At 67.9% G+C, this 40,712-nt stretch carries 40 protein-coding genes and 1 rRNA gene (1 of these 41 cut by a window edge); 15 read left to right on the top strand and 26 right to left on the bottom strand.

What is annotated here, in order from left to right; translation table 11 throughout:
- The 3 genes from GZH52_RS11365 to recQ all read right to left on the bottom strand — a co-directional run.
- Positions 1–68: ribosomal RNA gene (locus tag GZH52_RS11365) — 16S ribosomal RNA — on the bottom strand; the annotation flags it as partial.
- A gap of 291 nt (positions 69–359) precedes the next feature.
- The gene (gene argJ / locus GZH52_RS11360) at positions 360–1,577 is read right to left on the bottom strand and encodes a bifunctional glutamate N-acetyltransferase/amino-acid acetyltransferase ArgJ (protein WP_163316575.1); all 1,218 of its coding nucleotides are present in this window, start codon (positions 1,575–1,577) and stop codon (positions 360–362) included.
- 73 nt (positions 1,578–1,650) lie between these two features.
- Positions 1,651–3,450: a DNA helicase RecQ gene (gene recQ / locus GZH52_RS11355; protein ID WP_163316574.1), complete on the bottom strand. Its 1,800-nt coding sequence runs from the start codon at positions 3,448–3,450 to the stop codon at positions 1,651–1,653.
- Between the two features lie 130 nt (positions 3,451–3,580).
- Between recQ and GZH52_RS11350 the strand changes: the two genes are divergently transcribed.
- Both GZH52_RS11350 and GZH52_RS11345 read left to right on the top strand, forming a co-directional pair.
- Positions 3,581–4,048 (top strand): surface-adhesin E family protein, encoded by a 468-nt coding sequence (locus tag GZH52_RS11350; protein ID WP_163316573.1) that lies wholly within the window; start codon positions 3,581–3,583, stop codon positions 4,046–4,048.
- A 28-nt stretch (positions 4,049–4,076) separates the two neighbouring features.
- A complete protein-coding gene (locus tag GZH52_RS11345; RefSeq protein WP_163316572.1) occupies positions 4,077–4,853 on the top strand; it encodes a ParA family protein in 777 nt (258 codons plus the stop codon).
- On the opposite strand, the gene GZH52_RS11340 is transcribed toward GZH52_RS11345, so the two are convergent.
- A complete protein-coding gene (locus GZH52_RS11340) occupies positions 4,823–7,075 on the bottom strand; it encodes a DNA internalization-related competence protein ComEC/Rec2 (RefSeq protein ID WP_163316571.1) in 2,253 nt (750 codons plus the stop codon). The two genes, GZH52_RS11345 and GZH52_RS11340, sit on opposite strands and share 31 nt — an antisense overlap.
- A gap of 67 nt (positions 7,076–7,142) precedes the next feature.
- Between GZH52_RS11340 and GZH52_RS11335 the strand changes: the two genes are divergently transcribed.
- The 3 genes from GZH52_RS11335 to GZH52_RS16865 all read left to right on the top strand — a co-directional run bounded on the left by GZH52_RS11335 (position 7,143) and on the right by GZH52_RS16865 (position 9,967).
- Complete coding sequence (locus tag GZH52_RS11335; RefSeq protein ID WP_163316570.1) at positions 7,143–7,913, top strand: class I SAM-dependent methyltransferase; 771 nt, start codon at positions 7,143–7,145, stop codon at positions 7,911–7,913.
- A gap of 80 nt (positions 7,914–7,993) precedes the next feature.
- Positions 7,994–9,307, top strand: coding sequence for a Na+/H+ antiporter family protein (locus tag GZH52_RS11330; RefSeq protein ID WP_163316569.1), 1,314 nt, complete (start codon positions 7,994–7,996; stop codon positions 9,305–9,307).
- Between the two features lie 18 nt (positions 9,308–9,325).
- Positions 9,326–9,967: a SlyX family protein gene (locus GZH52_RS16865; protein WP_239058100.1), complete on the top strand. Its 642-nt coding sequence runs from the start codon at positions 9,326–9,328 to the stop codon at positions 9,965–9,967.
- Here GZH52_RS16865 and GZH52_RS11320 read toward each other — a convergent pair.
- Positions 9,961–10,875, bottom strand: a complete 915-nt coding sequence (locus GZH52_RS11320; RefSeq protein ID WP_163316568.1) for a DMT family transporter — start codon at positions 10,873–10,875, stop codon at positions 9,961–9,963. The two genes, GZH52_RS16865 and GZH52_RS11320, sit on opposite strands and share 7 nt — an antisense overlap.
- A 53-nt stretch (positions 10,876–10,928) precedes the next feature.
- On the opposite strand from GZH52_RS11320, the gene dapC reads away from it, so the two are divergent.
- From dapC to GZH52_RS11280, 8 genes are all read left to right on the top strand, one after another.
- Positions 10,929–12,116 carry a succinyldiaminopimelate transaminase gene (dapC, locus tag GZH52_RS11315; protein ID WP_349290656.1) on the top strand — a complete coding sequence of 396 codons (1,188 nt, stop codon included), beginning with the start codon at positions 10,929–10,931 and terminating at the stop codon, positions 12,114–12,116.
- A 59-nt stretch (positions 12,117–12,175) separates the two neighbouring features.
- A complete protein-coding gene (gene dapD / locus GZH52_RS11310; protein WP_163316566.1) occupies positions 12,176–12,997 on the top strand; it encodes a 2,3,4,5-tetrahydropyridine-2,6-dicarboxylate N-succinyltransferase in 822 nt (273 codons plus the stop codon).
- 85 nt (positions 12,998–13,082) lie between these two features.
- Positions 13,083–13,949 carry an ABC transporter ATP-binding protein gene (locus GZH52_RS11305; protein WP_163316565.1) on the top strand — a complete coding sequence of 289 codons (867 nt, stop codon included), beginning with the start codon at positions 13,083–13,085 and terminating at the stop codon, positions 13,947–13,949.
- Positions 13,942–14,727 carry a lipid asymmetry maintenance ABC transporter permease subunit MlaE gene (gene mlaE, locus GZH52_RS11300; RefSeq protein ID WP_163316564.1) on the top strand — a complete coding sequence of 262 codons (786 nt, stop codon included), beginning with the start codon at positions 13,942–13,944 and terminating at the stop codon, positions 14,725–14,727. Before GZH52_RS11305 ends, mlaE begins: the two co-directional genes overlap by 8 nt.
- A 20-nt stretch (positions 14,728–14,747) precedes the next feature.
- The gene (gene mlaD, locus GZH52_RS11295) at positions 14,748–15,227 is read left to right on the top strand and encodes an outer membrane lipid asymmetry maintenance protein MlaD (RefSeq protein ID WP_163316563.1); all 480 of its coding nucleotides are present in this window, start codon (positions 14,748–14,750) and stop codon (positions 15,225–15,227) included.
- A 66-nt stretch (positions 15,228–15,293) separates the two neighbouring features.
- The gene (locus GZH52_RS11290; protein ID WP_163316562.1) at positions 15,294–15,908 is read left to right on the top strand and encodes an MlaC/ttg2D family ABC transporter substrate-binding protein; all 615 of its coding nucleotides are present in this window, start codon (positions 15,294–15,296) and stop codon (positions 15,906–15,908) included.
- Positions 15,908–16,186: an STAS domain-containing protein gene (locus GZH52_RS11285; RefSeq protein ID WP_163316561.1), complete on the top strand. Its 279-nt coding sequence runs from the start codon at positions 15,908–15,910 to the stop codon at positions 16,184–16,186. Before GZH52_RS11290 ends, GZH52_RS11285 begins: the two co-directional genes overlap by 1 nt.
- The gene (locus GZH52_RS11280; RefSeq protein WP_163316560.1) at positions 16,183–16,965 is read left to right on the top strand and encodes an MlaA family lipoprotein; all 783 of its coding nucleotides are present in this window, start codon (positions 16,183–16,185) and stop codon (positions 16,963–16,965) included. The genes GZH52_RS11285 and GZH52_RS11280 overlap by 4 nt, the downstream gene beginning before the upstream one ends.
- A 65-nt stretch (positions 16,966–17,030) precedes the next feature.
- Here the strand turns inward: GZH52_RS11280 and glmM are convergent, their stop codons facing one another.
- From glmM to rlmE, 4 genes are all read right to left on the bottom strand, one after another.
- The gene (gene glmM, locus GZH52_RS11275; protein ID WP_163316559.1) at positions 17,031–18,365 is read right to left on the bottom strand and encodes a phosphoglucosamine mutase; all 1,335 of its coding nucleotides are present in this window, start codon (positions 18,363–18,365) and stop codon (positions 17,031–17,033) included.
- 35 nt (positions 18,366–18,400) lie between these two features.
- A complete protein-coding gene (gene folP, locus GZH52_RS11270; protein WP_163316558.1) occupies positions 18,401–19,252 on the bottom strand; it encodes a dihydropteroate synthase in 852 nt (283 codons plus the stop codon).
- A 69-nt stretch (positions 19,253–19,321) separates the two neighbouring features.
- Entirely contained in the window at positions 19,322–21,229 is a 1,908-nt protein-coding gene (ftsH, locus tag GZH52_RS11265) for an ATP-dependent zinc metalloprotease FtsH (RefSeq protein ID WP_163316557.1), read from the bottom strand.
- A 76-nt stretch (positions 21,230–21,305) separates the two neighbouring features.
- Positions 21,306–21,923, bottom strand: a complete 618-nt coding sequence (gene rlmE / locus GZH52_RS11260) for a 23S rRNA (uridine(2552)-2'-O)-methyltransferase RlmE (protein ID WP_163316556.1) — start codon at positions 21,921–21,923, stop codon at positions 21,306–21,308.
- A 121-nt stretch (positions 21,924–22,044) separates the two neighbouring features.
- Here rlmE and yhbY point away from each other — a divergent pair, with 121 nt between their 5' ends.
- A complete protein-coding gene (gene yhbY / locus GZH52_RS11255) occupies positions 22,045–22,371 on the top strand; it encodes a ribosome assembly RNA-binding protein YhbY (RefSeq protein ID WP_163316555.1) in 327 nt (108 codons plus the stop codon).
- Between the two features lie 54 nt (positions 22,372–22,425).
- Here the strand turns inward: yhbY and GZH52_RS11250 are convergent, their stop codons facing one another.
- From GZH52_RS11250 to GZH52_RS11170, 17 genes are all read right to left on the bottom strand, one after another.
- Entirely contained in the window at positions 22,426–22,857 is a 432-nt protein-coding gene (locus GZH52_RS11250) for a DUF4149 domain-containing protein (RefSeq protein WP_163316554.1), read from the bottom strand.
- Between the two features lie 71 nt (positions 22,858–22,928).
- Positions 22,929–23,405 carry a transcription elongation factor GreA gene (gene greA, locus GZH52_RS11245; RefSeq protein WP_163316553.1) on the bottom strand — a complete coding sequence of 159 codons (477 nt, stop codon included), beginning with the start codon at positions 23,403–23,405 and terminating at the stop codon, positions 22,929–22,931.
- 146 nt (positions 23,406–23,551) lie between these two features.
- Positions 23,552–26,758, bottom strand: a complete 3,207-nt coding sequence (gene carB, locus GZH52_RS11240; RefSeq protein ID WP_163316552.1) for a carbamoyl-phosphate synthase large subunit — start codon at positions 26,756–26,758, stop codon at positions 23,552–23,554.
- 21 nt (positions 26,759–26,779) lie between these two features.
- Complete coding sequence (gene leuE, locus GZH52_RS11235; RefSeq protein ID WP_163316551.1) at positions 26,780–27,436, bottom strand: leucine efflux protein LeuE; 657 nt, start codon at positions 27,434–27,436, stop codon at positions 26,780–26,782.
- Between the two features lie 33 nt (positions 27,437–27,469).
- Positions 27,470–28,597 carry a glutamine-hydrolyzing carbamoyl-phosphate synthase small subunit gene (gene carA / locus GZH52_RS11230; protein WP_163316550.1) on the bottom strand — a complete coding sequence of 376 codons (1,128 nt, stop codon included), beginning with the start codon at positions 28,595–28,597 and terminating at the stop codon, positions 27,470–27,472.
- A 138-nt stretch (positions 28,598–28,735) separates the two neighbouring features.
- On the bottom strand, positions 28,736–29,482 hold the full coding sequence (gene gspN / locus GZH52_RS11225) for a type II secretion system protein N (protein ID WP_163316549.1): 747 nt from the start codon (positions 29,480–29,482) through the stop codon (positions 28,736–28,738).
- On the bottom strand, positions 29,479–29,988 hold the full coding sequence (locus GZH52_RS11220) for a type II secretion system protein M (protein WP_163316548.1): 510 nt from the start codon (positions 29,986–29,988) through the stop codon (positions 29,479–29,481). The genes gspN and GZH52_RS11220 overlap by 4 nt, the downstream gene beginning before the upstream one ends.
- Positions 29,988–31,103 carry a type II secretion system protein GspL gene (gene gspL, locus GZH52_RS11215; RefSeq protein ID WP_163316547.1) on the bottom strand — a complete coding sequence of 372 codons (1,116 nt, stop codon included), beginning with the start codon at positions 31,101–31,103 and terminating at the stop codon, positions 29,988–29,990. Before gspL ends, GZH52_RS11220 begins: the two co-directional genes overlap by 1 nt.
- Entirely contained in the window at positions 31,100–32,053 is a 954-nt protein-coding gene (gene gspK / locus GZH52_RS11210; RefSeq protein WP_163316546.1) for a type II secretion system minor pseudopilin GspK, read from the bottom strand. The genes gspL and gspK overlap by 4 nt, the downstream gene beginning before the upstream one ends.
- Positions 32,050–32,637, bottom strand: coding sequence for a prepilin-type N-terminal cleavage/methylation domain-containing protein (locus GZH52_RS11205; RefSeq protein ID WP_163316545.1), 588 nt, complete (start codon positions 32,635–32,637; stop codon positions 32,050–32,052). The genes gspK and GZH52_RS11205 overlap by 4 nt, the downstream gene beginning before the upstream one ends.
- On the bottom strand, positions 32,634–33,008 hold the full coding sequence (gene gspI / locus GZH52_RS11200) for a type II secretion system minor pseudopilin GspI (protein WP_163316544.1): 375 nt from the start codon (positions 33,006–33,008) through the stop codon (positions 32,634–32,636). The genes GZH52_RS11205 and gspI overlap by 4 nt, the downstream gene beginning before the upstream one ends.
- The gene (locus GZH52_RS11195; protein WP_163316543.1) at positions 33,005–33,487 is read right to left on the bottom strand and encodes a prepilin-type N-terminal cleavage/methylation domain-containing protein; all 483 of its coding nucleotides are present in this window, start codon (positions 33,485–33,487) and stop codon (positions 33,005–33,007) included. Before GZH52_RS11195 ends, gspI begins: the two co-directional genes overlap by 4 nt.
- A 6-nt stretch (positions 33,488–33,493) precedes the next feature.
- Entirely contained in the window at positions 33,494–33,922 is a 429-nt protein-coding gene (gene gspG, locus GZH52_RS11190; protein ID WP_163316542.1) for a type II secretion system major pseudopilin GspG, read from the bottom strand.
- A 33-nt stretch (positions 33,923–33,955) separates the two neighbouring features.
- The gene (gene gspF, locus GZH52_RS11185) at positions 33,956–35,152 is read right to left on the bottom strand and encodes a type II secretion system inner membrane protein GspF (protein ID WP_163316541.1); all 1,197 of its coding nucleotides are present in this window, start codon (positions 35,150–35,152) and stop codon (positions 33,956–33,958) included.
- A gap of 8 nt (positions 35,153–35,160) precedes the next feature.
- Positions 35,161–36,609: a type II secretion system ATPase GspE gene (gene gspE / locus GZH52_RS11180; RefSeq protein ID WP_163316540.1), complete on the bottom strand. Its 1,449-nt coding sequence runs from the start codon at positions 36,607–36,609 to the stop codon at positions 35,161–35,163.
- Entirely contained in the window at positions 36,606–38,696 is a 2,091-nt protein-coding gene (gene gspD / locus GZH52_RS11175) for a type II secretion system secretin GspD (protein ID WP_163316539.1), read from the bottom strand. The genes gspE and gspD overlap by 4 nt, the downstream gene beginning before the upstream one ends.
- Positions 38,697–38,703: 7 nt before the next feature.
- Complete coding sequence (locus tag GZH52_RS11170) at positions 38,704–39,327, bottom strand: type II secretion system protein N (protein ID WP_163316538.1); 624 nt, start codon at positions 39,325–39,327, stop codon at positions 38,704–38,706.
- Between the two features lie 285 nt (positions 39,328–39,612).
- Here GZH52_RS11170 and GZH52_RS11165 point away from each other — a divergent pair, with 285 nt between their 5' ends.
- Positions 39,613–40,712, top strand: partial view of a hypothetical protein gene (locus GZH52_RS11165; protein ID WP_163316537.1) — the 5' end (the start) only. The gene runs 1,198 nt beyond the window's last position; the window shows 1,100 of its 2,298 coding nt (coding positions 1–1,100); it begins with the start codon at positions 39,613–39,615; the stop codon falls past the right edge of the window.

Raw genomic sequence — 40,712 nt, 5'->3', positions numbered from 1 at the left:
CGTTCGACTTGCATGTGTAAAGCATGCCGCCAGCGTTCAATCTGAGCCAGGATCAAACTCTTCAGTTCAATCTCTAACTTTTTCGTACTTCTGGCACGCAAGTCCAAAGAAACTTTCGTTTCCTTCTTCTTGCAGTGCAAGTGTTGGCTGCGCCAAGCACTCACACCTATCGGTTGTTCGTTCTGTTAAAGAGCAGTGACGTTTCGCGTTGTGTGCGTTGCGTCGAGGTGGCGAACTATACGTTTGCGGCCCGCCTCCGTCAACACCCGGCCACGCAAAAACCGCAACAAAATCGTCATGCGACTGATTTGAATAAGAAAAAGGGCACCCACTTCTGCGGGCGCCCCGATTTCGCAGGTTCAACTGCGGTAGTCGGCGTTGATCCGCACGTAGTCGTAGGAGAAGTCGCAACTCCACACGGTCGCCTGCACTGCGCCGCGGTTCAAGCGGACGCGCACGGTGATCTCCGGCTTGGCCATCACCCGCTGGCCGTCGGCTTCCTGGTAGCCAGGATGGCGGCCGCCGTCGGCGGCGACCAGCACTTCGTCCAGATAGAGTTCGATCCGCTCGACGTCGAGGTCGTGGATGCCGGCGTAGCCGATCGCCGCGAGCAGACGGCCGAGGTTGGGGTCGGACGCGAAGAAGGCCGTCTTCACCAGCGGCGAGCGGGCAATGGCGTAGCCGACCGCCTTGCACTCGTCCTGGGTGCGGCCACCTTCGACGGTGACAGTCATGAACTTGGTCGCGCCTTCGCCGTCGCGCACGATTGCCTGCGCCAGCTCAATAGAGAGATCGGTCAGCGCGGCCTTCAGGGGCGCGTAGTCCGGGTGCTCGGCCGAGTCGATCAGCGCGTCGGCGTCCTGGCCGGTCGAGATCAGGATGAAGCTGTCGTTGGTCGAAGTGTCGCCGTCGACCGAGATGCAGTTGAACGACACGTCGGCGACTTCGCGCACCAGTTGCTGCAGCACCGGGCGGGTCACCGTCGCGTCGGTCGCGACGAAGCCGAGCATAGTCGCCATGTTCGGGTGGATCATGCCGGCGCCCTTGGCGATACCGGTCATCACCACCTCGCGGCCGCCAAGCTGCAAGGTGCGGCTGGCCGCCTTCGGCTGGGTGTCGGTGGTCATGATCGCGTTCGCCGCGTCCAGCCAGTCGGCCGCCCGGCGGGTAGGCAGGCCGGCGATCAGCCGCTCGACCGGCAGCGGCTCGAGGATCACCCCGGTCGAGAACGGCAGCACCTGCTCGCGCGCGCAGCCGAGCTCTTCGGCCAGCGCCGCGCAGACCGCCAGCGCGTTCGCGCGGCCCTGCTCGCCGGTACCGGCGTTGGCGTTGCCGGTATTGACCACCAGCGCGCGGACCTGCACGCCGGCGTCCAGGTGCGCCTTGCTGACGACGACCGGCGCCGCGCAGAAGCGGTTCTGCGTGAACACGCCGGCGACGGTGTTGCCCTTGTCCAGCGTGATCACCAGCAAGTCCTTGCGGCCGGGCTTCTTGATGCCGGCCTCGGCGACTTCCAGGGTGACGCCGGGGACCGCGCGCAGGGCGTCGCGTGCGGGAACGGACAGGTTGACAGCCATGACAATTTCTCCGATTGGGTGGATTTCTTATTCCAATCGATTGTAACGGATTTGCCGCGCGCGTCGAGCGGCCTCAGTCGTCGCCGGCGGCGCCCTGCAGGCACTCGAGCAGCGCGTCGCCGTAGCGCGCGAGCTTGAGTTCACCCAGGCCGTAGATGCGCCTGAGCGCGTGCGCGCTCAGCGGGCGCTGCTCGACCAGCTCCCTGAGGGTGCGGTCGTTGAACACCGCGTACGCCGGCACGTTGTGCTCGTCGGCGACCGACTTGCGCCAGCGGCGCAGCGCCTGCCACAGCCGCTCCTCGCGCTCGGTGCGCAGCCAGGTCTCGCCGGCGCTGGTGCGGTTGCGCGTGTCGTCGACCAGCACGCGCAGGCGGACCTGTTCCTCACCCTTGAGGATGGGCCGGCTCGCCTCGGTCAGCACCAGCGACTGCCCCCGCGCGACGTCGATGGCGACGATCTTGCGCGCGACCAGCTGGCGCACCAGCGAGCGCCATTGCCGCTGTGTGAGTTCGCGGCCGATGCCCCAGGTCGACAGCCTGTCGTGGCCGGCGTCGACGATAGCCTGGTTGCTGCGCCCGAGCAGCACGTCGACCACATGGCGCGCGCCGAAACGCTGGCCGACCCGCCACACGCAGGAGAGCAGCTTCTGCACAGACTGGGTGGCGTCGAAGGTCGCTGGCGGATGCAGGCAGTTGTCGCAATGCCCGCACGGCTGGATGGTCTCGCCGAAGTGGGCGAGGATCTGCACGCGCCGGCACTCGGCCGTCTCGCAGAAGGCGACCATCGCGTCGAGCTTGGCCAGTTCGACCTGTTTTTGCAGCGCCGGCGCCTCGGAGGCGAGGATCATCTGGGTGAGCTGCACCATGTCGTTAAGGCCGTAGCACAGCCAGCTGGCCGAGGGCTGGCCGTCGCGCCCGGCACGGCCGGACTCCTGGTAGAAGTTCTCTGGGCTCTTCGGCATGTCGACGTGGGCGACGAAGCGCACGTCGGGCTTGTCGATGCCCATGCCGAAGGCAACGGTGGCGACCATCACCACCGCGTCCTCGCGCAGGAACACCCGCTGGTTCGCCTCGCGCGCCTCGTGGCTCATCCCCGCGTGGTAGGGCAGCGCGCGCACGCCGTTGTCGCACAGCCACTGCGCGAACTCCTCGACCCTTTTGCGCGACAGGCAGTAGACGATGCCCGGCTCGTCGCGGTGTTCGCGCTGGATGTAGGACAGCAGCTGCTTCTTCGCCTCGTGCTTTTCGACCACCTGATAGAAGAGGTTCGGCCGATCGAAGCTGGTACGGAACACCGGCATGCCATCGAGGCGCAGGAAGTGGACGATGTCGGCTTCGGTACGCGCGTCGGCGGTCGCGGTCAGCGCGACGCGCGGCACGTCGGGAAAGCGCTCGGCGAGCACGCCCAGTTGCTGGTACTCGGGGCGGAAATCGTGCCCCCACTGGCTCACGCAATGCGCCTCGTCGATCGCGAACAGCGAGACGGGAACGCCTTCGAGAAATTCGAGGAAGCGCCCGCCGAGCAGGCGCTCCGGCGCGACGTACAGGAGCTTGAGCGTGCCCGCGCGCGCGCCGGCGGCGATGCGGCGCGCCTCATCGGGCGGTGTCGCCGAGTTGAGGCTGGCCGCGTCGACACCCAGCTCGGTCAGCGCGGCGACCTGGTCCTGCATCAGCGCGATTAGCGGCGAGACGACGACGGCGACACCGTCGCGCATCAGCGCCGGGATCTGGTAGCACAGGCTCTTGCCGCCGCCGGTCGGCATCAGCACCAGCGCGTGGCCGCCGCCGGCGACGCGCTCGATGATACGGGCCTGGTCGCCGCGGAAGGCGGGGTAGCCGAACAGCTTGTGCAGGATATCCAGAGCTTCGCGCATGGTAGGCCGGGCGCACCTTTAAGGAGGGCTGAAAGCGGCCCATTGTATGCGCGAAACCCCTCGAACCCAAAGGCGGCAGGCTGACCTCGGGGCCGGTTTGTGCGAGACTCGCCGTCCAACGGAGGTCCACATGCGTACATACACCCTACTCGCTTCGCTGGCCGCGCTCGCGCTCGCCGGCTGCGCCACCCGCACCCCGACCGAGCGGCCGAGCGTGCCGTCCAAGCCGGTCGCCAACGCCGACTGGCACAACCTTGGCGTGTCGCCGTCGGGCAACGTGCTGCACGAGATCGACGGCTTGAGCATCCGCAAGGTCGGCGACCGCGAATTCTCCTTCCGCGGCCGCAAGACCGTGTTCAACCCGCGCAAGGAAAACTTCCTCAACACGCCGCCGCACAAGGTTTCGGTCAACCAGTGGGTGGTCGACTGCCAGGCGCGCACCGTGCGCCTGACCGGCGTCGCGCTGTTCGACGAAAACGGTCGCCAGATCGGCACGCCGTACACGTATAATGACAAACAGATCAGAGCGATGCCGATCGTCAAGAATTCGGCAAGCTATCACCAGTACGAATACGTGTGCGGGGCATCCGGCAACTGAGCCTCGCCCCCTCAGAAGGGACAGGCTTATGCGCAGGGTGGTGTTCAACCAGAAAGGCGGCGTCGGCAAGTCGACGATCGCGGTCAACCTGGCGGCGAGCGCCGCATGCCGGGGCAAGCGGGTGCTGGTGGTCGACCTCGACCCGCAGGGCAACGCGAGCCACTACCTGACAGGCGAGGTAGAGAGTGACCCGGCCAGCGGCGCCGCCGGCCTGTTCGAGCAGATGTTGAGCATCAGCCTGTTCGGCAAGAAGCCGCTGGAATTCGTGCAGGCGACACCTTTCGAAGGCGTCAGTCTGCTGGCCGCCCACCCGCAACTTTCCGAGCTGATGGGCAAGCTCGAATCGCGCTACAAGATGTTCAAGCTGAAAGAGGCGCTGGACAGCCTGGACGGGCGCTTCGACGAGGTGTGGATCGACACCCCGCCCGCGCTCAACTTCTACACGCGCTCGGCGCTGATCGCCGCCGACCGCTGCCTGATCCCCTTCGACTGCGACACCTTCTCGCACCAGGCGCTGCTCGCGCTGATCGACAACGTCGCCGAGATCCGCGCCGACCACAACCCGTCGCTCGAAATCGAGGGCATCGTCGTCAACCAGTTCCAGCCGCGCGCGAGCCTGCCCAAACGGCTGGTCGACCAGCTGCGCGCCGACGGCCTGCCGGTACTCGACCCGCCGCTGCCCGCGTCGGTGCGCGTGCGCGAATCACACGAGGCGTGCACGCCGATGCCGTGGTTCGATACGCGCCACAAGCTGACGCAGGCCTTTGCCGAGCTCTACGGCGCACTGGGCCCGGCCCGCCAGTAACGCGGCGCCTGGGCGCGCCACGCCTCGACCACTACCGTCTGCCCCAACCGCACCGTCAACTGGCCGTCCAGGTCGGTGCGTTTCACCCGCACGCCCAGCGCGCCGAAGCGCGCGAGCACCTCGGCGTGCGGATGACGGTAGCGGTTGCGGTAGCCGGCGCTCACCAGCGCCCACGCCGGACGCACCACACCCAGAATCGCGGGCGAACTGGAAGTCCTGCTGCCGTGGTGGCCGGCCACCCATACGTCCGAAGTGAGCGCCCGCCCGTAGCGCCCGATGAGTGCCGCTTCGGCAGCCTGCGGCAGATCGCCGGTCACCAGCAAGGCGCGCGACGGCGTCGCCACCCGCAGCGAGCAGCTCGCCGCGTTGTCGTCTGCCGCGCCTGCCTCGCCCGGCAGCACATCGAACCTCACACCGTCCCACACCCACGAGCGGCGCACGCAAGGCTGCGCCTGCAGCACACCGCGCGCGGCAAGGCGCTCCGGCTGGCCGGCGACCACCCGCCGCACGGGAAAGGACGCCATGAGCGAAGCCGCGGCGCCGACATGGTCGGCGTCGTCGTGCGACAGGATGAGCGTATCGAGCGCCCCCACCCCGAGCGCGACCAGTTGCGGGCGCAGCACGCGCGCAGCATCCCCCGCGCCGGTGTCGTAGAGCAGCGTGTGGCGCTGCGTGCGCACCAGCAGCGACAACCCCTGCCCGACATCGAACATCCTCACCTCGGCTTCACCCGGCGCCGGCTGCGGCGGCCGCCACATAAAAAGCGGCAGCCACAGGCAGGCGGCCAGCGCCCGCCAGCCCGCGCCCAACGGCAACAGCAGCAACAACGCCGCCGGCAGCGCCAGCAGCAGCAAGGGTGGCGGCAAGGCCGGCGGTGACCACTGCGGAAACTGCGCCAAGCCCTGCATCGCCCACACGAACGCTTCGGCGAGTTGCCCGCAAGCAGCTAGCGGCCAGTTCCACGGCAGGACGAGCGCGACAAGCGACAAGGGCGCGAGCAAAAGCGTCACCCACGGGATGGCGACCAGGTTGGCCGGCGCCGATATCAGCGGCAGCTCGCCGAACAGCCACAACAGCGGCAAGGGCGACACCAGCGCGATTGCCCACTGCCCGGCGAGTACCTGCCGCCAGCCAGACTGCGGCCTGCGGCCGAAGCCGGCCCACAGCAAGGCACCGACCAGGCCGAACGACAGCCATACCCCTGGCGCGAGCACCGCGAACGGGTCGACCAGCAGCACCAGTGCGAGCACCGCCCGCCACACGGTGAACACGCCCGTTTGCCGGCGCATGAGCAAAAACAGCGTCGCTGCGGAAAGCGCGAGCAGCGTACGCACCGTCGGCAGCGCGAAACCCGCCAGCGCGCTGTAGAGCAAGGCGGCGGCCAGTGCCGCGAGCGCGACCCACACCCTGGGCGTCGCGCCGCCGCCGAAACGCCGCGTAAGCACGAGGGCGCACCACGCGGCGAGCGCCGAGAGCATCGTCACGTGCACGCCGGAGATGCTGATCAGATGCACGGTGCCGGTCTGCCTGAGCGTCTGCCACAGCTCGGGCGACAGCGCGCCTTGCGCGCCGACGGTCAGCGCAGCAATGAGCGCCGCCGCGTCGCCCTCGCCAAGTACCCGGTAGATGCGCGTAAGCGCCGCCTCGCGCACGCGGTCGACGCCGGCTCGCCACCACGGCGCCTCGCCCATCGCCACGCGCGCCTTGCCGACAGTTGCCGTCGCGCGGATGCCTTCGCTCCAGTACCACGCCTCGGCGTCGAAGCCGGCCGGGTTGGCGACGCCGCGCGGCGCGCGCAGCCGCAACGTGGTCTGCCACACGCTGCCGGCCGGCCATGCGCGGTGCCGGTAGTCGCTGACGAGCACCTCGTCCGGCACGCCCGGCGGCGCCTCAAGCACCCGCAGCCGGAAACGCGTGGCGAATTCGCCCTCTACCGGCAAGGACGCGACCTCGCCGACCACCACGGTTGGCACGGCTTCGCGCTCGGGCAGCAGCGCATCGGCAAGCCTCAGATCCGCACGCCACGCCGCCCACGCAAACCCAAGCAGGCAGGCGGCAAGCCCCCACACGGCCCTGGCGAGCCAGCGCGGCCGGGCCAGACGCGCCAGCGCAAACAGCAGAAACAGCACCGGCAGCGTCGACAGGAGGACGGCGGATGAGGGCAAGCCGGGCAACAGCGCGGTGAGCGCGATCCCCAGGCAGAAGGCGGCCAAACGATCCATGCCTTATGCTAGACGCGGACGGTGCACTCGCTTATCGTGCGCACCCTGAACCACTGCCCATACCGCCATGCCCGCCCTGCCCCTGATCCTGCGCGCGCCCGAGCGCCGCGACTACGCCCAAGACCTGATCACCCGCTTCGGTTTCGAGTGGGGGTCGGCCGTGCCCCAAGCGGGTTACTGGCTCGAGCTCGGTTACGAGCGGCTGGAGTTGTGCACAACGGGCAAGCACGGCGCGGTCTACGCGGAATTTGTCGAGGGCGCCGCGCGGCACCGCCGCGAACAGGGCGGTGGCCGCGGCCAGCCGGTCGCGCGCGCGATCGGCCTCAAGAGCGCAAAGACGCTGCCCACCGTCATCGACGCCACCGCCGGCCTCGGCCGCGACAGCTTCGTGCTGGCGAGCCTGGGCTGCCGGGTGACGCTTGTCGAGCGTTCGCCGGTGGCGTGCGCGCTGCTGTTCGACGCGATCGGACGCGCCGCGCGCGACCCCGCCACCGCCGACATCGCCGCGCGGATGTCGCTGGTGCACGCCGATTCGATCGCCTGGCTCGCGGCGCTTGCCGACGAGGACAAGCCCGACGTCGTGTTCGTCGACCCGATGTTCCCGGACACCGACAAGAAGAGCGCGGCGGCCAAGAAGGACATGCAGGCGTTCCAGCAGGTGATCGGCGACGACCTGGACAGCGCGGCACTGCTCACCGCCGCGATCGGCGCCGCCGACAAGCGGGTGGTCGTCAAGCGGCCGCGCCTCGGTGCGCCGATCGAAGGCCCCAAGCCCAGCGTGGTGATCGAGGGCAAGTCGACGCGCTTCGACCTTTACGTGCGCAAGGCGCTTTCCTGAAAGTACACGCTCGCGATCTCGACAGGGAGCCATCACCGCCGTTACCCTGAATGGATTCCGATTTTGCAAACGAGCACACCATGAACGCCGTCCTGCTTGCCGTCCTCTTGATGCTGGGTCTGTCGCTGGCCCGCACCCACGTCGTGATCAGCCTGCTGATCGGCGCGATCGCCGGCGGCCTCGCCGGCGGCCTGCCGCTCGCCGACACCCTCGCCGCCTTCAACCAGGGCATCACCGGCGGCGCGTCGGTCGCGCTCTCCTACGCGCTGCTGGGTGCGTTCGCGGTCGCCATCGCCAAGTCCGGGCTACCGCACGCGCTGGCCGACGCGGCGCTCGCGCGCCTGCAGCAAGGCCACGCTGCCGGCACGCTCAAGTGGGGCCTCTTGCTGGTGCTCGCGCTGGTCAGCGTCTCCAGCCAGAACCTGATCCCCATCCATATCGCGTTCATCCCGCTGTTGGTGCCGCCGCTGTTGTTCGTGATCGCCAAGCTGAAGCTCGACCGCCGTGCGGTCGCCTGCGTGATGACCTTCGGCCTGGTCACCCCCTATATGCTGCTGCCGGTGGGCTTCGGCGACATCTTCCTCAAGCAGATCCTGCTGGCCAATATCGCCAAGGCAGGCATGGACGTCTCCGGCGTCAACGTGATGCACGCGATGGCCATTCCCGCCGCCGGCATGCTCGCGGGCCTGCTAATCGCGCTGTTTGTCAGCTACAGGAAGCCCCGCCACTATGACCTGGGCCGCATCGAGCAGAGCGAACGCACCCACGCCAAGGTCAGCCGCAAGTCGCTCGTCACTGCGCTGGCCGCCATCGTCGCCGCGTTCTCGGTGCAGCTTTACACCGGCTCGATGATCATGGGCGCGCTGGTCGGCTTCTTGCTGTTCATCGCGACCGGCGTGGTGCGCTGGCGCGACGCCGACGACGTGTTCACCGAAGGCATGAAGATGATGGCGATGATCGGCTTCATCATGATCACCGCGCAGGGCTTCGCCGAGGTACTGAAGGCGACCGGCCAGATCGCGCCGCTGGTTTCCGCGTCGGCCGAGCTGTTCGGCCACAACCGCGCGCTGGCGGTGTTCGCGATGCTCTTGGTCGGCCTGTTCGTCACCATGGGCATCGGCTCGTCGTTCTCGACCGTACCCATCATCGCCGCCATCTACGTGCCGCTGTGCGCCGCACTCGGCTTCTCGCCGCTGGCGACCGTCGCCATCATCGGCACCGCCGGCGCGCTGGGCGACGCCGGCTCGCCGGCGTCCGACTCGACACTGGGGCCGACCGCCGGCCTGAACGTCGACGGCCAGCACGACCATATCCGCGACACCGTGATCCCGACCTTCCTGCACTACAACCTGCCGCTGATGGCGGCCGGCTGGGTCGCGGCGATGGTCCTGTAAACCCTATAAGGACAACACATGAAGACTGCCGCCCCGCTCGCGCTCGCGCACAAGGTCGCCCCGCTGCTCGATGGACTCGCCTGGGGGGTCGGCGGCAGCGTGCTGCTCTACACGCTGGGGCTGGAGGCCGCGCCGCACGACCTTGACCTGGTGGTGAGCGAAGAGGACTTCGCGCAGGCCGAGGCGCGCCTCCTGGCCATCGCCGAGCCCGTCGACGTCGCGCACCACCCGCAACGGCGCAGCCGCCGCTTCGCGCGCCTGCTCGCCGACGACGGCACGACGGTCGAATTGATGGCCGGCCTGGACGGCGGCCGCTGGCGCTTCGATGCGGCAAGCACCGAGACGCGCGACGGCGTGCGCTGGATGGCGGCCGAAGACTGGGTCGAACTCTACCGCCTGTTCGGGCGGCCGTACCGGGTCGCCCAACTGGAGAACTGGCTCGCCGCGCGCGACGCCCAGCGGCGCGCCGACGAGCTGGAGATCCGCGCCGCCTGGCTCGACGACACGGTCGACGCGCTCAGCCAGACGCTGGCGCGCCAGCAGCAGGAAATCGACCTGCTGCAGGAGCAGCTGCGCCTCTTGTACCGGCAGACACAGCGCGGTGGCGACGACGGCGCCGCGCCGCGCTCGCTGCGCGACGAGATCCCGCCGCACTACTGAGTGGCGGAGGCTACCGCGAGCCGGCGTGCTGGGCGGCTCATCCGCCCGGAAAACAGGCTGGCGCCTATGATCAGCGCGCCGCCCAGCCATTCGTTGCCGCGCACCGGCTCGCCGGCCATCAGCCAGGCCGACGCCGCGGCGAACACCAGTTCGGAGAGCATCAGCGCGGTCACCTGGCTTGCCGGCAACAGCGACACACCGTGCTGCGACAGCACGCTGGTGCACAGCAAGGTCACCCCGAGCGCGCCGATCACCGCCCACCCAAGCGGCGGCACTTCCAGCACCGAACCCAGCTCTCCTTGCAGCGTCAGCGCGCCGGCGGCGAAGATCGCCACCCCCAGCCAGATCGTCGCCGACTTCACCGGCAGCGGCAGGTGCGTCGAGCGGCGGCTCAAGACATTGCCCAGCGAGAACGCCATGCCGCCGGAGAGCGCCAGCCACTCGTACAGGTGGCTCAGCGGCATTTCACCGGCGAACACCCCCGGCCGCCACAGGATGGCGAGCGCCCCCGCCAGCGACAGGGCAACCACACCGTAGCCGGTCCGGGTCAGCCGCTCGCCAAGCAATACGCGGGCGAACAGCGCCGTCCACAGCGGCGACAGGTAGAAAAACAGCAGCACGCGCACCACCGGCCCTTCGGTCAACGCCCAGCCGTAGCTGAAGTTGCACCAGCCAAACGCGAACAGGAGCGGCAACAGCGACAGCGAGAAGCGGAACTTTTCGCGGTAGGTGCGCCAGAACAACGCAAGCCCGAGCGAAGTCGCGACGAGATAAATGCACAGCGACGTGGTCCAGTTGCCGATCCCGCCCGCTTGCAGCGCGCGGATCGGCAGCCACATCAGCCCCCATACCAGCGAAGTGGTCAGGACGCAGGCGACGGCGAGCCGCTTTTGCTTTGCAAGATTCATATTCATTTCATAAGATGATCAGCTTTTGTGGCAGTGCACAGCGAAGGCCTACCGTGAACCCGGATCTTGACCGTCTGCAACCCTACCCTTTCCAGCGCCTGCGTGCGCTGCTCGCCGGCGCGCGCCCGAACGGGCAGCTCGCGCACGTCAACCTGTCGATCGGCGAACCCAAGCACCCGACGCCGGCGCTGTTGACCGACGCGCTGGTGGGCAAGCTGGACGGCCTGTCCGGCTACCCGGCCACGCTGGGCACCGACGCGCTCAGGGAAGCGTGCGCGGCGTGGGCGTTTCGCCGCTACGGCGTCACGCTCGATGCTGCGCGCGAGGTGCTGCCGGTCAACGGCAGCCGCGAGGCGCTGTTCTCCTTCGTGCAGGCCGTCGTCGACCGCAGCCGCGACGCGGTGGTGATCTCACCCAACCCCTTCTACCAGATCTACGAAGGCGCGGCGCTGCTCGCCGGCGCCGAGCCATTCTATGTCAACTGCACGGCAGGCAGCAGCTTCTTGCCCGATTGGTCTGCCGTGGACGAGGCGACCTGGCAGCGCACCCAGCTGGTGATCGTGTGCTCGCCGGGCAACCCGACCGGCGCGGTGATGGACCTTGACGACTGGCGCGAGCTCTTCGCGCTGTCCGACCGCTACGGCTTCGTGATCGCCTCCGACGAGTGCTACTCCGAAATCCATTTCGGCACGCCGCCCTTGGGCGGGCTCGAAGCAGCCAACAAGCTTGGCCGCGGCTTCGAACGCCTGGTGATGTTCACCAGCCTCTCCAAGCGCTCGAACGCGCCGGGGCTGCGCTCGGGCTTCGTCGCCGGCGACGCCGCGCTGCTCGAGCGCTTCCTGCTCTACCGCACCTACCACGGCAGTGCGATGAGCCTGCCCGTGCAGGCGGCCAGCATCGCCGCCTGGGGCGACGAGGCGCATGTCGTGGCCAACCGCGACGCCTATCAGGCGAAGTTCGACGCGGTCCTGCCCATCCTCGGGGACGTACTCGAGGTGCAGCGCCCGGACGCGAGTTTCTACCTGTGGGCGAAAGTGCCCGGCAGCGACGACACCGCGTTCGCGCGCGCGCTGTTCGAAGAGGCACACGTCACCGTGCTGCCCGGCAGCTTCCTCGCGCGCGACGCGCACGGCGAGAATCCCGGCCTCGGCTATATCCGCATCGCGCTGGTCGCGCCGCTTGCCGAGTGCACCGACGCCGCCCACCGCATCGCGCGCTTTATCCGGCAACACTACCGATAACCCGTGACAGACGAGACACCATGACGGTCGCCATCCATCTAGCCAAAGGACTCAACCATATGCATCCGCTGCAATCGCTGATCGAAACCGCGTTCGAAGACCGCGCCGCCATCACCCCGGCCACCGTGTCGGCCGAACTGAAGGCCGCGATCGGGCAGGTCATCGACGAACTGGACAACGGCCACCTGCGCGTCGCAGAAAAACAGGGCGACCAGTGGGTCGTCAACCAGTGGGCAAAGAAAGCCGTCCTGCTGTCGTTCCGCATCCGCGACAACGAGCTGATGGACGACGGCGTCAGCCGCTACTTCGACAAGGTCGACACCAAGTTCGCCGACTGGCACGCCCAGGACTTCCAGGCAGCGGGCTTCCGCGCGGTGCCGGGCGCCGTCGTGCGCAAGGGCTCCTTCATCGCCAAGAACACCGTGCTGATGCCGTCCTTCGTCAATATCGGCGCCTTCGTCGACGAGGGCACCATGGTCGACACCTGGGCGACGGTCGGCTCGTGCGCGCAGATCGGCAAGAACGTGCACCTGTCCGGCGGCGTCGGCATCGGCGGCGTGCTCGAGCCCCTGCAGGCGAACCCGACCATCATCGAGGACAACTGCTTCATCGGCGCGCGCTCGGAAGTGGTCGAAGGCGTGATCGTCGGCGAAGGCTCGGTGATCTCGATGGGCGTCTACATCGGCCAGAGCACCAAGATCTACGACCGCGAGACCGGCGAAGTCAGCTACGGCCGCATCCCGCCCGGTTCGGTGGTCGTGTCGGGCAACCTGCCCGCCGCCGACGGCAGCCACAGCCTCTACTGCGCGGTGATCGTCAAGAAGGTCGACGCCAAGACCCGCGCCAAGACCAGCATCAACGAACTGCTGCGCGGCGTCTGATTCGCCAGTGCGGTGCAACAAAGCGGCAACAGCATTGTTGCCGTTTGTTGCCCGCCATTGGCCGGCAACCGCCCCGACAGGTAGAATGGCGGGCTTTGAGCCTGAATGGGCCCGCCTTTCTTGCAACGAAAACACAGTGGACACAGCCCCTTTTATCGAGCTTAGGGACGTGAGCTTCGCCTACGGCGAGCGAACCATCCTCGAGCGCATCAATCTCAAGATCCCGCGCGGACGCCTGGTCGCCATCATGGGCGGCAGCGGCAGCGGCAAGACCACGCTGCTGCGCCTGATCTCGGGGCAGGTTGCGCCGCAGCAGGGCGAGATCATCGTCGACGGCCGCCACGTCGAGCACATGAGCGAGCGCGAACTGTTCGAACACCGCCGCCGCATGGGCATGTTGTTCCAGTTCGGCGCGCTGTTCACCGACCTGTCGGTGTTCGACAACGTCGCCTTCCCGATCCGCGAACACGCCCGCCTGCCCGACAGCATGGTGCGCGACCTCGTGCTGATGAAGCTCGCCGCGGTCGGCCTGCGCGGCACCGAGGCACTGATGCCGGCCGAGCTCTCCGGCGGCATGGCACGGCGCATCGCGCTGGCGCGCGCGATCGCGCTCGACCCGCAGCTGATGCTGTACGACGAGCCGTTCACCGGCCTCGACCCGATCTCGCTGGGCGCGATTGCCCACCTGATCAAGAAACTCAACGACGCGCTGGGCACCACTTCGGTGATGGTGACGCATGACGTGCAGCACTCGCTGAACATCGTCGACTACGTGTACTTCGTCGCGGGCGGCACGCTGATCGCCGAGGGCACGCCGGACGAGGTGCGCGCGTCCGACTCGCCGTGGGTGCGCCAGTTCGTGCGCGGCGAGGCCGACGGCCCGGTGCACCTGGCCTACCCGGCCGCGACCAGCCTGTCGGCCGACTTAGGCCTGGGAGCGCCCCATGCTTGACACCTTGCTCACGCCCTTTATCCGCCTCGGCCACTGGGTGATCGAGGCGATCCGCCGCCTGGGCTTCATCAGCCGCTTCTTCCTCGCGATCCTGATGAACTCGGCGCAGAGCCTCACCCGCTTTCACCTGGTGATCCGCGAAATCTACTTCGCCGGCGTGCTCTCGCTGATCATCATCATCGTCTCCGGCCTGTTCGTCGGCATGGTGCTCGGCCTGCAGGGCTACACCACGCTGGTGCGCTTCGGCTCGGCCGACGCCCTGGGCGCGCTGGTCGCGCTGTCGCTCCTGAGGGAGCTGGGGCCGGTGCTCGCCGCCTTGCTGTTCGCCAGCCGCTCGGGCTCGGCGATGACTGCCGAGATCGGCCTGATGAAGGCGACCGAACAGCTCGACGCGATGAACGTGATGGCGGTCAACCCGATCGCCCGCGTCGTCGCGCCCCGCTTCTGGGCCGGCGTGCTGTCGATGCCGGTGCTCGCCGCGCTCTTCAACGTGATGGGCATCCTGGGCGGCTACTACGTCGGCGTGATCCTGATCGGGCTGGACGGCGGCAGCTACTGGTCGCAGATGCAGGCCAACGTCGACCTGCACGTCGACGTGGTCAACGGCATGATCAAGAGCCTGTTCTTCGGCGCCGCCGTCACCCTGATTGCAGTGTTCGAAGGCTTCGACGCGACGCCGACCGCCGCCGGCGTGTCGGCCGCCACCACCCGTACGGTGGTGACCTCGGCCTTGGTCATCCTGGCGCTGGACTTCGTCCTGACCGCCTTCATGTTCTGACAGTTATCGGATAAACGGGTATGAAACGCACAACCATCGACCTGTGGGTCGGCATCTTCGTCGCCATCGGCCTCGCCGCCGTCACCTTCCTGTCGCTGAGGGTGGCCAACCTGACGCCGCAAGGCGCAGACAAGACCTACACGCTGTACGCCGAGTTCGACAATATCGGCGGGCTCAAGGTCAAGGCACCGGTCAAGGCGTCCGGCGTCGTCGTCGGCCGCGTCACCGGCATCGCGCTCGATACCAAGAACTACCTCGCCCGCGTCAACGTCGCGATCGACAGCCAGTACGCGTTCAGCCGCGACACCAGCGCCGAGATCCTGACCGCCGGCCTGCTCGGCGAGCAGTACATCGGCCTCGTGCAGGGCGGCGACGAGGAAGACCTGAAGCCGGGCGACCGCATCGCGATCACCTCGTCGGCGATGGTGCTCGAACAGCTGATCGGCAAGTTCATGACCAGCTTCGCCGAAGGCAGCGGCCAGGACAGCAAGCAGCCCTGAGCGCCGTCCTGCCGCAGCACTTAAACTGAATCCAAAAACGACAACCCACCGAGTGGATGCATTGACATGAAAAAGTATCTGATCGCCGCACTGGTCTTGTTCGGGCTTTGCACGCCCGCGCTGGCTACCGACACCCCGCAATCGCTGATCCAGGACACCTCCGCGCAGGTGCTGGACATGCTGAAGAAGGAAGACGGCAAGAACACCGCGAAGGTCCGCGGCCAGGTCGAAGCGCTGGTCATCCCCAAGTTCGACTTCACCCGCATGACCGCACTGGCGGTCGGGCGCGGGTGGCGCGACGCGACGCCCGAGCAGAAACAGGCGCTGACGCGCGAGTTCCAGACCATGCTGGTGCGCACCTACTCCGGCACCATGACCCGCTTCAAGAACGCGCAGATCGACGTCAAGCCCAACGTCCTGCTGAACAACGAGGGCCGCGAGGCGACGGTGCGCTCCGAGGTGGTGGTGCCGTCCAGCAAGGACAACAAGCCGGTCGCCATCGACTACGTGCTGTACAAGACCGCCGCCGGCTGGAAGGTGTTCAACGTCAGCGTCGAAGGCGCGAGCCTGGTCACCGTCTACCGCAACCAGTTCGGCGACGAGATCCGCAAGGGCGGCATCGACGGCCTGATCCGCGCGCTGCAGGACAAGAACGCCAAGCTCACGCGGGGAGCGGCCTGATGGCGGATGCGACGATCACGCTGTCCGGCGCGCTGACCATGCTCGAGATCGCGCCGCAGTTGCCGCGCGTGCGCGCAGCAGCCACGTCCGGCACGCTGACCGTCGACCTCGCCGCCGTCACCCAGTGCGACTCGGCCGCGCTGTCGCTCCTGTTCGAGCTGGCGCGCGCGCAAGCCAAACGCGGCGGGCGCTTGCGGGTAGAGCACGCACCGCCGACGGTGGCGAGCCTGGCCCGCCTGTACGGTGCCGACACCCTGGTCGAGGAGTTCACCGCATGAAGACCCCCGCCCGCCGCCTGCTGCCGGCGCTCGTCGCCAGCGCGCTGCTGACGGCCTGCGCCAGCAACCCGAACAACCCGTACGACCCGTACGAGCCGTTCAACCGCAAGGTGTACGGCTTCAACAGCGCGCTCGACCGCAACGTGGTCAAGCCGGTCGCCGAAGGCTACCGCGCGGTGACGCCAAGCCCGGTGCGCACCGGCATCAGCAACTTCTACGCGAACCTCAAGGACTTCTACAGCCTGTTCAACAACACGCTGCGCGCCGAACCCGAGAAGGCGCTGAACGACCTGATGCGCTTCACGCTGAACTCGACCTTCGGTCTGTTCGGCCTGATCGACATTGCGACGCCGGCGGGCCTAGCCGACAACAAGACCACGCTGGGCGACACCTTCGCCAGCTGGGGCTGGAAGCAGAGCAACTACCTGGTACTGCCCTTCTTCGGCCCGTCGACGGTACGTGACGGCTCGGGCCTTGGCCTGTCGTTCTCGATGCCCGGCCCCGAACAGCTGGTCTACCACAACACGCCGGAAGCCGCCGCGTTCTACGGGCTGTACGGCGTCAGCCAGCGCGAACGCCTGCTCGGCCTCGAGAAGCAGCTCGACGAAGCCTCGCTCGACGCGTACACCTTCACCCGTGACGCGTACATGCAGATGCGCGCCAAAGAGGTCGGCACCACCCTGCCCAAGGACAGCGACGAGGAAGACATCGACATCGACGACCTGGTCGGCGACGACGCGTCCGCGCCGGCAGCCCAAGTGGCACCGGCCAAGCCCTGACGCCATCAAGCGCCATGACAAAGGCCCGCATCAAGCGGGCCTTTGTCATGGGGTGCAGCAGACGCTCAGGCCGCGGCCTCGATCGCCTCGGCGATCTTGCCCGCCCACTCGATGGCGAGCGATTCGCTGTCGGCCTCGACCATCACCCGCACCACCGGCTCGGTGCCGGACGGGCGCAGCACCACGCGGCCGCGCCCGGCAAGCGCAGCCTCGGCCTCGGCGAGCATCGCGGCCGACGCCTGGCGCCAGTCCTGCCCCTTCAGGCGCACGTTGATCAGCTTCTGCGGGAAGGGCTGCCAGTCGCGGCAGACTTCGGACAGGTCCTTGCCCAACTCGGCGAGGCTCGCGAACACCTGCAGCGCCGAGATGATGCCGTCGCCGGTGGTGTGCTTGTCCAGCGCCAGCACGTGGCCGGACGCCTCGCCGCCGACCTGCCAGCCATTGGCGTGCAGCATCTCGAGCACGTAGCGGTCGCCGACCTTGGCGCGGCCGAATTCGATGCCGCGCGCCTTGAGCGCGAGCTCCATCGCCAGATTGGTCATCACGGTGCCGACCACGCCGCCCCTGAGTTCGCCGCGCGCCGCGCGCGCCTTGGCGATCACGTAGATCAGCTGGTCGCCGTCGTACACCTGGCCGCGGCGGTCGACCATGATCAGGCGGTCGCCGTCGCCGTCCAGTGCGACGCCGTAGTCGGCCTCGTTCTGCAGCACGGCCGCCTGCAGGGTCTTTGGATACGTCGCGCCGACCTTTTCATTGATGTTGAAGCCGTCCGGCTCGCCGCCGATGACCACCACCTCGGCGCCCAGTTCGTGGAAGACCTTGGGCGCGATATGGTAGGTCGCGCCGTTGGCGCAATCGACGACCAGCTTGACGCCCCTGAGATCGCGCTCGTTCGGGAAGCTGCTCTTGCAGAACTCGATATAACGCTCGGCGGCGCCGTCGATGCGCCGCGCACGGCCCAGTTCGCGCGCGCCGACCGTCTCCATCGGCTGCTCGAGCATCGCCTCGATCTCGAGTTCGAGCGCGTCGTCCAGCTTGGTACCGCCCTCGGCGAAGAACTTGATGCCGTTGTCGAAGAAGGGGTTGTGCGACGCCGAGATCACCACGCCGGCTTCCAGACGCAGCGCGCGCGTCAGGTACGCGATGCCCGGCGTCGGCAAGGGGCCGGTCAGCAACACATTGACGCCGGCGGCGGTGAAGCCCGCCTGCAGCGCAGCCTCGAGCATATAACCCGAGATGCGGGTGTCCTTGCCGATCAGCACATGCGGGCGGTGGCCGGCGTCGTGGCGCACCAGCACCTTGCCCGCCGCGTAGCCGAGCTTCATCACGAATTCCGGCGTGATCGGGAAACGCCCGACCTCGCCCCGCACCCCGTCGGTACCAAAATATTTACGGCTCATCGCTCACGCCTGTCTTGTCCAAAAACGGCATTTTCTCACGCCGCATCGCCGCCGTCAGCCGTGAGCGCGGCCTCGACCGCCAGCGCCTGCCAGGTCGCCTTCACGTCGTGCACGCGCAACACGCGTGCGCCGCCTCTCGCCGCCGCCAGCGCGGCGGAGACGCTGGCGCCCAGCCGCTGCTGCGGGTCGGCTTCGCCGGTGATCGCGCCCAGCATGGACTTGCGGCTGAGGCCGGTAAGCAGCGGCACGCCGGCCATCTGCTCCACCCTGCCAAGCCCGCGCAGCAGCGCGAGGTTGTGTGCCAGCGTCTTGCCGAAACCGAAGCCCGGGTCGGCCAGCAAGCGCTCACGCTCGATGCCTGCGTCCACGCACAGCGCGACGCGGCGCGCGAGGTAGCCACCGACCTCGTCGACCACGTCGCCATAGGCTGGCGCCTGCTGCATGGTGTCCGGGTTGCCCTGCTTGTGCATCAGGCAGATAGCGACGCCGCGGCCAGTGACTACCTCCAGCGCGCCCTCGTCCTCCAGCGCGCTCACGTCGTTGATCAGGTCGACGAGGCCGGTGGCGAGTGCCGCGCGCATCACCGCGGTGCGCCGGGTGTCGAGCGAGACCGGCACGCCAAGTGAACCAACCAGTTCGAGTACCGGCATCACCCGCGCGAGTTCCTCGTCCACGCTCACCTCTGGCGCCCCCGGGCGGGTCGACTCGCCGCCGATGTCGATCAGCGCGGCGCCCTCGTCGATCAGCCGCTGCGCGTGCGCGAGCGCCTGCTCTGGCGCGTGGTGGCGGCCGCCGTCAGAAAAGGAGTCGGGAGTGACGTTGACGATGCCCATCACGACGGGACGGGAGAGGTCGAGCGCGTAGCGCCCGCAGGAAAGCGTCTGCATAGGGTCGGGGCGGAAAGACAAATAAAAAACGGGGCGGCAGTCAGACTGCCGCCCCGCGGGCTGGATCGCTTACAGTTCCTGCGCGGGGGTCGCGCTGGGCGCCGGCGGCGGCGTGGTCGGCTTGTCGTCGGTGCGCGGTGCGAAACCGCTACCCGGCTTGGGCGGACGCGGCGGCTTGCCGTCCATGATGTCGTTGATCTGGTCGGCGTCGATGGTTTCCCACTCCAGGAGCGCGGCAGTCATCGCCTCGACCTTGTCGCGGTTGTCGTCCAGCAACTTGCGCGCCAGCGCGTACTGCTCGTCGATGATGCGGCGGATCTCGGCGTCGACCTGCTGCATGGTCGCCTCCGACACGTTCTTGTGGGTGGTCACCGAGCGGCCGAGGAACACCTCGCCCTCGTTCTCGCCGTATACCATCGGCCCCAGCTTGTCGCTCATGCCGTAGCGGGTCACCATGTCGCGCGCCATCTGTGTCGCGCGCTCGAAATCGTTCGACGCGCCGGTGGTCATCTGGTGCATGAACAGCTCTTCAGCGATGCGGCCGCCGAACAGGATGGCGATGCGGTCGAGCAGGTAGCCGCGGTCGTACGCGAAGCGGTCCTGTTCCGGCAACTGCATGGTCACACCCAGCGCGCGGCCGCGCGGGATGATGGTCACCTTGTGTACCGGGTCGGACTTGGGCAGCAGCTTGGCGACGACGGCGTGGCCGGACTCGTGGTAGGCGGTGTTGCGCTTCTCTTCCTCGCTCATCACCATCGAGCGGCGCTCGGCGCCCATCATGATCTTGTCCTTGGCGGACTCCAGGTCCTCCATGTCGACCAGGCGCTTGTTGCGGCGCGCGGCGAACAGCGCTGCCTCGTTGATCAGGTTGGCGAGGTCGGCGCCGGAGAAACCCGGCGTGCCGCGCGCGATCACTTCGGCGTTGACGTCGGCGGCGATCGGCACCTTGCGCATGTGCACGCCGAGGATCTGTTCGCGGCCGCGGATGTCCGGCAGCGGCACCACCACTTGGCGGTCGAAGCGGCCCGGGCGCTGCAGCGCCGGGTCGAGCACGTCCGGACGGTTGGTCGCGGCGATCACGATCACGGTCGAGTTGGTCTCGAAGCCGTCCATCTCGACCAAGAGCTGGTTCAGCGTCTGCTCGCGTTCGTCGTTGCCGCCGCCGAGGCCCGCGCCGCGCTGGCGGCCGACCGCGTCGATCTCGTCGATGAAGATGATGCACGGCGAGTTCTTCTTCGCCTGCTCGAACATGTCGCGTACGCGCGCCGCGCCGACGCCGACGAACATCTCGACGAAGTCGGAACCGGAGATGCTGAAGAACGGCACCTTGGCTTCGCCGGCGATCGCCTTGGCGAGCAGGGTCTTGCCGGTACCCGGCGAGCCCGCGAGCAGGATGCCGCGCGGGATGCGACCGCCCAGGCTCTGGTAACGCGAGGGGTCGCGCAGGTAGTCGACGATCTCCTTCACCTCTTCCTTCGCTTCGTCGCAGCCGGCGACGTCGGCGAAGGTGATGGAGTTGGACTCTTGGTCAAGCATGCGCGCCTTGCTCTTGCCGAACGAGAACGCGCCGCCCTTGCCGCCGCCCTGCATCTGGCGCATGAAGAAGATCCACACGCCGATCAACAGCAGCATCGGGAACCAGCTGATGAAGATGCTCATCAGCATCGACGGTTGCTCTTCGGGCTTGGCGCCGAAGCGGACGTTGTTCTTCACCAGATCGTCGACCAGGCGGTAGTCGAAGGGCGCGAAGGTGCTGAACGCCGAGCCGTCGGTGCGCTTGCCCTTCAGCCACTGGCCGCGCAGCGGGTCGCCCTCGATGGTCAGCGACTGGATCTTGCCCGACTCGACATCGCTGACGAACTGCGAATATTCGATCTGGTTCTGCGTATCCTGGCGCTTGTTGAACTGATTGAACACAGTCATCAGCACCAAACCGATGATGACCCAGATGGCGATATTCTTGCCGATGTTGTTCACGCGAGCGGACTCCTGTATGCCCTGACGGTTAAAACCAGTTTAGTCATTTCGATTGTAATCTGCAGCGCCCGCAATGTCAGCGTCGTCCCCTGCCCAGCAGGTAGATTTCGGTCGACCGGTCGCGGGAAGCCTTGGGCTTGCGCGTCACCACTTCGGTGAAGACCTCGCGCATCGCCTGGAGGTAAGACTGGAAATCGCTGCCCTGAAATACCTTGACCAGAAAATGGCCGCCGGGTTTCAGCTGTTCGCGCGCAAATTCCAGCGCCAGCTCGCAAAGGAGGAAACTGCGCGCCTGGTCGGTAACGCTCATGCCTGACATGTTGGGTGCCATGTCCGATATTACAAGGTCGAGCTCGCGCCCGCCCAGCAAATCGACGAACTCGGCGAGCACCTCGTCTTCGCGGAAGTCACCCTGGATGAACTGGACGTCGGCGATCGGATCCATCGGCAGGATGTCGAGCGCGAACACCCGTCCGCTGTCGCCGACGATGCGCGCGGCAACCTGCGACCAGCTGCCCGGCGCCGAACCCAAGTCGGCCAGCACGGTACCCGGACGGATCAGCTTGTCCTTCTCGTTGATTTCCAACAGCTTGTACGCCGCGCGCGCGCGGTAACCGTCGCGCTGCGCCTGCTGCACCCAGTGGTCGTTCACATGCTCGGCGAGCCACGCGTTGCTGCTCTTGCTTCTCTTCATACCTTGTCCAAGCCGCCGCCCCGGGCGGCAAGTCCCTGTTTATCTGATATTTTCCACACACGGACATGGGCAAAGCTCGCCGCTTTTGGGTAGAATCCCGTTTTGCTTTGCGAGCCTGACCATGAAAATCGAACTTTCCTCGTTCGAGCGCACCTACCTGAAGGGTTTGGCGCACGGACTCTCGCCTGTCGTCATGATAGGTAACAGCGGCCTGACCGAGTCGGTGATGCGCGAGATCGCGATCAACCTCGACGCACACGAACTGATCAAGGTGCGCGTGCTCGGCGACGACCGCGACGCCCGCGTCGCCATGTTCGAGCAGATCTGCGACGACCTGGGCGCCGCCCAGGTCCAGCATATCGGCAAGCTTTTGGTGCTGTGGCGTCCTTCCGACAAGGAGCGCGTTGTGCTGCCCAAGAACAAGAAGGCGCTCAAGGCGATGCCCTGAACCGGGCAAGCCCTGCATACAGGCGGTGGCGACAGCCACCGCCTTTTTTCATGCCTAGCTGTCGCGCCGCACCACGTAGGCGAGCGCCAGCAGGCTCTGCACCAGGTAGATCAGGCTGGAGATCGCGTGCCAGGTGGCGAATCCGCCGCCGAACAGGCCCTCGGCCGCCTGGTTCATCGACAGCTTCAGCTCGGCGATGATGGGGGTGACCGCAAAGTGGTTGACCACCGTGCACACGAGCATGCCGGCGATCAGCCAGAACGTCCCCTCCTTCACGCCGCGCGCGCCGACCCGCCAGATGTAGTCGGCCAAGAGGAACACGCCGCACACCAGCCCGATCCACGCGAGGTTGGCGAACAGCTTGCCGGCAACCATTCCCGCCGTCACCTTGTCCAGCGACGCGAACAGCACCGGCGCGACCATCAGGCCGACCATCCAGATTCCGCCCACCCAGAACGTGCGGGCGACTGCGCGTAAGCGATCCATGCTCCCCCCTGCTGCTGCGTTTGCACAACAAAACGCGCCCGGCGGGGCGCGTGTTCATCCTTTTCGACGGATCAGATGTACTTGACGTCGAGGATTTCGTATTCGCGGATGCCGCCCGGCGCCATCACCTCGGCGACGTCGCCGGCTTCCTTGCCGATCAGCGCGCGCGCGATCGGCGAGTTGACCGACACCTTGCCGACCTTGATGTCGGCCTCGTCGTCGCCGACGATCTGGTAGACGACTTCTTCTTCGCTCTCCAGGTCCATCAGCTCGACGGTCGCGCCGAACACCACGCGGCCTTCGGCGTCCAGCGTGGTCGGGTCGATGATCTGCGCGTTCGACAGCTTGGCCTCGAGCTCGGCGATACGGCCTTCGACGAAGGCCTGGCGTTCCTTGGCGGCGTCGTATTCGGCGTTCTCGGACAAATCGCCGTGCGAGCGCGCTTCGGCGATGGCAGCGATCACGCTGGGGCGCTCCACGCTCTTGAGGTTCTGCAACTCGTCCTTGAGCAACTCGGCGCCACGCACGGTCAGCGGGACTTTATTCATGCTTGACTCTCCTGCGGACGGCCTGGCCGCCCTCGATAAAAACACAAGCCGCCGTCTGGATAAGACGGCGGCTTTTGCGATCAGCTTTTGCCTGATTGTACCGGCAAAACGCGGGCGCGACCAATAGCTGGCGCACCCGCCTGGCTTCAGGCGTTCACTTGGGCGTGCAAGGCCTGCACGCTGTAGACGTCGAAGTCGCTCTGCTGCAAGCCGACGCACAGCGCCTTGGCGCCGGCGAGCGTCGTGTACTGCGGGATGCGCGCCTGCAAGGCCGAGCGGCGGATCGAGTGGCTGTCCTGGATCGCCTGGCGCTTCTCGTCGACGGTGTTCACGACCAGCGCGATCTCGCCGTTCTTGATCATGTCGACGATGTGCGGACGCCCTTCGGCAACCTTGTTGACCACCTGCACCACGATGCCGGCCTCGGTCAGCGACTTGGCGGTACCGCGGGTCGCACACACGCCAAAGCCCATGCGCTGCAGCTCGCGGGCCACCTCGATGCCGCCGTTCTTGTCCGACGCGCGCAGCGACAGGAACACCTTGCCGGTACGCGGCAGGCGGTCGCCGGCGGCGAGCTGGCTCTTCACGAAGGCCTCGGCGAAGGTCTTGCCCACACCCATCACCTCGCCGGTCGACTTCATCTCGGGGCCGAGGATGGTGTCGACGCCCGGGAACTTGATGAAGGGGAACACCGCTTCCTTCACCGCGTAGTAAGGCGGCACCACCTCGGCGGTGAAGCCCTGCTCGGCGAGCGTGATGCCGGCCATCGCACGCGCGGCGATCTTGGCCAGCGGCGCGCCGGTCACCTTGGAGACGAAGGGCACGGTACGGCTGGCGCGCGGGTTCACTTCCAGCACGTAGATGGTCTCGCCCTGGATCGCGAACTGCACGTTCATCAGGCCGACCACCTTCAGCGCGCGCGCCATCGCGACGGTCTGGCGGCGGATCTCGTCCTGCACGGCGGGGAACAGGCTGTAAGGCGGCAAGGAGCACGCCGAGTCGCCCGAGTGGACGCCGGCCTGCTCGATATGTTGCATGATGCCGCCGATCACCACGTCGTGGCCGTCGGAGATGCAGTCGACGTCGACCTCGATCGCGTCGTTCAGGAAGCGGTCGAGCAGCACCGGGCTATCGTTCGACACCTTGACCGCCTCGCGCATGTAGCGCTCGAGGTCGGCCGGCTCGTGCACGATCTCCATCGCGCGGCCGCCCAGCACGTAGGACGGGCGGACCACCAGCGGGTAGCCGATCTCCTCGGCCAGGCGCATCGCGTCGGCCGGGGTGCGCGCGGTGCGGTTCGGCGGCTGCTTGAGCGCGAGCTGGTTCAGGAGCTGCTGGAAGCGTTCGCGGTCCTCGGCGGCGTCGATCATGTCCGGGCTGGTGCCGATGATGGGCACGCCGGCCGCTTCCAGTGCGCGCGCGAGTTTCAGCGGAGTCTGCCCGCCGTACTGCACGATCACGCCCCACGGCTTCTCGACGTGGCAGACTTCCAGCACGTCTTCCAGCGTCAGCGGCTCGAAGTACAGGCGGTCGGAGGTGTCGTAGTCGGTGGAGACGGTTTCCGGGTTGCAGTTGACCATGATGGTCTCGAAGCCCGACTCGCGAAGCGCGAGCGCCGCATGCACGCAGCAGTAGTCGAACTCGATGCCCTGGCCAATGCGGTTGGGGCCACCGCCCAGCACCATCACCTTCTTGCGGTCGGACGGCGCCGCCTCGCACACGTCTTCGTAGGTCGAGTACATGTAGGCGGTGTTGGTCGCGAACTCGGCCGCGCAGGTGTCGACGCGCTTGTACACCGGGCGCACGTTCAGCGCGTGGCGGTGCGTGCGCACCGACGCCTGGTCGCAGCCGGTCAGCTGCGCGAGGCGGCGGTCGGAGAAGCCCTTGCGCTTGAGGCGGCGCAGCTCGGCCGCGGTCAGCGACTCGATGCGGCGGCCGGCAAGCGCGGCTTCTTCGCCGACGATGTCTTCGATCTGCGCGAGGAACCACGGGTCGATCTTGCTGACGTCGAACACTTCGTCACGGCTCATGCCGATGCGGAAGGCGTCGGCCACATACAAGATGCGCTCGGGGCCGGGCGCGCCCAGTTCGTGGCGGATCGTCGCCTCGTCACGGGTCTTCTCGTCGAAGCCCGACAGGCCGGTTTCTAGGCCGCGCAGCGCCTTCTGCATCGACTCCTGCAGGGTGCGGCCCATCGCCATCACCTCGCCGACCGACTTCATCTGGGTGGTCAGGCGGTCGTCAGCGGTCGGGAACTTCTCGAACGCGAAGCGCGGGATCTTGGTGACCACATAGTCGATGGTCGGCTCGAACGAGGCCGGGGTCGCGCCGCCGGTGATGTCGTTCTTCAGTTCGTCCAGCGTGTAGCCGACGGCGAGCTTGGCCGCGACCTTGGCGATCGGGAAGCCGGTCGCCTTGGACGCCAGCGCCGACGAGCGCGACACCCGCGGGTTCATCTCGATCACGATCATCTGCCCGTTGTCCGGGTTCACGGCGAACTGCACGTTGGAGCCGCCGGTGTCGACGCCGATCTCGCGCAACACCGCCAGCGAGGCGTTACGCATGATCTGGTATTCCTTGTCGGTCAGCGTCTGCGCCGGCGCGACGGTGATCGAGTCGCCGGTGTGCACGCCCATCGGGTCGAAGTTCTCGATCGAGCAGATGATGATGCAGTTGTCGTTGCGGTCGCGCACGACTTCCATCTCGTACTCTTTCCAGCCGAGCACCGACTGCTCGATCAGGAGTTCATGCGTCGGGCTCGCCTCGAAGCCGCGCTCGCAGATCGCGATGAATTCCTCGCGGTTGTACGCGATGCCGCCGCCGGAGCCGCCCATGGTGAACGACGGGCGAATCAGCGTCGGGAAGCCGACCTTGGCCTGCGCCGCCAGCGACTCTTCCATGCTGTGGCAGACGAAGGACAGCGGGCAAGAGAGACCAATCTTGGCCATCGCTTCCTTGAAGCGGCCGCGGTCCTCGGCCTTGTCGATCGCGTCTTCGGTGGCGCCGATCAGTTCGACGCCGTACTTGGCGAGCACGCCTTCGCGCGCCAGGTCGAGCGCGCAGTTGAGCGCGGTCTGCCCGCCCATGGTCGGCAGGATCGCGTCCGGGCGCTCCTTGGCGATGATCTTCTCCACCACCTGCCAGGAAATCGGCTCGATATAGGTGACGTCCGCCATATTGGGGTCGGTCATGATGGTCGCCGGGTTGGAGTTGACCAGGATGACGCGGTAGCCCTCTTCGCGCAGCGCTTTGCACGCCTGCGCGCCGGAATAGTCGAATTCGCACGCCTGCCCGATCACGATGGGGCCGGCGCCGATGATGAGGATGCTTTGTATGTCTGTACGCTTCGGCATGGTGTTCTCGTTGTTTGCTGTCTAGTTGAGTCCGGCGGACGCAAGCTTGGCGCCGAATCCGACGAACATCGCGCCGACCCCGCCGGTGGCAACCGACGCCAGGCGGCGCCGGGCACGGAACGCGGCGGCCAGATGGCTGCCGGCCAGGATCAGCACCGTCAGGTAAGTCATGCTGCACACCTGCAAGATGGCGCCCAGCGCGGCGAAGGTCAGCGCCGGGTACGGGTAGGCCGGGTCGACGAACTGCACGAAAAACGACAGGAAGAACAGGATGGCCTTGGGGTTCATCAGGCTGATCGACAGCGCGCGCCTGAACGGGCTCTTCGCGTCGACGCGCACGGAGGGCGAGTCAGATGCGGCCCCGGGCTGCGCCGGCGCGCGCAAGCTCTTCCACGCACCGATCAGCATCTGCACGCCTATCCACGCAAGGTAGGCGCCGCCCGAGTACTTGAGCACCGTGAAGAGCAGCGGCCACGCCTTGAGCACGCCGGCGGCGCCGCCGGCGGCCGCCAGCATCAGGATCGCGTCGCCGACGAACACCCCCAGGGCGCCGGCGAAGCCCGCCCTCACCCCGCGCTGCCCGGCGGCGGACAGCACGTAGAGCGAGTTCGGCCCCGGCAGCAGGATGATGAAGATCGTGCCGATCAAGTAGGTCCAGGGATCGGTGATGCCCAGCATGCTTGCCTCCTGTTGATTGCCTGTGTTTGCCGCTTAGCCCTGCGCTTCCATCGCCGCGATGAAGCGGTCGAACAGGTAGGCGACGTCGTGCGGGCCCGGGCTCGCTTCAGGGTGGCCCTGGAAGGAGAACGCCGGGCGGTCGGTCAGTGCGATGCCCTGCACCGTGCCGTCGAACAGCGAGCGGTGGGTCACGCGCACGTTGGCCGGCAGGCTCGCTTCGTCGACCTGGAAGCCGTGGTTCTGGCTGGTGATCATCACGCGGCCGGAATCCAGGTCCTGCACCGGGTGGTTCGCGCCGTGGTGGCCGAACTTCATCTTGCTGGTCTTGCCGCCGGCGGCGAGCCCCAGCAGCTGGTGGCCCAGGCAGATGCCGAACAGCGGCACGCGTGCGGCCATCAGCTCGCGGATCGCGTCGATCGCGTAGGTGCAAGGCTCCGGGTCGCCCGGGCCGTTGGAGAGGAAGACGCCGTGCGGGTTGAGCGCGAGCACGTCGCGCGCCGGGGTCTTGGCCGGCACCACGGTCAGCTTGCAACCGCGCTCGGCGAGCATGCGCAGGATGTTGTGCTTGACGCCGAAGTCGTAGGCGACGACGTGGTAGCGCGGCTCGCGCTGCTCGGTGTAGCCCTCGCCCAGCCGCCACTCGCGCGTGGTCCACGGGTAGGACTCGCTGCAACTGACCACCTGCGCGAGGTCCTGCCCGGCCATCGAGCCGAAGCCCTTGGCCAGTTCCAGCGCGTGCGCCTCGTCGATTTCGCCGGCCATGATGCAGCCGCCCTGCGCGCCCTTCTCGCGCAGGATGCGCGTCAGGTGGCGGGTGTCGACGCCGGCGATGGCGACGGTGCCGTTCTCGCGCAGGTAGTCGGACAGCGACGAGGTCGCGCGGAAGTTGCTGTGGGTGAGCGGCAGGTCGCGGATGATCAGGCCGGATGCAAAAACGGCGCGGGATTCGGAGTCTTCCGGATTCGCGCCGACGTTCCCGATATGCGGATAGGTCAGGGTGACGATCTGTTTGGTGTAGGACGGATCGGTCAGGATTTCCTGATAGCCCGTCATCGAGGTATTGAACACCACCTCGCCCACGGTGTGGCCCGTGGCGCCGATGGCTTCGCCGCGGAAGACGGTGCCGTCTGCCAGGGCGAGAATCGCTGGTACGGTAGGCACTGGTTAGCTCCTGATGATTGTTGCTGATTCTTTGTCATTCTTATTGTGACGAACGGGACCCGGCGCCTTGGCGCCTGTCCCGTTCGGTCAAACCTTGCCATGATAACCGCGACCTCACTGCGCCGCAACATGCAAATGTCAAATAGTGGCCCGCGCGCGCCAGCGCACGCTGGTCGGCCCGTCCGGCAGCCCCAGCATCAGCATCAGCGGCTTGAGCGCCGGATAGTCGGCCTCGGAACTGGACGCCTGCCCGCCAAAGTCCGGCAATTGGCCTATCTGCCAGCTGCCCTGCCCGTCGATGGTGAGCGGACCGGCCAGCGTGGCAAGCTGCAAGGCGATGCGCTCGCCCGCGCCGCTCGCGGCGAGCCGGTAGCTGCCGAAGGGCTGGATGCGGGTCAGCGGCGAGGACGCGCCGCGCCATTCGAGCGTCGCCGCACCGTCGAAACGCCCTGCCTGCCGGCCAAAGCGCCCGACGTCCAGCACCAGCACGCCGCCCAGCCGGGCCGCGCGCCAGGTGTCGGACAATCCGGCCAGCGCGCCGACCGGCACGGCGGCGGAAAAACGCTCGAGCTGCCAGCCGTCCGGCCGCAGCGCGAGGCGCCCCTCGCCGGCGTCGCTCACGAGCGTCCACGCCAGCGCTCCCTGCCACAGCGCCGCGCCCTGCCAGTCCCAGCCTATGCGCGAGGCGGGCAACACCGTGCCGTCCTCGCCGACGAATACCGGCTGCGCGGAGCCGCGCCACAGGGTGCCCTCGGCGCCGGCGAGTCGCCAGCGCGCGCCGGTCGCCGCCGACAGCGGTACATCGAGCCAACTGGCCGGCCACGCGGCGAGCGCGCCCAGCGCCAGCAGCAGGGCCACCAGCGCCGCCTGCCACACCCGCCTCATGCCTGGCCACCCGCGTGGACGAGCACCGCGTCGAGGCGGACCATGCCGGGGGAGCCGGTCGCGGTGGCGTCCAGCCGCACCACCCGCACTTGCGCGAGCGCAAGCTCGCCGCTGGCGCGCATCCACTCGTCGAATGGCAGCTCGCCGCTGATGCGCACCCCCTGCTCGCCCTCGGGGCTTAACTGCCAGTTGCCCGCAAGCTTGCCTTCCAGCGTGCGTTTCACCAGCGGCTCGAGCTCGGCCGCCGGCAGCGCGGCCACCACGGGGGTGCGCTTGAGGCGCGCGGCCTCGTCCGACAGGGTACGCGCGAGCGTCAGCTCGGCTTCCAGCCGCGCGACACGCCCGCGGTTCTTCTCGACGTAGTCGCTCGCCGGCGACCACACCGCGAGGTCGACGAGCCCGACCAGCAGCAGGACGGCGGCGGAGCCAACCAGCCACTGCTCGCGCCGGCTCAGCGCCCGGTACCGCGACTGCAGCGTCTTTTGCCATTGTTGCCAACGTCCCATCACGGCTCCCCCGCCAATACCCATTCCTGCGCACCGCCCTCGCCGGCGCGCCGCGACAGCGCGACGCCCTGCCGCGCAAGCTGCGAGCGCCAGCGCGCGAAGGTCTCGTCCGGCACCTGTGCGGCCCGCAGCACCACGCGCCCGTCCTCGATGTTCAATTGCTGCAGCGCGAGCGTGCTGCCGGCGACCTCGCCCAAGCGCGCGAGCAGGGCGGTGCCGTCCAGCCTGACCGGCTGGCCGCGCTCGGCGCGCAAGCGGTCGAGCGCACGCAGCATCGGCAAGGCACTGTTGCCGGGCACGGCCTGGCTGCCGGCGAGCGGCACGGCCAACGCCTTGATTTCGGTTGCGAGCTGCTGCTTGCGCCACGCAAGGTAGCCCGCTTCGCCCAACAGCAGCGCCAGCTGCAAGGCGGCGAACAGTGCGAGCACCAGGCCGCTCTTGCGCAGCGCCGGCCCCCAGGTCCGCCACCAGCGCCCGGCGGCGAGTTCGCCTTGCGCGAAGTCGTACGGCGACGCCGCACGGCCCGCCGTCCAGCCGGCGTCGGTCACGGCCGGCTGCACCTGCGGTGCGCCCGAGAGCGCCGTCAGCCGCGCCCACAGCGCGTCACCAACCTCACCCGCGGGCAAATACCACGCGAGCGCCTCTCCTTCGCGCGCGATGCGCCCGCCGTCGGCTGCCGCCGCAAGCTGCCAGCCCCCTTCCGCCGGGCCCAGCGTCTCCTCGGGGACGATGCGGTCGGGCGTGCGCCCGAGGCTGCGCAGCATGGCCACCGCGCGGCGCACGCCGAACGCCTCGGTCACCGCGACCCCGTGCTCGCCGCCGGCGGCCGGCCCCAGCGCGTACAGGTTGGCCTGCACGTCGTTGGCGAGGCGCTCTTCCAGCGCGTAGCCGGCCGCCGCCTGCATGCGCTCGCGCGAGGCCTTGGGCAATGCGGCGCGCAAAAAAACCGTTTGGCCTGCCGGCAACACCAGCTCGGTCTCGCCGGTGCGCGGCCACGCGGCCGGCTCGTCGTCGCCGCCGTCGAGCCGCTCGCCTCGCTCGCCCAGCAGCACCCAAGGCAGCGCCATCTCGCTGTCCGGCCACGCCGGCCGGTACATCAGTCTCAGAATGCTCATTCTTTCCCTCTGTCCACGGGCGGCGGCGGGGCGAGTTCGCCGTCGCTGCGCCACACGAGACGCGTATCCCGGTTGTCGCGCACGATCAGTGCAGACACCGCCCTGTTGATCGGCGCGCGCTCGACGCGGCTCTCCAGCAGGAAGTACTTGCTGGCGACGCCGACGGCCACGCCGTCGGCCACCCGCGCGTCGGCGGGCAGGCGCGCCTTGAAGTCCGCCACGTCGGCAAACGGCTTGTCGACGCGCTGGCTAATCAGCCCCTGCAGGGCGCCGCCGCGTGCGCCCTCGATCAGCGCGCGCAGCACGGGCTCGGTCGCGGTATTCACGTTGATGGCGACAGGCTCGCCGCCCGGAAGTACCGACACGTGCGGCGCGAGCGTGGCGATCGCACCGGGCGTGTAGCCCTTGACCCACGCGAGCTGGCTCAGCCGCACAAGCGGTGCGTTCGCGCTTTTGTAAGGGCGCGGCTGCGTCAAATACCACGCCGACTCGGCGCTGCCCGCACGCGCGTCGTCGTCGGCGTCCAGGTAGTCGGCCAGCGCGTCGGCGAGCGACACCGGCAGTTGCAACTCGGTGAGCAGCCGCCGGTACAGCGCAAGCTGCGCCGGCACCCCCTGCCCGTTCTGCACCAGGTTGTTCAGGTTGAAGCGCCCCTGCGCGTCGGCGAGCTGGCCACTGACGGCGACGCCCTGCGCGTCGGTCCTGGGCAGGGGTTGCGCCCACAGCTCGGCCAGCGTGTCGGTGCCGGTCGTCTCGCCGTCGTAACGCAGCACCTCGATCGCCCAGCCTATGCCGCCGTCGGCGACCAGCCGCGCCTGCGCGTTCGCGCGGTCGGCCTCGACCTGACGCAGCCACAAGCCTTGCTGCCAGAGCACCACGGCCGCCGCCGTCGCCGCCATCGCGACGACCAAGAGCGCCATCACCACCGCCATGCCGCGCTCGCGCCTCATGGCAGGCTCCACACCCGGCGCACCGTCTGCCCGCCTTGAAGCGTCACCGTCATCACCAGTGCGCGCGCGTCGCCAGGCGGCACGCCGTCCACCGGCCAGCGCGGGCTCTCGCGGTTGCCGGCCAGCAGCACGGCAAAGCGGGCGTGCGTGTCGCCGCCAAAGAGCGGGTAGCGCTCGGGGACGGCCTCGCGGGCGAAGCCCAGCGGCCGGCTCTGCCAGGACAGCCCCTTGCCGTCGGCGAGGTAGACCCGCTCGATGCGGCCTAACGGGCTCTTGTTGCCGTAGGCGGGCAGCACCAGACGCTGCGCGCCGTCGGCCGTCTCCTCGAGTGTCAGCGTGTCGGCCTGACTGGCCGTGGGTGGCGGCACGGCGCCCGCCTCGGCGGCCGTCGCCAGCGCGGCGACGTCGGTCTCGACGCGGTGGAACACCCGCGCAAGGTCCGTCCAGCGCGCCGAGTAGGCGGTGAGCTGCTCGCGCGAGAGCATCAGCGCGGAAAACGCCTTGTAGCCCATCGCCGAGAGGATCGCGAGCAGGCTCATCGCGACCAGGATCTCGACCAGGGTCATGCCGCGCGCGCGCCTCATCGCGGCCGCCTCACGAAACCGGTCAGCTCGGCGAGCGCGTAAGGCTCGGGCCCCGCCGCGAGGATGCGCACGACGACCCGCCTGAAGCCCGGGTTCGGTGTGTCGCTGACGTCGCGCTGCCAGCGCAGGGCAGGCGCGCCCTCGACCAGCACTACCTCGCCGCTCGTGCCGCCGATGTCGGGCCATTCGCCCAGTGCCTTCATCGTCTCGATGCGGTTCTGCGCTTCCCAGCTTGCCAGCATGGACAGGCGCAGCCGCTCGCTGTTGTCGGCGGCTAGCGCCGAGGCGCGCAGCAGCGCGGTCAGCGCGATCGCCATGATGGCGAGCGCGACCAACACCTCGAACAGGGTGAATCCTCGCGCGCGCTTCACGGCCCCGCCTCCACGCCGGCTTCTTCGACGCGGGCAAAGCCCAGCGGGTTGAGCACGACCTGCCAGCGCACGCGTCCGTCGGTCAGCGTGATTTCGAGCGGGTTCGCCTCGCCGTCCTGCCAGATCAGACGCAGCTCGCCCGCCGGCCACGACACGCCGTCAAAACGCGCGGACTCGGCGCGCACGCCGTCCGGCCAGCGTCCCTCGGCAAAAAACGTATCCGAGGGCGATCGCCAACGTGCGTCGGCGCCGTATTCGGCGAAGCGGTAGCCGTTTGCCTGCCAGGCCAACGCCATCGGCGTGCCCTGCTGCGCGACGTCGACGCCCTGCTCGAGTACCCGCGCGAAACGCGCGGCGGCGTCCAGCCCCTGCTGCCGGCTGTCGGGCGAGAGGCTCAGCGTGACCGTGGTGGTGAGCACGCCGACGATCAGCATGACCACCAAGAGCTCGATCAGCGTGAAGCCGCGGCTCGCCGCCATCGCCGCTTACTGCTGCCAGTTGCCGACGTCGGCGTCACCGCCCTCGCCGCCCGGCTCGCCGTCGGCGCCCAGGCTCCAGATGTCGATCTCGCCGTGCGTGCCCGGTGCCGCGTACTGGTAGGGGTTGCCCCACGGGTCGACCGGCAGCCGCTCGACGTAGCCGCCGGGCTTCCAGTTCTTCGGCTGCGGGCCCGAGGTCGGCTTGCTGACCAGCGCGGACAGCCCCTGCTCGCTGGTCGGGTAGCGCGCGTTATCCAGCCGATAGAGCTTGAGCGCCTGCGCCAGCGTGTTGATGTCCTGGCGGGCGGCGACCGCGCGCGCCTCGTCCGGCCGCCCCATCAGGCGGGGCACCACCAAGGCGCCCAGGATGCCGAGGATCACAATCACCACCATGATTTCGATCAGGGTGAAACCCTTTTGCTTGCGTTGTGCCATGTTCAAGTCTCCCGATATGGATCTGTTCGGTGCCTAGCGCACCATCTGGTTCATGTCGATGATGGGCAGCATGATCGCCATCACGATCGCCAGCACCACGCCCCCCATCACCAGGATCAGCAGGGGTTCGAGCAAGGCGGTGAAGGCGGCCAGCCGCCGCTCGACCTCGGCCTGCTGCTGGAGCGCCGCGCGCTCGAGCATGGCCGGCAGCTTACCGCTTTGCTCGCCGCTGGCGATCAGCTGGATCAGCACCGGCGGGAACTGGCGGCCGGTGGCGAGCGAGCGCGACAGCGGCACCCCCTCGCGCACCTTGGCGGCGGCCGCCTCCAGCGCCTCGCGCATCGGCAGCAGGGTCACCAGTCCGCCGGCCGTCTCCAGCGCCGAGAGAAGCGGCACGCCGCTGCCGGCAAGGATGGCCAGCGTGCTCGCCATGCGCGCGGTGTTGACCGCGCGCATCAGCCGGCCGATCACCGGCAGGGCAAGCAGGCGCACGTGCACCGCGCGGCGGAACGCCGTGCCACGCATCGCCTGGCGCCAGGCAAACCCGGCCGCCACCAGCGCCAGTGCGACCAGCCAGCCCCAGTGCCGGGTGAAGTCGCTGGCAGCGATCAGCAGGCGGGTGATCAGCGGCAGCGTCTGCTTGGTCTGCGCGAACACGCCGACCACCTGCGGCACCACGTAGCTCATCAACCCCGCGACCACCAGCACGGCGACCACCGTCACCACCGCCGGGTAGGCCAGCGCCAGCGTCACCTTCTGCGTCAGCGCGTGCCGGCGCTCCAGATACTCGGCGAGCCTCGCCATCACCTCGGCCAGGTGCCCGCTCTGCTCGCCGGCGCGCACCAGGCTCAGATAAAGCGGGAAGAACACCTGCGGCTGCGCGCCCATCGCCTGCGCGAGGCTCTTGCCCTCGACGATGTCGGCGCGCAAGGCGCCGACCAGAAGCCGGGTCTCGCCTCGCTCGCTCTGCTCGGCAACCGCCTGCAGCGCGCGCTCGAGCGGCAGCCCCGCCGCGAGCAGGGTGGAGAGCTGCTGGGTCAGCAGCAGCAGTTCGGCAGATGGCAGGCGGCGGCCCGCGCCGCCGCCCCTGGCCGACACCTCATCAAGAGATACCAGCGTAAGCCCGCGTTCGCGCAGCAGCGCACGCGCCGCGCGTGCGTTGTCCGCGTCGAAGCTGCCTTTTTGTTCGCGCCCGGCGGCGTCGAGCGCGAGGTAACGGTAAAGAGCCATCGCGTCCCCTAGTCGCGGGTCACCCGCAACACCTCCTCGAGCGAGGTCTCGCCCGCGCGCACCCAGCGCAACGCGTCCTCGCGCAGGGAGCGCATGCCGTGCGCCTGCGCGTGCGCGCGCAGCGCCTGCTCGCTCGCCCCCTCGTGGATCATCTTCTGCAGGGTCTCGTCGACCAGCATCAATTCGTAAATGCCGAGCCGGCCGCGGTAGCCGCTCTTCGCGCACGCCGCGCAGCCGACCGGCCGGTAGTGGACGACGCCGGGCTCGCCTTCGAGCGGCACCGGGTGCGGCACCTTGCACGCCGGACACAACCTGCGCACCAGGCGCTGTGCCATCACCCCCAGCAGGCTGGACGCGAGCAGGAAGGGCTCGGTGCCCATGTCGGCCAGGCGGGTCACCGCGCTGGGCGCGTCGTTGGTGTGCAGGGTCGCCAACACCAGGTGGCCGGTCAGCGACGCCTGCACCGCGATCTGCGCGGTCTCCAGGTCGCGGATCTCGCCTATCATCACCACGTCCGGGTCCTGGCGCAGGATCGCGCGCAGCGCCTTGGCGAAGCTCATGTCGATCTTCGGGTTGACCTGGGTCTGGCCGACGCCCTCGAGCTGGTACTCGACTGGGTCCTCGACCGTCATGATGTTGCCGTGGCGGGCATCCAGCCGGGACAGCGCCGCGTAGAGGGTGGTGGTCTTGCCCGAGCCGGTGGGGCCGGTCACCAGCACGATGCCGTGCGGCTGGTGGATCAGCCGGTCGACCTCGGCGAGGGTGTCGTCGGCCATGCCCAGCGTCGTGAGGTCGAGCCGGGTCGCCTCCTTGTCCAGAAGACGCATCACCACCCGCTCGCCGAAGCTGGTCGGCAGCGTCGACACCCGCACGTCGACCGGCCGCCCGCCGATACGCAGCGAGATGCGGCCGTCCTGCGGCACCCGCTTCTCGGCGATGTCGAGCTCGGCCATGATCTTGATGCGCGACACCAGCGCCGCGTGCAGCGCGCGGTGCGGCGTCGCCACGTCCCTGAGCGAGCCGTCCAGCCGGAAACGCACCAGCGAGCGGTCCTCGAACGCCTCGATATGCACGTCGGACGCCTGCTCGCGCAGGGCCTGGGTCAGGATCGCGTTGATCATGCGGATGATCGGCGCGTCGTCTTCCGACTCGAGCAGATCCTCCACCGCCGGCAGCGAGTCCATCATCTGGCTGATGTCGATATCCTGGCCGATGTCGTCGACCTCGACGCTGCGCCCGTCGGCGAACAGCGTGGAAAGCAGCTTGTCGAACGCGGCGTCTTCCAGCGTGTCGACGCGGCTGGGGGCGCCGCCGACGCGCATTGCCTCGGCCCACGCTTGTGGCGTCGCCTGCGCCGTCGCGAGCAGTACCCGCGCGCCGTCCTCCTCGACTAGCAGCACGCGGGACGCGCGCGCGAAGGCGTAAGGCAGCAGCGGACGGGTAGCGGGCGCGCTCACGGCTGCTGCTCCAGCGCGAACTTCCTGAGTACACGCTGGCGTTCGAGCTCGTCCTTCAGGCTGCCCGCGGGCACCGACTGCATCGCGGCGGCCGGGTCGAGGCTCAGTTTCTCGCGCTGCGCGCGCATGCTCTCGCCGACCAGGTAGTCGTAGCGGCTGTTCGACAGGGTCTGCACGCCCTCGTCGTCGCGCATGATGGTCGGCTTCAGGAACACCATCAGGTTGTTCTTCTTGCGCGTCTCGTTCTTGTACTTGAACAGGTTGCCGAGAATGGGGATGTCGCCCAACAGCGGCACCTGGCTGTTGCCGTCGGAAACGGTTTCCTGGATCAGCCCGCCCAGCGCGACGATGTTGCCGTCGCGCACCGACACCATGGTCTCGATCGAGCGGGTGTTGGTGATCAGGCCGTCCGGGTTCTTCAGCGAAGTCGGCTCGACCGCCGAAGCCTCCTGGAAGATCTTCATGCGGATCATGCCGCCCTCGGACACCTGCGGCGTCAGTTGCAGCTTGATGCCCACATCCTTGCGCTCGAAGGTCTGAAACGGGTTGGCCGCGCCGTTGCTACCGCCGGTATTCGCATACTGGCCGGTCAGGAAGGGCACGTTCTGGCCGATCATGATGGTTGCCTGCTCGTTGTCCATCGTCATCAGCGTCGGGCTGGACAGCACGTTGCCCTTGGCCTGCGTCTCCAGCGCGCGCGCGAGCACGCCGATATTGAGGATCTCGCCTATGCCCGGGATATTGACCGTGCCGTCGATCAGGCCGATGTTGAGGCCGCCCGCGTTGGCCAGCTGGTTCAGATAGCTGGCCTGGCCGGCCTCGCCCAGCGATGGCGACAGCGAGGTGCCCAAGAGGCCCGGTCCCGGGTTCGGGAAGTTGGTGCCGACAAAGCCGTTCTTGCCCGCCGCCTGCCACTGCACACCCAGCTCGACCGTGCGGTCGGCCGACACCTCGACGATCAGCGCCTCGACGAATACCTGCGCGCGCCGCTTGTCGAGCAGATCGATCACCCCCCTCAGGTTCTGGTACATCGCGTCCGGCACGTTGAGGATCAGCGCGTTGTTGGCCGGGTCGGCCTGCACCATCGCGCCGGTCCCGCTGACACTGTCGTCCTGCGTCACCTGCTTGGCGCTGCCCGCCCCCCCGGCCGGCGCGAGGCTGCCGCCGCTACTACCGCCGCCCGTTGCCAGGCTGCTCGCCAGCTGGCTGGTTCCACCGCTGCCGGCGGATAGCCCCCCCCCCTCGCCGGTAAGCAAGGTACGCAGCACCTTGGCCACCTGCACCGCCTCGGCGTTCTTCAGGTAGACCACCCGCACGTTGCCGCCGGCTTGGCTTGGCTTGTCGAGCATCCTGAGCAGCCCCTTGACCTTGCCCATCGCGCCCGGCGTGTCGGCGCGCGCGAGGATCACGTTGGCGCGCGCGTCCGGGATCAGCGTGACCTTGCCGGCGCCCTCTCCCTGCGCCTGCAACAACTTGCCCAGCAGGCCGGAGAGCTCGATCGCCGAGCCGAAAGCCACCGGCAGCACGGCGACGTCGCCACTGGCCGCACTCTCGATCGACTCGATGATTGACTCGATGCGGCGGATATTGTCCGCATAGTCGGTCACTACCACCGCGTTGCCCTGCGGCATCGAACTGACCGTATTGTTCGGAGAGATGAGCGGACGCAACACCGGCACCAGCTGGTTGGCGTTGGCGTTTTTCAGGGTAAACACCTTGGTGATCAGCCGGTCGACGTCGGTACGCCTGGGGCTGCCGGTTTTCGCGTGCAGCTTGGCGTCAGCCTCCGGCACGATCTTGACCACGCCGCCCGCCCCCTCGACCGCGGCGAAACCCTGCATGCGCAGGCTGGAGAGCAGGATCTGGTAGGAGAGTTCGCGCGGCACCGGCTTGGCCGACACGATATTGACCGTACCCTTGACGCGCGGGTCGACCACGAAGGTCTTGCCGGTGATCTCGCCGATCGCCTGCACGACGACAGGGATATCCGCGTTCACGAAATTGAGCATCACCGGGTCGGCGGGCGCGGCGTGGGCCGACACATGGAAGGCCAGTACAAGGGCGGCGGCAAGCTTGGCAAATCGCATGAATGGTTCAATCCGGGTTGTGCGGGACGGCGGGGGGGGCCGGCTGCGGTGAAGATGGAACAGGCTCGGACGTGGGCGTGCCAGCGTCCGGCACAGAAGGCGCAGGCATCACCGGCGGCACCGTCTGCGGGGGGACGGCGGGTACCGCAGCCGCAGCCGCGGCGGCCCCGCCGGCGGGACCAGCGAGCACCAGCTCGCGCTCTGCAGCTCCCTCGCGCAGCACCACCGCGCGCGGCAACACCCTCAACAGCGTTGCGCCGGCCATCTGCTGGCCGACCCGCCACGGCTTGACCTGCCCGCCCTCGTCGACCAGCGCGAAATCGGTGCGCGCGTTGCCCGACGAATAGACACCGACCAGCCGCAGCGCGCCGGTCGGCGCGCCATTCACCGGCACCGCAGGCACCTCGCCGAACCAGTGCAGGGCAGCCACTCGTCCAGAGTCCGCCGCCGGCACGGGTTGCGAAAGCGGCAACGCCCGCACGACCGGCGGCGCGAGCAGCACGGACAGGCTGCCGCCCAGCCAGAATGCACAGGCAAGCGCGACCAGCCAAGGCAGCGCAGGCGCTAGGCGGGCAAGTGGCGGGGTTCGCCAGCGGGCAAATTCGGGCAGGCGCGGCATCAAGTGGCCCATGCACCGCGCCGGTGGCAAGCTAAATACAAGCGACTCAAGGCGCACAATCCCAAAGGCATGACTACCCGCATCTTATCAGCACGCCGCGCCACCGCAAACTTCGACGCCAACGCGCGCGCGCGCCTTGCACACCGTCCCCAGAGGGCGATTCTCGCCACTTGTGCGGTGCACGTACCACAGTACTCGGCGACAAACCTTTCCCATTACACCAAATGCTTGCGTCATTTTCATACATGCAAGGACAATTATTAAGCACATTGCGATCATGGTCTTGGAGAGTTTGATATGGCACAGTTGAAGGCAATTTCCCTGGCGGTCACGACCGCGCTGGCGCTGGCGGCATGCGGTGGGGGAGGTGGGAGCGGCAGTAGTAGCACGGCAAGCGGTAACGGGGGAACTGTAGCCACACAAAGCGTGGCAGTTACTCCGTCGCTAGGCCAGATTGCAACCGGCACCCCGGCCAAGCTGAAGAACAAGGCCGGACTGACCGTAGCCGAAACGACGGTTGGCACCGACGGCAAGATCAAGTTTGACTTCGACCCGAACAAACTGACCGACAAGGTATTCGTAGTCGAGGTTGGCGGCGGCGCACCGTTCAAGTACTACGACGAGGCAACCGGCAAGGAGGAAACCTTCACCGGTACGCTGAACTCGGTCGGCGCCTACACAGGACAGAAAGACTTTGCGGTCACCCCGCTGACCCACCTCGCCTACAAGCGGGTGGAGGCCTCGCTCGCCAGCCTCAAGGCAGAAGACGCACAGGCAAGCAACAAGCTGGTTGCCAAGATGTTCCTAGGAGACGCCGACTTCGATCTGCACACCCCGCCTGCGCTGGTTTCATCGGTCAACAAGGATCTGGGCTCCGCCACCGGCAACGCTGCCAAATACGCATCGGTGCTGGCTCTGTTTGCCGCCGCCTCCGAAAAAGAAGGCGTTCCCCTGGAGCAGGCACTCAAAGCAACCGCCCAAGTCTTCGTCGCTTCGGCCGGTAACGCAATTAACCTGACCACGGCAAATGTTGCAGGCGTTCTGCTGCCTAGCGAGCTGATACAAGCCGCCAGCCAGTTGGATGGTAGTCTAAAAGATCAAGCTGAAAAAGCGACTGCAGCCGTGAACGTCGATGATGTGATCGATTCGGACGAGCTCTCCATCATCAAGGACAAGGTCCAACAAGAAAGCAGCGGCGGCCTCTCCGACATCCAGCAGGCCAAGCTGATGCTCAACGACCTGCGCAGCAACCTGACCGAAGTCGACCGCGCCCTGCAAGTACAACTGCAGGATCGACTGGCGTCCACCTTGTTGCCGGACGGCATTGAAATCACCCAGTACAGCCACAGGGCTGTTTCCGCACTGGCCGCCGGGGTCAATATGGCCTACCAGCGCCC

This window comes from Crenobacter caeni (assembly GCF_010435965.1).
GTDB classification, from domain to species: Bacteria; Pseudomonadota; Gammaproteobacteria; order Burkholderiales; family Chromobacteriaceae; genus Craterilacuibacter; species Craterilacuibacter caeni.
This window is presented reverse-complemented; position numbering and strand designations above follow the sequence as displayed.

Coding starts and splice junctions, on each gene's coding strand:
- GZH52_RS16865 (WP_239058100.1), top strand. CDS start 9,326: ATGAAGACTGCCGCCCCGCTCGCGCTCGCGCACAAGGTCGCCCCGCTG.
- gspF (WP_163316541.1), bottom strand. CDS start 35,152: ATGGCTCTTTACCGTTACCTCGCGCTCGACGCCGCCGGGCGCGAACAA.
- GZH52_RS11290 (WP_163316562.1), top strand. CDS start 15,294: ATGAAAAAGTATCTGATCGCCGCACTGGTCTTGTTCGGGCTTTGCACG.
- mlaD (WP_163316563.1), top strand. CDS start 14,748: ATGAAACGCACAACCATCGACCTGTGGGTCGGCATCTTCGTCGCCATC.
- GZH52_RS11330 (WP_163316569.1), top strand. CDS start 7,994: ATGAACGCCGTCCTGCTTGCCGTCCTCTTGATGCTGGGTCTGTCGCTG.
- GZH52_RS11170 (WP_163316538.1), bottom strand. CDS start 39,327: ATGGGCCACTTGATGCCGCGCCTGCCCGAATTTGCCCGCTGGCGAACC.
- GZH52_RS11280 (WP_163316560.1), top strand. CDS start 16,183: ATGAAGACCCCCGCCCGCCGCCTGCTGCCGGCGCTCGTCGCCAGCGCG.
- GZH52_RS11250 (WP_163316554.1), bottom strand. CDS start 22,857: ATGGATCGCTTACGCGCAGTCGCCCGCACGTTCTGGGTGGGCGGAATC.
- GZH52_RS11320 (WP_163316568.1), bottom strand. CDS start 10,875: ATGAATCTTGCAAAGCAAAAGCGGCTCGCCGTCGCCTGCGTCCTGACC.
- glmM (WP_163316559.1), bottom strand. CDS start 18,365: ATGAGCCGTAAATATTTTGGTACCGACGGGGTGCGGGGCGAGGTCGGG.
- GZH52_RS11350 (WP_163316573.1), top strand. CDS start 3,581: ATGCGTACATACACCCTACTCGCTTCGCTGGCCGCGCTCGCGCTCGCC.
- GZH52_RS11305 (WP_163316565.1), top strand. CDS start 13,083: ATGGCGGGCTTTGAGCCTGAATGGGCCCGCCTTTCTTGCAACGAAAAC.
- dapD (WP_163316566.1), top strand. CDS start 12,176: ATGCATCCGCTGCAATCGCTGATCGAAACCGCGTTCGAAGACCGCGCC.
- rlmE (WP_163316556.1), bottom strand. CDS start 21,923: ATGAAGAGAAGCAAGAGCAGCAACGCGTGGCTCGCCGAGCATGTGAAC.
- greA (WP_163316553.1), bottom strand. CDS start 23,405: ATGAATAAAGTCCCGCTGACCGTGCGTGGCGCCGAGTTGCTCAAGGAC.
- GZH52_RS11205 (WP_163316545.1), bottom strand. CDS start 32,637: ATGAGGCGCGCGCGCGGCATGACCCTGGTCGAGATCCTGGTCGCGATG.
- mlaE (WP_163316564.1), top strand. CDS start 13,942: ATGCTTGACACCTTGCTCACGCCCTTTATCCGCCTCGGCCACTGGGTG.
- GZH52_RS11285 (WP_163316561.1), top strand. CDS start 15,908: ATGGCGGATGCGACGATCACGCTGTCCGGCGCGCTGACCATGCTCGAG.
- recQ (WP_163316574.1), bottom strand. CDS start 3,450: ATGCGCGAAGCTCTGGATATCCTGCACAAGCTGTTCGGCTACCCCGCC.
- gspL (WP_163316547.1), bottom strand. CDS start 31,103: ATGAGCATTCTGAGACTGATGTACCGGCCGGCGTGGCCGGACAGCGAG.
- argJ (WP_163316575.1), bottom strand. CDS start 1,577: ATGGCTGTCAACCTGTCCGTTCCCGCACGCGACGCCCTGCGCGCGGTC.
- GZH52_RS11340 (WP_163316571.1), bottom strand. CDS start 7,075: ATGGATCGTTTGGCCGCCTTCTGCCTGGGGATCGCGCTCACCGCGCTG.
- GZH52_RS11220 (WP_163316548.1), bottom strand. CDS start 29,988: ATGGGACGTTGGCAACAATGGCAAAAGACGCTGCAGTCGCGGTACCGG.
- GZH52_RS11195 (WP_163316543.1), bottom strand. CDS start 33,487: ATGGCGGCGAGCCGCGGCTTCACGCTGATCGAGCTCTTGGTGGTCATG.
- carB (WP_163316552.1), bottom strand. CDS start 26,758: ATGCCGAAGCGTACAGACATACAAAGCATCCTCATCATCGGCGCCGGC.
- gspG (WP_163316542.1), bottom strand. CDS start 33,922: ATGGCACAACGCAAGCAAAAGGGTTTCACCCTGATCGAAATCATGGTG.
- gspK (WP_163316546.1), bottom strand. CDS start 32,053: ATGAGGCGCGAGCGCGGCATGGCGGTGGTGATGGCGCTCTTGGTCGTC.
- gspN (WP_163316549.1), bottom strand. CDS start 29,482: ATGAGGCGGGTGTGGCAGGCGGCGCTGGTGGCCCTGCTGCTGGCGCTG.
- GZH52_RS11345 (WP_163316572.1), top strand. CDS start 4,077: ATGCGCAGGGTGGTGTTCAACCAGAAAGGCGGCGTCGGCAAGTCGACG.
- yhbY (WP_163316555.1), top strand. CDS start 22,045: ATGAAAATCGAACTTTCCTCGTTCGAGCGCACCTACCTGAAGGGTTTG.
- gspD (WP_163316539.1), bottom strand. CDS start 38,696: ATGCGATTTGCCAAGCTTGCCGCCGCCCTTGTACTGGCCTTCCATGTG.
- leuE (WP_163316551.1), bottom strand. CDS start 27,436: ATGCTGGGCATCACCGATCCCTGGACCTACTTGATCGGCACGATCTTC.
- folP (WP_163316558.1), bottom strand. CDS start 19,252: ATGCAGACGCTTTCCTGCGGGCGCTACGCGCTCGACCTCTCCCGTCCC.
- GZH52_RS11335 (WP_163316570.1), top strand. CDS start 7,143: ATGCCCGCCCTGCCCCTGATCCTGCGCGCGCCCGAGCGCCGCGACTAC.